Below are 57,671 nucleotides of genomic sequence, written 5' to 3'. Positions count from 1 at the left end.
GACGACATCGACGTCGATCGCCGTCACCTCGCCGCCCGGGACGGGCGTGGCGGCGCTCAGCGTCACCGGGCCGGGCGGCCCGAGCATCAGCGCGGGATCGCTGCCGCTCTACAGCTATCTCCCGCAACTGGACCGCCTCTACCCGTCGGTCGGCCAGCCGGACGGCGATTCGTCCGTCACGTTGTACGGTCGCAATTTCACCGCTGACGCGACCGTGCGGTTCGGCGACCAGATGGTCGCGGCCTCCGATATCACCGACACAAGCCTGGTCGTCACCGCGCCGACCGGCATAGGCGGTGCGGCCTACGAGGTGGCGGTCATCACCGGGGGCGGCACCAGCGGGCCACGGCCCTACACCTATTGCACCGTCGGCATTGCCGGCCTGGAACCGGCCGCAGGGCCGGCGGGCACCTCGGTGACGATCACCGGCGTCGGGTTCGGCGCGGCCCCGTCGGTGCTGTTCGGCACGGTGGCGGCGGCGAATGTCTCCGTCAACAGTTCGGGCACCGAGATTGTCTGCGTCGCTCCCGCCGGCATCGCAGGCGCCGTCAACGTGTCGGTCAGGGCAGGCGGAGCGGTCAGTCCGGCGAACGACGCCAGCCGCTACAGCTTTGCGCCGGTGGTCCACGCACTCTCCCGCGATACCGGGAAGCCTCTGACGCAGGTCACCCTCACCGGCGAGGGCTTCGTCGCCCAGCCGGCGACGGGGTCGCAGATGCGGGTGAGTTTCGGAGCCCTGTCTGCCACGCAGATCGGCGTCTCGACCGCCACCTCCGTCACCGTGGCAGCGCCGGTCAATCTCGGCCGGGTGCCGGTGGTGGTTCACACCCCCGGCGGCCAAAGCAACGAGATGATCTTCACCTATGTGCCCGCCGTGCTGTCGATCACGCCGAGCTTCGGGACGCAGGGCGCGGTGGTCCGGCTCGTCGGTGCGGGCCTGAGCGAAGACGGCGCGCCCGTCGTCCCTCTCAGCGTCACCTTCGGCGCCGCCGCCTCGCCCGCTTTCTGGAGCGGTGGTTCGCAGAGCGTGTGGGCCCAGGTGCCGGCAGGAAAGGGCACGGTGCCGGTCATTCTGAAGACCGCTGCCGGCAGCACCGGCACTTGGAGCGGCGCGCTCTTCTATTATGCGCCGGTGGTCACCTCGGTCTCGCCTGGCGGCGGCCCTGCGGCGGGGGGCACCACGGTCACGATCCGCGGGAGCGGCTTCACCGGGGCGACGGCCGTGCTGTTCAATCTCGACAAGGGCCTCGGTCTCAACGTGATCAGCGACACCGAGCTTAGCGTCACCACCCCTCCGGGACTCGGCAAGGCGGAGGTGTCGGTCCAGTTGCCGCATGCGGCGAGTGGGCCGCATGTGGGAAGCAGCTTCATTTTCGGGCCGACGATCGACGGCATCGACCCGCCTTCTCTCAGCATAAGCCAGTCGGATCGGGTGTTCATTTACGGCGAGGGGTTGGGCGACATCGTGTCGATCGACTTCGGCGGCGTGATCTATCGGTCTTCATCGCAAGGCGTGTGGTGGACGCACGACAGCATGGATCCGACGCGGGCGCTGACCGTCATGCTGACCCCCGAGGGCCACGTTGCCGGCACCTCGCAGGTCACCATCACCACGATTTATGGCACGAGCCCGCCCGTGAACTTCACCTGGACAAGTTGAACAGCAGAGACCCGGCGCGTCCGGAAGCCGCCGGACGTCACTGCGCACGCGAGGGAGGCCATATATGGAAGCCTATATTGGCGAGGTGAGGGCCTTCGCCTCGACTTTCGTCCCCCGGGGCTGGATGCTCTGCAACGGAGCTAAGCTGAATGTACAGGATTACCCGGTTCTCTATACGGTGCTTGGCTACACCTACGGGGGTGGGCAGGCCACGTTCGCGTTGCCGGATCTGATGGGGTGTGCGGTCATCGGCGCCATTGCGTCGACGGATAAGACACCCGGCTATCCCCCTGGCGAGAGAGTGGGAGACGCTGCGGTGACGCTGACATCCGTCCCCGCCCACAGCCATACGCTGACCGGCCTTTACGCCCGCAGCCAACCCTATCCCGGGCTGACGGCAACGCCGGCACCCGACACCTTGCTGGCACGCCCGACGCGACCCAACCTGCAGGATCCAGCCAAGCCGGCAACGCTTGCCTATGCCTTTGCCGCGCCCGCAAGCGTCAGTGACGGCGACGTCTTTGCCGCGGCAACATTGTCGCCGTCCGGCGGCACCGCGCTGCCGCATGAGAACAGGCAGCCTTATCTCCCGCTCCTCTATTGCATCTGCGTCGAGGGCACCTATCCCACCCCCGGACCGGTGGCGGGAGAGGCAGAGAGAGAGGAGCCGATCATTGCGGAGTCCGAGGCCGTTGGCGCGCGTTGACCGGCGGCGGCGGTAGCGATCGGCAATCCGGGTCGTCGGTGGGATTGTGCGGCCAATCGGGCGGAACATATTGCGAACATCGAACAAAAAGGGTACAAGTCGAGTAACGATCCGTCCGCCGCCCTTTTCCCTTGCGCCCAGCCCGGAGCCCGGCAATGACTCAATCGACTCTGCGACTCGTTGAAGGATCTTCCATGGACAAGTCCAAGGCGCTCGACGCCGCCCTGACCCAGATTGAGCGCCATTTCGGCAAGGGCTCGATCATGCGCCTGGGCAAGAACGACAAGATCATGGAGATCGAGACCGTCTCCACCGGGTCGCTCGGGCTCGACATCGCGCTCGGCATTGGCGGCCTGCCGCGCGGGCGCGTCATCGAGATTTTCGGGCCGGAATCCTCGGGCAAGACCACGCTCGCCCTGCACACCATCGCGGAATCGCAGAAGAAGGGTGGGGTGTGCGCCTTCATCGACGCCGAGCATGCGCTCGACCCGATCTATGCCCGCAAGCTCGGCGTCGATCTCGACAATCTGCTGATTTCGCAGCCCGATGCCGGCGAGCAGGCGCTGGAGATCGCCGACACGCTGGTGCGCTCCGGCGCGGTGGATGTGCTGGTGGTGGATTCGGTCGCCGCGCTCACCCCGCGGGCGGAACTCGACGGCGAGATGGGCGACAACCAGCCGGGCATGCAGGCACGCCTGATGAGCCAGGCGCTGCGCAAGCTCACCGCCTCGATCAACCGTTCGCACACCATGGTGATCTTCATCAACCAGATCCGCATGAAGATCGGCGTGATGTATGGCAGCCCGGAAACCACGACGGGCGGCAACGCACTGAAATTCTATGCCTCGGTCCGCCTCGACATTCGTCGCATCGGCGCCATCAAGGAGCGCGAGGAGGTTGTCGGCAACCAGACCCGCGTCAAGGTGGTGAAGAACAAGCTGGCGCCGCCCTTCAAGCAGGTCGAGTTCGACATCATGTATGGCGAGGGCGTCTCCAAGATGGGCGAGCTCATCGATCTCGGCGTCAAGGCCGGGGTGGTGGAGAAGTCCGGTGCCTGGTTCTCCTATGACAGTCAGCGCCTCGGACAGGGCCGCGAAAACGCCAAGACCTTCCTGCGCCAGCACCCGGAGATCTCCGGCCGTATCGAGGCGACGATCCGCCAGAATGCCGGCCTCATCGCCGAGCAGATCCTGGCCGGCGCGGAAGACAGCGAGGATAGCGACGGCGAGTGACCGGCGGCCGGGTGGCGCAAGGCAGCTTTGCCTCGCCGCCGCAGCCGGTCGGCATGTGCTGCAGCGCGGCGGGGACGACGCCCCGCTGCTTTCTGGACAAGGTGTTGATGCGTCGTTAGAACCGTTTCGCCCGCGCCGGACGGTGCGGGTCGGCGCCCTTCGCGGCGCTGCTATCCAGCATCGGCGGACCCGGGTTCATGAGCGGCGTAAACGAGATTCGCGCGACCTTCCTCGACTATTTCGCCCGCAACGGGCACCAGGTGGTCGACTCCTCCCCGCTCGTGCCGCGCAACGATCCGACATTGATGTTCACCAATGCCGGCATGGTGCAGTTCAAGAACGTCTTCACCGGCGTCGAGAAGCGGCCCTATTCGCGGGCGGTCACCTCGCAGAAATGCGTGCGCGCCGGCGGCAAGCACAATGATCTCGACAATGTCGGCTACACCGCGCGTCACCACACCTTCTTCGAGATGCTCGGCAATTTCTCCTTCGGCGACTATTTCAAGGAGAATGCCATCGAATTCGCCTGGAACCTGATCACGCGCGAATTCGAACTGCCGGTCGAGAAGCTGCTCGTCACCGTCTATCACGAGGATGACGAGGCGTTCGGGCTGTGGAAACGCATCGCCGGTCTCCCCGACGAGCGCATCATCCGCATCGCCACCTCGGACAATTTCTGGCAGATGGGCGATACCGGGCCCTGCGGCCCGTGCTCGGAAATCTTCTACGATCATGGCCCGCACATTTTCGGCGGCCCTCCCGGCTCGCCCGATGCCGATGGCGACCGTTTCATCGAGATCTGGAATCTCGTTTTCATGCAGTTCGAGCAACTGCCGGGCGGCGAGCGTGTGCGTCTGCCGCGCCCGTCCATCGACACCGGCATGGGCCTGGAGCGCATCTCCGCCGTGCTGCAGGGCACGCACGATAATTACGAGATCGACCTCATGCGGGCGCTCACCGGCGCGGTGGAGGAACTCACCGACGTGCCCGCCAACGGCCCGCAAAAGGCCAGCCACCGGGTGATCGCCGACCATCTTCGCGCGTCCACCTTCCTGGTGGCGGATGGCGTGCTGCCCTCCAATGAAGGGCGCGGCTATGTGCTGCGCCGCATCATGCGCCGCGCCATGCGCCATGCCCAACTGTTGGGCGCCCGCGACCCGCTGATGCACCGGCTGGTGCCAGTGCTGGTGCGCGAAATGGGGCGCGCCTTCCCTGAAATCGTGCGCGCCGAATCCCTCGTCGTCGAGACGCTGCGGCTGGAGGAAACCCGCTTCCGCAAGACGCTGGAGCGCGGCCTCTCGATCCTCGAAGCCGAGAGCGAGGGCCTTCAGTCGGGCGCCAAATTCTCCGGCGAAACCGCCTTCAAGCTCTACGACACCTATGGCTTCCCGCTCGACCTCACCGAGGATGCGCTGCGCGCGCGCGGCGTCGGCGTCGATGTCGAGGCCTTCAACACCGCCATGGCGCGGCAGAAGGCGGAGGCCCGCGCCTCCTGGTCCGGTTCCGGCGAGGCGGCGACCGACACGGTGTGGTTCGCGGTGCGCGAGGATGCTGGCGCGACCGAGTTCCTCGGCTACGATACGACGAGTGCCGAGGGGACCGTCACCGCGCTGGTCGCCGAAGGCCGGCAGGTCGCGCAGCTCGCTGCCGGCGCCACCGGGCTTGTCGTGGTGAACCAGACGCCATTCTACGGCGAATCCGGCGGCCAGGCCGGCGACACCGGAACGCTCACCGGCGAGGATGGCCTGCGCGCCCGCGTCGTCGGCACGCAGAAGAAGCTCGGCGACATCTTCGTCCATGAGGTCGAGGTGGAAAGCGGCACCCTCAAGGTCGGCAGCGCGCTGGCGCTGACGGTCGATGCCGGGCGGCGGCAGGCGATCCGCGCCAACCATTCGGCGACCCATCTGCTGCACGAGGCGCTGCGCCGGGTGCTGGGCGACCATGTCGCGCAGAAGGGCTCGCTGGTCGCGCCCGACCGCCTGCGCTTCGATTTCTCCCACCCCAAGCCGGTGGAGGAGGCCGAGCTGCGGCAGGTCGAGGATATGGCCAACCGCATCGTGCTGCGCAACGAGCCGGTCGTCACCCGTCTGATGGCGGTGGACGATGCCATCGCCTCGGGGGCCAGGGCGCTGTTCGGCGAGAAATATGGCGAGGAGGTGCGTGTCGTCAGCATGGGGACGGATCCGGGCAATGGCGCGCCCTATTCGATCGAGCTGTGCGGGGGCACCCATGTCGGCCGGACCGGCGATATCGGCCTCATCAGCGTGGTCAGCGAGTCCGCCGTCGGCGCCGGCGTGCGGCGCGTCGAAGCGATGACCGGCGACGCCGCCCGCCACGCCTTGACGGCGGATCGCCAGGCGCTGCAGGGAGCCGCTGGCCTGCTGAAGGCGCCGGTCGGCGAGGTGGAGGCGCGGATCGCCCAATTGGTGGAGGAGCGCCGCAAACTCGAGCGCGAGCTCGGCGACGCGCGGCGCAAGCTCGCCATGGGCGGCGGCGCCGGCGCGGAAGAGCCGGTGCGCAGCGTCGGCGACGTGAAGCTGCTGGCGCGCGAGGTCGCGGGCGTCGAGCCGAAGGACCTCAAAAGCCTCGTCGACGAGGGCAAGAAGCGGATCGGCTCCGGCGTGGTGGCCATTGTCGGTGTCACCGAGGATGGCCGCGCCGGCCTCGTGGTCGGCGTCACCGAGGACCTGACCGGCCGCTTCGACGCGGTGGCGCTGGTGCGGCGCGGTGCCGAGGCGCTGGGCGGCAAGGGCGGCGGCGGACGGCCCGACATGGCGCAGGCGGGCGGGCCGGATGGCGCCCGGGCGGCGGAGGCGCTGGCGGCCATCGAGAGCGCACTGGCCGGCTGATCGCGTCGGGCGGTGGGGGAGTGGCCGTTCATGGCGGCACGCAGGCAGGAGAGCGGAGCCCCGGCATCGGTCTGGCGCGCGCGGCGCCGGCGCGGCTATGAGATTCTGGAACGCGATGCCGCGCATGACCGCATCGCCCATCGGGTCGAAATCGGCCTGGTGGCGCTTATCGTGCTGAATGTCATCGTCGCCGTGCTGGAAACGGTGCCGAGCCTCTATCTGCGCGACTACCGCGCCTTTCTCGCCTTCGAGCGGCTGTCGCTGCTCGTCTTCGCGCTCGAATATGTGCTGCGCCTGTGGGTGGCGCCGGAGAATCCGCGCTATCGCGGCCTGGCTCCGTGGCGGGCGCGGCTGCGTTATGCCTGTACCGCTGTGGCGATCGTCGATCTCATCGCCTGGCTGCCTTTCGTCGTCTCGGCGCTGTTCGGCGTCAATCTCGTCACCCTGGCGATTTTCCGCCTGCTGCGCTTCATCAAGCTGGTGCGCTACTCGCCGGGCATGCAGTCGCTGCTCGAAGTGCTGCACCGCGAGAGCCAGGCGCTGATGGCGTGCTTCTGGCTGCTCTCCGCCGCCGTTCTCGTCGCCGCCTCGGCCATGTATGTCGCCGAGGGGCATGTCCAGCCCGAGCATCTCGGCTCGATCCCGGCGGCGATGTGGTGGGCGATGGCGACGGTGACGACGGTCGGCTATGGCGATGTCTATCCCGTAACGACTGCGGGGCGGATCATCGCCAGCCTCACCATGGTGACGGGCATCGTCATGATCGCCCTGCCGGTCGGCATCATCGCCACCTCCTTCGTCGATGTGATCAAGCGGCGCGATTTCGTCATCACCTGGGGCATGGTGGCGCGGGTGCCGCTGTTCGCGGATCTCGACGCGGCCGGCATCGGCGAGATCCACAAGATGCTCTCCGCCCATACCGCGCAGCCCGGCGAGGTGATCGCCCGCCGCGGCGAGGTGGCGCGGTCGATGTATTTCATCGCCTCGGGCGAGGTCGAACTGGAATTCGCCGACAGCACCCATGTTCTGGGCGAGGGGCAGTTCTTCGGCGAGATGGCGCTGCTGCACCAGACCCACCGCGCCGCCACCGCACGGGCCCGCGGCCGCTGCATGCTGCTGATGCTCGAAGCGGAAGCGCTGGCCGAAGTCATCCGGCGGCATCCGCAGATCGGCAAGCGCATCCGCGCCATGGCGAGGGATGAAGAAGGGCCGCATGCGGTGCGGCGCAGCGCTGATATTGCCGCCGGCGAACTTGCCCAGCCGCCTGCGCCGGAAGAGGCGTAGCCCCGGCCGGCTCATGAGGGCCGCCGCTCCGCGGCAGGTGGCAACCCCGCGAGCGCCGCTCCCGCATTATCAGGCAAGAGCAAGAGGACGGCATCTGCCACAGCCTCAATGTCCGCCTCTGCCGGGTGCCGGTGACGGGCGGCGGCGCCGCCCGTCTGGTCGGTCGTCTGCGCGCCCGCCTGCCGTCAGGCGGCGGGGAAGGCGCGGTTGGCGAGCCGGCGCCAGGACTGCTGCGAGGCGAGGTGCAGGATGACGAGATCGGTCCAGCCATTCGTGTGGAAGCTCTCCAGCGTCGCGCCGGAGAGGGCGCGGAACGCCGCCTCGTCGATCAGCCGGAAACCCTGAATCAGCTTCTCCGTCCCGTCCGGCAGTGTCACGCGGGCCTCGCGTGACACCAGCAGGTTTTCCGCTTCCAGCGCCGCACCGAAGGCCCGCGTGCGTTCATGTTCCACCGCATAGGCCTCGCAGAAGGCGATGGCCGCCTTGGCGGTCTCGCTGGCCGTGCCGTCCTCGTCGAACAGCGCGCGGGCGCCGTCGCGGACCACATCGGTGCTCACCTGCGCGGCGGAAAGGTCGAGCCCCAGCAGCATTGCTTCGCCCTCGGCCGGCGTCATGCCGATGAAGGGATAGCGCCGCACATAGCTCGGCACATAGTCGCCTTCCGTCCAGCCGCCATCGGCGCGCACGAACAGGTTTTCGCCCGCCGTCAAGCCGGTCACGGCGAGGGGCGCCGCGCCTTCCTCGGTCGAGAAGACGATGGGGTAGCTGCTCAGCGCATGGACGAACTCGGGGGCGACCAGCGGGATCGCCGCCGCCGCGCGGGCGAAGCCGAAATCCACGCCGTCGCGCAGCCCGATCAGGCGATGATCGGGGAAGCGCACAAGCGCGGGGGAACCGTAGAAGGGCGGAAGCCCGGGTGCAGGATTGGACGTGCCAGTCGACATGGAAGGAAGCTTTCGTCGAGAGGAGGGAACGCCGCAGCCGGATCGGCTGCGGCGATGTTGGCCCGGAATCAGGGCTTGAGGCTGGCGTCAAGCGCGGGCGCGAAGCCTTTGAACGACACGGGCAGCTTCACATCCCGCTGGGCGCCATCCTGGAAGGTGAAGCTGCCGGCCTCGGCGGAGGACTTCATGGCCTGCACCGTCGCGGCATCGAGCTGGGCCTCGGCGACGCAGACCTGCCCGCAGCGCTTATATTCGAGGTCAAGCGGCTTGCCCTTGTCGCCGATCTGCAGGCTGATGCCGGCGGGCAGCCAGACGCCCTGCGGCACCTGGATGACGATGAGCATGGGCGCCTTGGCGTCCGCCCGGCCGACGGCGATGGTCGCCACCAGCCCCTGGCCCTGGACCTGCAGCTTCTGGATGATTTCGCAGGCCTTGGCCTGGTCTTCCGGGGTGACGCAACGCATCAGCCAGTCCTGATAGGTCGCCGTGGTCTCGACCGGCTGGGAAGCGTCGGCGGCGGCCGGCGCGGCCGCGGGCGCCGGGCGCGTTGCCGCGGGGCGGGGCTGCGTGGCCGGCGCGGTGGCGGCAGGCGTCTGCTGAGCCTGTGCGGGGCCGCCGACGAGGACGCCAGCCAGAAGGACGGCGCCGACCATGTTCAAGCTCGCATGCATGTCTGTGCTCTTTCGTAAAGGCGAGGAAGGGAGAGGCGTTGGACACGGAACCCCGCCGCAGCCGCGCGGGGGCGGAGACGGTAGGATGGCGCCGAACGCGCGCGACGGAAAGCGGCACCGTGGCGCCGCCAACGGATTTTGCGAGGCCGGCCGGAACATGCGGTCAGAACCTCACCGAGAATTGGGCGGAGAACGCATTCTGGCTCGCCGTCGCGCCAAGCTGGCCGGCATAGTTGACCTGCAGCGTCACCGCGTCGGACAGGCCATAGGCGAGGCCGGCACCGACGATGAGCGTGTCCTGCTCGATCGGCACGCCCTGGATCTCGAACGGCGTGGTGCCGGAGAGGAAGCGCATCGTCGCCGAGGAGGAGGTGTCGCCGAAAGCGTGCTGCCAGCCGAGCGTCGCGCTCGGCGTCAGGGTCCGGCCGCCCACCTCGAAGGAGGTCGCGAGCCGGGCGCCGAGCGTCGAGTAGAAGGTGTCCTGCCCGTGAACATCCACGGCGAGCCCCGCTGCGGTGAGAACGCTCTCGCTCGCCGAGCTTCCGGCCACGCTGACATAGGCAAGGCCGGCGAAAGGCTCCAGCTCATAGCCGGCAAACGCCATGCGGTAGCTGGCTTCGCCGAAGATCTGCGTGGTGCCGACCATGTAGCTCGCGTCTTCGGCATTGGCGAAGCCGGAGAAGGCGACGGTGCGCTCCACGTCGATGTCGTGCCAGCTATAGGACGCGCCGCCGCGCAGCCCCAGCGCCCCGAACCGGGCGCCGAGATAGACGCCGAGATCGACATTGTCCATCGAGCCGGAGGAGGAGCGTCCCTCGACCTCGAAGGTCGAGCGGCTGTAGCCCGCCACCACGCCGGCGCGGACATTGTCGGCGATCGCCGCGTCGACGCCGCCGAGGAAGCCACCGATCGAGGAGGAGATGGTGGCGGCATTGCCATTGCCGAAGGCGTCGCCCCAGGCGCCATAGCCCTGCGCCCACAGCACCGGGGTGAGTTCCCGGCTGAGCGCGGCCGTTGCCGGGCCCGCCGCCTGCGCGGCATAGGACAGGGCGCTGCCGCCGCCGCCGACATCGGCCTGGCGGAGCCGGGCGCCGACCGCATCGCGCAGGAAGACGCTTTCCTGCTGGATGACGGTGTTGACGGAGGGGTAGATCTCGCCGCTGAGCTGGTTGAAGGCCGGCGCCACCGCCGCCTCCGGCAGCATCACGATCGCCTCATACACCGCATTGCCTTCGCCAAGGGCCTGCGCCGCCACCGCGACTTCCGCCTGGTTGGGCGTGTTGGCGTAGGCGACGAAGTCGGTGCCGGTATAGACGAGGTTCAGATAGACGTTCTGCGTGTCGTAGGTCAGCGTCGGCCGCAGGAAGGCGTAATTCGAGGTCACGCTGCCGAATGTGCCGGTCAGCGTGCCCGATGTGGTGAGGATGGTGAGCGTGTCCTGCCGGTCATAGGTGCCCGCCGCCGCCGTCACCTTGACGCTCGCCCCGGAGGACAGCGTCACATTGCCGGAGGCGACGATGAGGTCATGCGCGCCCTCCGGCGTCACGTCGACGGCATAGATCGAGCCCGTGTTGAAGACGACCGGCCCGTTGACCGTGAGCGTGCCCGGCGAATAGCCCGGCGACACGGTGCCGCCGCTATTGACGGTCAGGCCGCCGATCGTCGCCGAACCGCTGAGCACGGCGCCGGAATCCACCACGAAGTTCGCCTCGGAAGACGTGTCGAGGGCGAGAACCGTGCCGGTATCTTCCAGCGTGACCGTGCCTGCGACGGAGCCGGCGAACAAGGCCGTGCCGCCGCCGCTCAGGGTCAGCGTGCCGGTGCCGGTGATGTCGCCGGCCACGGTGTAGGTGTCCGAGCGGTTGAACACCAGATTGGCGTTGTTGACGATGTCGCCGCTGATCATGCCGGTGGTGCCGCCATCGCCGATCTGCAGCGTGCCAGCGGAGATGGTGGTGATGCCGGTGAAGCTGTTCTCCCCCGTCAGGATCAGCGTGCCGGTGCCGGTCTTCTCCAGGCCGCCGCCGCCGGAGATGACGCCGGAGACGATCAGCGTCTCTCCGCCATCCACTTCGATCGCCGCGTCCGCAGGCGAACTGGTCGCGGTCGACAGGACCACGCCGCCCGCGAAGGTGAAGCTGTCGCTGGCCTGCAGCGTCGCTCCGCGCTCAATGGTGAGCCCGCCCGTGCCGAGCGCCTGCGCGGAAAGCACACGCAGCGTGCCGGCGGCGATGGTGGTGCCGCCTTCATAGCTGTTGGCGCCGGTGAGGGTCAGCGTGCCCGTGCCCATCTGCGTGAGCGAACCGGTGCCGGAGATCGCCCCGGCAAAGCTGGTGTCGCTGGAGAGATTGAACGCCAGCAGGGCATTGTTGACCACATCGCCCTGGATCGACCCCGTCGTGCCGCCATCGCCGATCGCCAGCGTGCCGCCGGAGATGGTGGTGCCGCCCGCATAGTCGTTGCTGCCGGTGAGCACCAGCGTGCCGGCGCCCAGCTTGGTCAGCGTGCCGGTGCCGGTGATCGTGCCGGTGAAGCTGACATCGTCGGAGCGGTTGAACACCAGGCTGGCATTGTTGACGATGTCGCCCAGCACGGAGCCGGTCGTGCCGCCATCGCCGATCGCCAGCGTGCCGGCCGTGATCGTGGTGCCGCCCTCATAGCTGTTCGTGCCGGTGAGGATCAGCGTGCCGTAATCGGTCTTCTCCATGCCGACCGTGCCGGCGATCTCGCTGGCGATGGTGGCGATGGTGGTGGAACTCGCCTCGGTGCCGTCGCCGACGCGGATCTTGGTCGGCGCGCTGCCGGTGAGGGTGAGCGCGTCGCCGGAGAGCGTGTAGCCCGAGGTGACGAACTGCATGCCGTCGGCGCCGACCGCGCCGTCGTCCGTGTCGATGGTCACCGTGCCGGCGGTGCCCTGGAACACGGCGAAGCCGCCCTTCCAGGCCTGCGGGATGGTGCCGGAGGCGTTGGTCCAGTTGGCATCGCCGCTCGCCGCGGTCCAGGTGCCGGTGCCGCCTTCGACGGTCTGGGTCGGCGTGGTGGTGGTGCCGTTCCAGAACTGGATCGCGGCGTCGGTGCCCTCGACCACGAGATTGACCTGGCCCTCGACCGAGGTCTGCACCCCGCCGACATAGCCATCGCCGAGCGCGGCGACGCTCATGCCATTATTGGTCAGCGTGCCGTCATAGGCGATGACGGTGTAGATGCCGGCGCCGAAGCCGGTGTCCTGGGTGACGTTGAGCGTGCCGTCCAGCGTCACATCGCCGGAGACGGTGAACACGCCGCCCGCGCTGGTGGCGCCGAGCGTGACATCGACATTGGAGCTGGCATTGAGCACCAGGCCGCCCATGGTGAGGCCGCTGCCCTGCACGCCGGCGAGGGTGCCGCCATCGGCCACGGAGACGGTGCCGGCGAGCGAGCCGGAGCCCTGCAGCGTGGCGCCGCTCGCCACCCCGGCGCCGCCGCCGACGGAGCCGGTGAGCGCCACCGTGCCGGACTCGATGTCGAGCGTGCCGGTGAAGCTGCTGCTGCTGCCCGACAGGGTCAGCGTGCCGCTGCCGGTCTTGGTGAGCGTGCCGGTTCCGGCGATCGCGCCGGCGAAGTCGGTGCTGCTATTGTCGCCGCCCAGGGCCAGGGTGTGGCTGCCGAGGCCGAGGCTGCCGGCGCCGGCGAGCGCGCCGATGGTCTCGTCATCGCCGAGCGTGACGCCGGCGCCCGAGGCGATGGTGAGGAGGGCGGTATCGGAGAGCGAGGATCCGCCGCTCAGCGCCAGCGTGCCGGCCGACACGGTGGTGGCGCCGGTGAAGCTGTTCTCGCCCGACAGGGTCAGCGTGCCCGCGCCCAGCTTGGTGAGCGTGCCCGAGCCGGAGATCGCGCCGGTGAAGCTTGTCGCATCCGAGCGGTTGAACACCAGGCTGGCATTGTTGACGATGGCGCCGGTGATCGAGCCGGTCGAACCGCCCGCGCCGACCTGCAGCGTGCCGGCGGCGATGGTGGTGCCGCCCTCGTAGTCGTTGCTGCCGGTGAGCACCAGCGTGCCGCTGCCGGACTTGGTGAGCGAACCCGTGCCGGTGATGTCGCCGGACAGGGTCAGCGTGGTCTCAGTGTCGGTGCTGAAGGTGCCGGCGCCGGCGAGGGTGACCGCGCGGGCCGAGGAGAAGGTGGCCGTCGTGTTCAGCGTGCCGCCATTGAGCGTCAGCCCGCTGTCGGTGTCGCCGAGAGTGCCGTCCGAGGCCACCTGCAGCGTGCCGCCGGAGATGGTGGTGCCGCCCTCGTAGTCGTTGCTGCCGGTCAGCACCAGCATGCCGGCGCCGGCCTTGGTCAGGCCGCCGGTGCCGGTGATGTCGCCGGACAGGGTCAGCGTGGTCTCAGTGTCGGTGCTGAACGTGCCGGCGCCGGCGAGGGTGATCGCGCGCGCCGAGGTGAAGGTGGCCGTCGTGTTCAGCGTGCCGCCGTCGAGCGTCAGCCCGCCATCGGTGTCGCCGAGATTATTGTCGGCGCCGATCGCCAGCGTGCCGCCGGAGATGGTGGTGCCGCCCTCGTAGTCGTTGCTGCCGGTCAGCACCAGCGTGCCGGCCCCGGTCTTGGTCAGCGTGCCGGTGCCTTCGATCGTGCCGGTGAAGCTGACATCGTCGGAACGGTTGAACACCAGGCTGGCATTGGTCTCGATGTCGCCCAGCACGGAGCCGGTGGTGCCGCCATCGCCGATCGCCAGCGTGCCGGCCGTGATCGTGGTGCCGCCCTCATAGCTGTTCGTCCCGGTGAGAACGAGCGTGCCGTAATCGGTCTTCTCCAGCCCCACCGTGCCGGCGATCTCGCTGGCGATGGTGGCGATGGTGGTGGAACTCGCCTCGGTGCCGTCGCCGACGCGGATCGTCGCCGGGCCGGTGCCGGTGAGGGTGAGCGCGTCGCCGGAGAGCGTGTAGCCCGAGGTGACGAACTGCATGCCGCCGGCGCCGACCGCGCCGTCATCCGTGTCGATGGTCACCGTGCCGGCGGTGCCCTGGAACACGGCGAAGCCGCCCTTCCAGGCCTGCGGGATGGTGCCGGAGGCGTTGGTCCAGTTGGCATCGCCGCTGGCCGCGGTCCAGGTGCCGGTGCCGCCTTCGACGGTCTGGGTCGGCGTGGTGGTGGTGCCGTTCCAGAACTGGATCGCGGCGTCGGTGCCCTCGACCACGAGATTGACCTGGCCCTCGACCGAGGTCTGCACCCCGCCGACATAGCCATCGCCGAGCGCGGCGACGCTCATGCCATTATTGGTCAGCGTGCCGTCATAGGCGATGACGGTGTAGATGCCGGCGCCGAAGCCGGTGTCCTGGGTGACGTTGAGCGTGCCGTCCAGCGTCACATCGCCGGAGACGGTGAACACGCCGCCCGCGCTGGTGGCGCCGAGCGTGACATCGACATTGGAGCTGGCATTGAGCACCAGCCCGCCCATGGTGAGGCCGCTGCCCTGCACGCCGGCGAGGGTGCCGCCATCGGCCACGGAGACGGTGCCGGCGAGCGAGCCGGAGCCCTGCAGCGTGGCGCCGCTCGCCACCCCGGCGCCGCCGCCGACGGAGCCGGTGAGGGCGAGGGTGCCGGACTCGATGTCGAGCGTGCCGGTGAAGCTGCTGCTGCTGCCCGACAGGGTCAGCGTGCCGCTGCCGGTCTTGGTGAGCCCGCCGGTTCCGGTGAGGGCGCCGGCGAAGTCGGTGCTGCTATTGTCGCCGCCCAGGGTCAGGGTGTGGCTGCCCAGCGCGAGGCTGCCGGCGCCGGCGAGCGAGCCGATGGTCTCGTCATCGCCGAGCGTGACGCCGGCGCCCGAGGCGATGGTGAGGAGGGCGGTGTCGGAGAGCGAGGCGCCGCCGCTCAGCGCCAGCGTGCCGGCCGACACGGTGGTGGCGCCGGTGAAGCTGTTCTCGCCCGACAGGGTCAGCGTGCCCGCGCCCAGCTTGGTGAGCGTGCCCGAGCCGGAGATCGCGCCGGCGTAGCTCAGCGCATCCGAGCGGTTGAACACCAGGCTGGCATTGTTGACGATGTCGCCGGTGAGCGACCCCGTCGAACCGCCGGCGCCGATCGAGAGCGTGCCGGCCGAGACAGTGGTGCCGCCCTCGTAGTCGTTGCTGCCGGTCAGCACCAGCGTGCCGGCGCCGGTCTTGGTGAGCGCGCCGGTGCCGGTGATGTCGCCGGACAGGGTCAGCGTGGTCTCAGTGTCGGTGCTGAACGTGCCGGCGCCGGTGAGGGTGATCGCGCGGGCGGAGGTGAAGGTAGCCGTCGTGTTCAGCGTGCCGCCATTGAGCGTCAGCCCGCCATCGCTGTCGCCGAGATTATTGTCGGCGCCGATCGCCAGCGTGCCGCCGGAGATGGTGGTGCCGCCCGCATAGTCGTTGCTGCCGGTGAGCACCAGCGTGCCGCTGCCGGACTTGGTGAGCGAACCCGCGCCGGTGATGTCGCCGGACAGGGTCAGCGTGGTCTCAGTGTCGGTGCTGAAGGTGCCGGCGCCGGCGAGGGTGATCGCGCGGGCCGAGGTGAAGGTGGCCGTCGTGTTCAGCGTGCCGCCGTCGAGCGTCAGCCCGCCATCGCTGTCGCCGAGAGTGCCGTCCGAGGCCACCTGCAGCGTGCCGCCGGAGATCGTGGTGCCGCCCTCGTAGTCGTTGCTGCCGGTCAGCACCAGCGTGCCGGCCCCGGTCTTGGTGAGCGCGCCGGCGCCGGTGATGTCGCCGGACAGGGTCAGCGTGGTGTCTGCGTCGGTCTGGAACGTGCCGGCGCCGGTGAGGGTGACCGCGCGGGCCGAGGAGATGTCCGCCGTCGTCTGCAGCGTGCCGCCATTGAGCGTCAGCCCGCCATCGCTGTCGCCGAGATTATTGTCGGCGCCGATCGCCAGCGTGCCGGCGTTGATCGTGGTGCCGCCCTCGTAGTCGTTGTCGCCGGTCAGCACCAGCGTGCCGGCCCCGGTCTTGGTGAGCGAACCCGTGCCGGAGATGTCGCCGGACAGGGTCAGCGTGGTCTCAGTGTCGGTGCTGAACGTGCCGGCGCCGGTGAGGGTGATCGCGCGGGCGGAGGTGAAGGTGGCCGTCGTGTTCAGCGTGCCGCCGTCGAGCGTCAGCCCGCCATCCGTGTCGCCGAGATTGCCGTCCGAGGCCACCTGCAGCGTGCCGCCGGAGATGGTAGTGCCGCCCGCATAGTCGTTGTCGCCGGTGAGGATGAGCGTGCCGCTGCCGGACTTGGTGAGCGCGCCGGTGCCGGTGATGTCGCCGGACAGGGTCAGCGTGGTCTCAGTGTCGGTGCTGAAGGTGCCGGCGCCGGTGAGGCTGACCGTGCGGGCCGAGGTGAAGGTGGCCGTCGTGTTCAGCGTGCCGCCATTGAGCGTCAGCCCGCCGTCGGTGTCGCCGAGATTATTGTCGGCGCTGATCGCCAGCGTGCCGCCGGAGATGGTGGTGCCGCCCGCATAGTCGTTGCTGCCGGTCAGCACCAGCGTGCCGGCCCCGGTCTTGGTCAGGCCGCCCGCGCCGGTGATGTCGCCGGACAGGGTCAGCGTGGTGTCTGCGTCGGTGCTGAACGTGCCGGCGCCGGTGAGGCTGATCGCGCGGGCCGAGGAGAAGGTGGCCGTGGTCTGCAGCGTGCCGCCGGCGAGGGTGAGGCCGCCGGTGGTGGCGCCGAGATTGGCGTTGCTGCCGATCGACAGCGTGCCGGCATTGATCGTCGTGCCGCCCTCATAGGCGTTGTCGCCGGTGAGGATGAGCGTGCCGGCCCCGGTCTTGGTGAGCGCGCCAGCGCCGGTGATGTCGCCCGACAGGGTCAGTGAGGTGTCGGCGTCGGTGCTGAAGGTGCCCGCAGCGGTGAGGCTCACGCTGCGCGCCGAGGTGAAGGTGGCGGTGGTCTTGAGCGTGCCGCCGGCGAGGATGAGCCCGCCCTCCTCATCGCCCATATTATCGTCTGCGCTGACCTGCAGCGTGCCGGCGGAGATCGTCGTGCCGCCGCGGTAGCTTCGGTCGCCGGAGAGGGTCAGCGTGCCGGTGCCGGCCTGGGTCAGCGAGCCCGAGCCGCTGACGGCATAGATGAAGGTGATGTCGTCGGAGCGGTTGAAGACGAGGGCGCCCTGATTGCTTATATCGCCCAGCAGCGCGCCCGAGGTGCCGCCGTCGCCGATCTGCAGCGTGCCGGCGGTGATGAAGGCACCGCCATCATGTTCGGTATTGGCGCCGGTGAGAACGAGGGTGCCGGCACCCGTCTTGGTGAGGGCACTGCTGCCGGAGATGTCGCCGGACAGGGTCAGCGTGGTGTCGCTGGCCACCTCGAAGGTGCCGGTGCCGGTGAGAGTTACGGAGCGGCCGGTCTCGAAGCTCGCGGTCGTCTTGAGCGTGCCGCCATCGAAGGTCAGCCCACCCGACTCCTCGCCGAGATTGAGGTTGTTGCTGACCGAGAGCGTGCCGGCGTTCAGCTCGGTGCCGCCCCGATAGGTGTTCTCGCTGGTGAGAACCAGCGTGCCGGCGCCCGCCACCACGAGCGCGCCATCGCCTTCGAGGGGGCCGGTGAGGGTGAGCGTCGTCTCGTCCGCCACGGCGAAGACGCCGTCGGCGGTGAAGTCGGCACGGCGGCCCGAGCTGAAGCTCTGCGTCGTGGCGAGCGTGCCGCCGGTGAAGATGATCGCCCCCGACTCCTGGCCGAGATTTTCGTCGGCGCTGATCGAGAGCGTGCCGGCGGCGATGGTGGTGTTGCCGTTGACGTTGTCGTCGCCGGTGTAGCTGTTGCTGCCGGTCAGCACCAGCGTGCCGGCGCCGGTCTTGGTCAGGCCGCCGATGCCGGAGATGGTGCCCGACAGGGTCAGCGTGGTCTCAGCGTCGGTGCTGACGGTGCCGGCGCCGGTGAGGGTGATGGCGCGGGCCGAGGAGAAGGTGGCCGTGGTCTTGAGCGTGCCGCCGGCGAGGGTGAGGCCGCCGTCGGTGGCGCCGAGATTGTCGTCGGCGCCGATCGACAGCGTGCCGGCATTGATCGTGGTGCCGCCGGAATAGGTGTTGGTGCCGGTCAGAACCAGCGTGCCGGTGCCGGTCTTGATCAGCCCGCCCGTGCCGGAGATCGTGCCGGAGAAACTGGTGCTGCTGTTGTCGCCGCCGGTGGTGAGGGTCTTGCTGCCGAGGGAGAGACTTCCCGCGCCGGCCAGCGAACCGACCGTCTCGTCCTCGCCGAGCGTGACGCTGGCGCCGTCCTCGATGGTGAGGCTGGCCGTGTCGGAGAGCGACGACCCGCCGCTCAGCGCCAGCGTGCCGGCCGACACCGTGGTGGCGCCGGTGAAGCTGTTCTCGCCGGTGAGCGTGAGCGTGCCGGCGCCGGTCTTGGTCAGGGTGCCGGAGCCGGTGACCTCGCCGGACAGGGTCAGCGTGGTGGAGTCGTCGGTGCTGAACGTGCCCGCAGCGGTGAGGCTCACGCTGCGCGCCGAGGTGAAGGTGGCGGTGGTCTTGAGCGTGCCGCCGGCGAGGATGAGCCCGCCCTGGTCATTGCCCATATTATCGTCGGCGCTGACCTGTAGCGTGCCGGCGGAGATGGTCGTGCCGCCGCGGTAGCTTCGGTCGCCGGAGAGGGTCAGCGTGCCGGTGCCGGCCTGGGTCAGCGAGCCCGAGCCGCTGACGGCATAGATGAAGGTGATGTCGTCGGAGCGGTTGAAGACGAGGGCGCCCTGATTGCTGATATCGCCCAGCAGCGCGCCGGAGGTGCCGCCGTCGCCGATCTGCAGCGTGCCGGCGGAGATGGTGGCGCCGCCATCATGCGCGGTATTGGCGCCGGTGAGAATGAGGGTGCCCGCACCCGTCTTGGTGAGGACACCGCTGCCGGAGAGCTCGCCGGCCAGCGTCAGCGTGGTGGCGGTGGCCACCTGGAAGGTGCCGTTGCCGCTGAAGACGACCGCGCGGTTCGAGGAGAAGGAGGCGGAGGTGGCGAGCGTGCCGCCCTCGAAGGTGAGCGCGCCGGAGCTGGCGCCGAGATTGGCGTCGGCGGCGACGGACAGCGTGCCGGCGGCGATGGCGGTGCCGCCCTCATATTCGTTGCTGCCCGACAGCACCAGCGTGCCGGCGCCGGCCTTGGTCAGGCCGCCCTCGCCGGAAATCTCGCCCGACAGGGTCAGGGTCTTGTCCGCATCGGTGCTGAATGTGCCGGCGCCGGTGAGGGTGACGGCGCGGCCGGTCTCGAAGCTCGCGGTGGTCTTGAGCGTGCCGCCATTGAAGGTCAGCCCACCCGACTCCTCGCCGAGATTGAGGTTGTCGCTGACCGAGAGCGTGCCGGCGTTCAGCTCGGTGCCGCCCCGATAGGTGTTCTCGCTGGTGAGCACCAGCGTGCCGGCGCCCGCCACCACGAGCGCGCCATCGCCTTCGAGGGGGCCGGTGAGGGTGAGCGTCGTCTCGTCCGCCACGGCGAAGACGCCGTCGGCGGTGAAGTCGGCACGGCGGCCCGAGGTGAAGCTCTGCGTCGTGGCGAGCGTGCCGCCGGTGAAGATGATCGCCCCCGACGCATCGCCGAGATTGGCGTCGGCGCTGATCGACAGCGTGCCGGCGGCGAGGGTGGTGTCGCTGGCGACGTTGTCGTCGCCGCTATAGCTGTTGCTGCCGGTGAGGATGAGCGTGCCGGCGCCGGTCTTGGTCAGTCCGCCTATGCCGGAGATGGTGCCGGACAGGGTCAGAGTGGTGTCGGCATCGGTGCTGACGGTGCCGGAGCCGGTGAGGGTGACGGCGCGGGCCGAGGAGAAGGTGGCCGTGGTCTTGAGCGTGCCGCCGGTGAAGGTGAGGCCACCGTCCGTGTCGCCGAGATTGGCGTCGCTGCTGATCGACAGCGTTCCGGCAGCGATGGTCGTGCCGCCGGTGTAGGTGTTGCTGCCCGACAGCGTCAGCGTGCCGGTGCCGGCCTTGGTGAACGTGCCGTCGCCGGAGATCGTGCCGGAATAGGTGAGGTCATCGCTGCGGTTGAACGCCAGAGTGGTGCCGCTGGCGAGGCTGACGGCGCCGGTGATGCTGCCGGTGGTGCCGCCCTCGCCGATCTGCAGCGTGCCGGCGGAAACCGTTGTGCCGCCGATATAGGTGTTGGTGCCGCTCAGCGTGAGCGTCCCGTCGCCATTCTTGAGCAGCGTGCCGGCACCGGAGACGGCTCCGGAATAGGTGAGGTCATTGCTGCGGTTGAACGCCAGGGTGGTGCCGCTGGCGATGGCCACATTGCCGGCAATGCTGCCGGTTGTTGTATTGTTGCCGATCTGCAGGGTTCCGGCGGAAACGGTGGTGCCGCCGGTGTAGGTGTTGGTGCCGGAGAGCACCAGCGTGCCGGCGCCGGTCTTGGTGACCTTGCCGCTGCCCGAAATCTCGCCGGAGAGCGTGGCGGAACCGCTCGCCACCTGCAGCGACGCGGTCATGCTGCTGTTCACCGTCAGCGCATTGGCGACCGCGAGGTTATTGGCGAGGGTGAGAGTGGCGCTGCTGTTGAACGTCACCGTGCCGGTGCCGAGCGCGCTGTTCGACTGCACCGCGAGCGTGCCGGCGGAGATCGTCGTGCCGCCCGTGTAGGTATTGCTGCCGGAGAGCGCCAGCGTGCCGGCGCCGGACATGGTGAGGCCGCCGTCGCCGGAGATGACGCCCGTCAGGGTGAGCGTCGTGGTCGTATTCGGTGCGAAGTTGCCGGAGCCGGTGAGGCTTACCGCGCGGGCGGAGCTGAGGGACCCTGTCGTCTGCAGCTTGCCGCCCGTGCCGGTGAAGGTCAGGCCGCCGTTGGCGTCGCCGAGATTGCCGTCGCTGCTGATCGACAGCGTGCCTCTGGCGATGGTCGTGCCGCCGCCATAGGTGTTGACGCCGCTCAGCGTCAGCGTGTTGCTGCCGTCCTTGACGACGCGACCGTCTCCCGAGATGGCGTAATTATAGGTTACATTGTTGCTGCGGTTGAACATCAGGGTGGCGCCGCTGGCGACGCTGACCGAACCGGCGATGCTGCCACTCGTGCTACCACTGCCAAGGGACAGCGTGCCGCCGGCGACGATGGTCTCGCCGGTGTAGGTGTTGGCGCCGGTGAGCTGCAGCGTGCCGTCGCCGGCCTTGGTCAGCTTCCCGTCGCCGGAAATGACGCCCGACAAGGTGAGTGTCTCGTCGGCAGTGATGCTGAACGTGCCGTCGCCTGTGAGGATGGTCTTGCGGCTGGACGTGAAGCTGTCGGTGATCCGCAGCGTACCGCCGGTGAAGGTGAGGTTGCCGCTGTTGTTGCCGAGATTGGCGTTGGCGCTGATCACCAGCGTGCCCGCCGCCAGCGTCGTGCCGCCGGTGTAGGTGTTGGTGCCGGAAAGGGTGAGCGTTCCCGCGCCGGTCTTGGTGACCGCGCCGCTGCTGCCGGAGATCACGCCGGAGAGGGTTGCGGAGCCGCTGGCCACCTGCAGCGAGGCGGTCACGCTGCTGTTCACCGCCAGCGCATTGGCCACCGCGAGGGTGTCGGCGAGGGCGAGGGTGGCGTTGCTGCTGAACGTCACCGTGCCGGTGCCGAGCGCGGTGTTCGCCTGCATCGCGAGCGTGCCGGCGGAGATCGTCGTGCCGCCGGTATAGGTGTTGGTGCCGGAAAGGGTCAGCGTGCCGGCGCCGGTCTTGGTCAGCGAACCCGTGCCGGAGATGTCGCCGGACAGGGTAAGGGTGGTCGCGCTGTCGGTCTGGAACGTGCCGGAGCCGGAGAGGGTGATGGCGCGGGCGGAAGTGATGTCCGCCGTGGTCTGCAGCGTGCCGCCATTGAGCGTCAGCCCGCCGTCGGTGTCGCCGAGATTGGCGTCGTCGCCGATCTGCAGCGTGCCGGCGGCGATGGTGGTGCCGCCCGCATAGTCGTTGCTGCCGGTCAGCACCAGCGTGCCGGCGCCGGTCTTGGTCAGCGCACCCGCGCCGGTGATGTCGCCGGACAGGGTCAGCGTGGTGTCTGCGTCGGTGCTGAAGGTGCCGGCCCCGGTGAGGCTCACGCTGCGCGCCGAGGTGAAGGTGGCGGTGGTCTTGAGCGTGCCGCCGGCGAGGATGAGCCCGCCCTGGTCATTGCCCATATTATCGTCGGCGCTGACCTGTAGCGTGCCGGCGGAGATGGTCGTGCCGCCGCGGTAGCTTCGGTCGCCGGAGAGGGTCAGCGTGCCGGTGCCGGCCTGGGTCAGCGAGCCCGAGCCGCTGACGGCATAGATGAAGGTGATGTCGTCGGAGCGGTTGAAGACGAGGGCGCCCTGATTGCTGATATCGCCCAGGAGCGCGCCCGAGGTGCCGCCGTCGCCGATCTGCAGCGTGCCGGCGGAGATGGTGGCGCCGCCGTCATGCGCGGTATTGGCGCCGGTGAGAATGAGGGTGCCCGCACCCGTCTTGGTGAGGACACCGCTGCCGGAGAGGGCGCCGGCCAGCGTCAGCGTGGTGTCGCTGGCCACCTGGAAGGTGCCGTTGCCGCTGAAGACGACCGCGCGGTTCGAGGAGAAGGAGGCGGAGGTGGCGAGCGTGCCGCCCTCGAAGGTGAGCGCGCCGGAGCTGGCGCCGAGATTGGCGTCGGCGGCGACGGACAGCGTGCCGGCGGCGATGGTGGTGCCGCCCTCATATTCGTTGCTGCCCGACAGCACCAGCGTGCCGGCGCCGGCCTTGGTCAGGCCGCCCTCGCCGGAGATGGTGCCGGACAAAGTGAGGGTCTTGTCCGCATCGGTGCTGAATGTGCCGGCGCCGGTGAGCAGCACGGAGCGGCCGGTCTCGAAGCTCGCCGTGGCTTGCAGCGTGCCGCCATCGAAGGTCAGCCCACCCGACTCCTCGCCGAGATTGAGGTCGTCGCTGACCGAGAGCGTGCCGGCGTTCAGCTCGGTGCCGCCCCGATAGGTGTTCTCGCTGGTGAGAACCAGCGTGCCGGCGCCCGCCACCACGAGCGCGCCCTCGCCTTCGAGGGGGCCGGTGAGGGTGAGCGTCGTCCCGGTCGCCACAGCGAAGACGCCGTCGGCGGTGAAGTCGGCACGGCGGCCCGAGCTGAAGCTCTGCGTCGTGGCCAGCGTGCCGCCGGTGAAGATGATCGCCCCCGACTCCTGGCCGAGATTCTCGTCGGCGCTGATCGAGAGCGTACCGGCGGCGATGGTGGTGTCGCCGCTGACATTTTCGTCGCCGGTGTAGCTGTTGCTGCCGGTCAGCACCAGCGTGCCGGCGCCGGTCTTGGTCAGGCCGCCGATGCCGGAGATGGTGCCCGACAGGGTCAGAGTGGTGTCGGCATCGGTGCTGACGGTGCCGGAGCCGGTGAGGGTGACGGCGCGGGCCGAGGAGAAGGTGGCCGTGGTCTGCAGCGTGCCGCCGGTGAAGGTGAGGCCACCGTCCGTGTCGCCGAGATTGGCGTCGCTGCTGATCGACAGCGTTCCGGCAGCGATGGTCGTGCCGCCGCTATAGGTGTTGCTGCCGCTCAGCGTCAACGTGCCGGTGCCGGCCTTCACCAGCGTGCCGACCTCATCCGTGACATTGGCGATGACCCCGGAGAGGGTGAGCGTGGTGTCGGCGTCGGTGCTGAATGTGCCGGCGCCGTTGAGGGCCACCGTGCGGGCGGAGGTGAAGCTGTCCGTCGTCTGCAGCGTGCCGCCCGCGAGGGTGAGCCCGCCGCTGGTACCGCCGAGATTGTCGTCGCCGCTGATGGACAGCGTGCCGGCGTTGATCGTGGTGCCGCCGGTATAGGTGTTGGTTCCGGTCAGGACCAGCGTGCCGGCGCCGGCCTTGGTCAGCGCGCCGGCGGAGACGGTGCCGGACAGGGTCAGCGTGGTGCCGGTGGCGGTGCTGATGGTGGCCGCGCCGAACAGCAACACATTCCGCGTGGAGGTGATGTCCGCCGTGGTCGACAAGGTGGCGCCGGTGTACAGGCCCAGCGCGCCGCTCTCCGCACCGAGATTACCGTCGGAGGCGATCTCCAGCGTGCCGCTGAAAATCCGGGTGCCGCCGCTGTAGTCGTTGTCGCCGGTAAGAACCAGCGTGCCAGCGCCGACCTTCGTGATGTAGCCGGTGCCGGAGATGGTACCGTTCAGCGTCAGCGTCTTGTCGCTGGCGACAGAGAAGCCGCCGGAGGACGCCATCGTCACGGCACGGTTCGAGGTGACGTTCTCTGTGACCGCCAGCGTGCCGCCCTTCATGGTCAGCCCGCCGGTCGTGGCGCCGAGTTTGCCGTCGTCGCTGATCGACAGCGTACCGGAGGAGATGGTGGTGCCGCCGGTATAGGTGTTGGTGCCCGACAGGATGAGCGTGCCGCTGCCGGTTTTGGTCAGGCCGCCTTCGCCGGAAATTTCGCCCGACAAGGTGAGAGTCGTGTCCGCATCGGTGCTGAATGTGCCGGCGCCGGTGAGGGTGACGGCGCGGCCGGTCTCGAAGCTCGCGGTGGTCTTGAGCGTGCCGCCATTGAAGGTCAGCCCACCCGACTCCTCGCCGAGATTGAGGTTGTCGCTGACCGAGAGCGTGCCGGCGTTCAGCTCGGTGCCGCCCCGATAGGTGTTCTCGCTGGTGAGCACCAGCGTGCCGGCGCCCGCCACCACGAGCGCGCCATCGCCTTCGAGGGGGCCGGTGAGGGTGAGCGTCGTCTCGTCCGCCACGGCGAAGACGCCGTCGGCGGTGAAGTCGGCACGGCGGCCCGAGGTGAAGCTCTGCGTCGTGGCGAGCGTGCCGCCGGTGAAGATGATCGCCCCCGACGCATCGCCGAGATTTTCGTCGGCGCTGATCGAGAGCGTGCCGGCGGCGATGGTGGTGTCGCCGGTATAGGTGCTGGTGCCGCTCAGCGTCAGCGTGCCGCTGCCCGCCTTGGTGAGCGCGCCGGAGCCGCCGATCTCGCCGCCGAATGTAGCGGCGTCGCTGCGGTTGAAGACCAGAGAGGTGCCGCTGGAAAGGGTGACCTCGCCGACCAGGCTGCCGGACGTGCCGCCATCGCCCACCTGCAGCGTGCCGGCGGAAACCGTGGTGCCGCCGCTATGGGTGTCGGCGCCGGCCAGGATGAGCGTGCCCGCGCCGGTCTTGGAATAGGCGCCGGTGCCGGACAGGGTGCCGGTGAGGGTCAGGGTGAGGCCGGCACCGGCATTGAGGGTGCTGGTGCCGACCACGGCGATCGTGCGGGCGGAGGTGACATTCGCGGTGATGGCCAGCGTGCCGCCATCGAGGGTGACGCCGCCGGTGGCGTTGCCCAGATTGGCGTCGCTGGAGATCTGCAGGGTGCCGCCGCCGGAGAGGATGGTGCCGCCGGAATAGGTGTTGGTGCCGGCGAGGACCAGCGTTCCCGCGCCCGACATGTTGAGCGAGCCGGTGCCGGAGACGACCCCGGACATAGTGAGCGTCGTGCCGGAGAAGGCATTGAGCGAGGCGCTGCCGGACAGTAGTACGGTTTTGCCATAGGTCAGGGTGGCGGAGGTGGCCAGCGTGCCGGTGCCGATGGTGAGGGCGCCGGTGCCGAGATTGTTCGCGGTGGCGATCTGCAGCACGCCGCCGGAAATGGTGGTGCCGCCGCTATAGGTATTGGTGCCGCTGAGCACCAGCGTGCCCCCGCCCGACTTGCTGAGCGAGCCGGCGCCGGAGACCACGCCGGAGAGCGTCAGCGTCGTGCCGGTCGCGGGCGAGAGCGTGCCGGTGCCGGTGAGCGTGACGGCGCGGGTGGACGAGAAGGTCGCCGTCGTCGCCAGCGTGCCGCCGGTGAAGGTGAGCGTGCCCGTTCCGCCGAGATTGTTGTCGGCCGCGACCTGCAACGTGCCGGCGGCGATCGTGGTGCCGCCGGTATAGGTGTTGGTGCCTGACAGGGTGAGCGTCCCGTCGCCATTCTTGAGCAGCGTGCCGGCACCGGAGACGACGCCGGAATAGGTGAGGTCATTGCTGCGGTTGAAGGCGAGGGTCGCGCCGCTGGAGACGGCAACCGAGTTGCTTGTGATGCTGCCGGTCTCGCCGCCATTGCCGATCTGCAGCGTGCCGAAGGAGACGGTCGTGGCACCGGTGTAGGTGTTTGTGCCGGTGAGGATCAGCGTTCCGGTGCCGGATTGGGTGAGCTTCCCGCTGCTGGAGATCGCGCCGGCAAAAATGACGCTGTCGCTGCGGTTGAACACCAACGTGTCAACCACGATGACGTTGCCGGTGATACTGCCGGTGGTGCCGCCATTGCCGATCTGCAGCCGGCCGGTCGAGATCGTCGTGCCGCCGGTATAAGTGTTCTCGCCGGTCAGGATGATCGTACCGGAGGCGGATTTGGTCAGGCTGCCTGCGCCGGAGATCACGCCCTCATAGGTCAGCGTCCCGGTGCGGTTGAACTGGAGTATCGCGCCGCTGGCGACGCTGATGGTGGCGCTCTGGATGCTGCCGTTCGCCGACGAGCCGATCCGCAGCGTTCCCGCCGACACCGTCGTGGCGCCGGAATAGGTATTCGCGCCCGTCAGCGTCAGGGTACCGGCGCCGGTCTTGGTGAGGCTGCCGGTGCCGGAAATGACGCCGGAAAGGGTGGACGTCGTGCCGGTGGCGGTGCTGACGGTGCTGCTGCCCTCCAGCGTGATCACACGGTCGCTGGACAGCCCCGCCGTCACCGCCAGCGTCGCCCCGCTCAGGGTCAGCCCGCTGGTGTTGGCGATACCGGCGCTGCTGCTGATCGACAGCGTGCCGCCGGAGACAAGGGTGGCGCCGGTGTAGGTGTTGGAGGCGGAGAGCACCAGCGTGCCGTCGCCGGTCTTGGTGAGCGAGCCGGAACCGGAGATCACGCCGGAGAGAGTCAGCGTCTTGTCGGCAGCGGCCGAAATCGTGGCGCTGCCGGTGAGCGCCACGTTGCGGGCGGTGGAGAAGGTGTCTGTCACCGCCAGCGTGCCGCCGTTGAAGGTCAGGTCGCCGGTGCCGCCGAGATTATTGTCGGCACTGACGGAGAGCGTGCCGGCGGAGATGAGCGTGCCGCCGGTATAGGTGTTGGCGCCGCTCAGCGTCAGCGTGCCGTAATCGGTCTTCTCCAGCCCGGCCGATCCCGCCAGCACGCTGCTGATGGTCGCCTCGGTGCCGGCGCCCGACACGACGCCCGTGCCGACGCGGATCGGGGTCGGCGCGGTTCCGGTGAGGGTGATCGTCCCGCCCGACACCACATAGCCCGAGGTGACGAACTGCATGCCGGTGGTGTTCACCGCGCCGTCGGTGGTGTCGACCGTCACCGCGCCGGCGGTGCCGGCGAAGATGGCGTAGTTGCCGTTCCAGGCCGAGGCTTCCGAGCCGAGGCCGTTGGTCCAGTTGGTGCTGCCGCTGCTCGCCGTCCAGGTGCCATCGCCACCGACGACCTGCCCGGTGGCGTCGGTGGTGGAGCCGTTCCAGTACTGGATGGTCGGGTCGGTGCCGTCGACGACGAGATTCACCTAGCCCGGCACCGAGGTCTGCACCGTGCCGGTGAGCGTGCCGCCGAGCGATGTCAGAACGATGCCGTTGTCGGTGAGGTCGCCGGTATAGCTGATGAAGGTATAGACGCCGGTGCCGAAGCCCGCCGCCTGCGTCACGTTCAGCGTGCCGTCCAGCGTCACATCGCCATTGACGGTGAACACCCCGCCGGCCGCGAGGGCGCCGAGCGTCACGTCGAGCGTGCTGGACGAGGAGAGCGTCAGCCCGGTCATGGTCGTGCCGGCACCCTGCACGCCCGCGAGCGTGGCGCCATTGGCCACCTGCACCGTGCCGCCGACGCTGCCGGTCAGCGTCAGCGTGCCGGCGGAGACCGTCGTGGCGCCCGTGTAGCTGTTCGCGCCCGAGAGGGTGAACGTGCCGGCGCCGGTCTTGGTCAGGCCGCCGGAGCCGGAGATGACGCCGGAGAAGGTGCTGCTGCTGGCGTCTCCGCCGGTGGTGAGCGTGTTGCTGCCGAGCGAAAGGCTGCCGGCGCCGGCCAGCGAGCCGACGGTCTCGTCATCGCCGAGCGTGACGCTGGCGTCCGCGGCAATGGAGAGCAGGGCGCTATCGGACAGCGAGGCGCCGCCGCTCAGCGCCAGCGTGCCGGCCGACACCGTGGTGCCGTCGGTGAAAGTGTTGGTGCCGGAAAGGGCGAGCGTGCCGCTGCCGGTCTTGATGAGGGCGGCGGAGCCGGAGATGACGCCGGAGAGGCTCAGCGTCGTCGAGTCGGCGGTGTTGAACGTGCCGTTGCCGGCTAGCGTCACATCGCGTGTGGCGGCGAACGTCCCCGTCGTCGCCAGCGTGGCGGCGTTGAGGGTGAGCACGCCGGACGCCGCGCCGATATTGGCATCGGACGCCACCTGCAGCGTGCCCGTGGACACCGACGTGCCGCCGGTGTGCGCATTGGTGCCGGAGAGCACCAGCGTGCCGGCGCCGTTCATGATCAGTTGCCCGGCGCCGGAGCTGTCGCCGGTCACGGTCAGCGTTGTGCCGCTGTCGGGGGTGATCGTACCGTTGGCGGTCAGGGTCAGGTTGCGGGCGGCGGTGAAACTGCCGGTGGTCTTCAGCGTGCCGCCATTGAAAGTGAGCCCGCCCGTGCCGCCGAGATTCGAGTCGGTAGCGACCTGGAGCGTGCCGGCGTTCAACTGGGTGCCGCCGGTGTAGGTGCTGGTGCCCGAGAGCACCAGCGTGCCGCTGCCCTCCTTCACCAGCGCGCCGGTGCTGGAAATCACCCCGGCCAGCGTCAGCGTGGTGCTGGCGGCCGTGTTGATCGTGCCGGTGCCGGCAAGTGTGATCGCGCGGGAAGAGCTGAAGGTGGCCGTGGTGGCCAGCGTGCCGCCATTGAAGGTGATGAGCACGCCTCCCTCGCCGAGATTTCTGTCGGCCGAGACCTGAACCGTGCCGGCCGAAATCGTCGTGCCGCCGTAATAGGTGTTGCTCGCCCCCGTCAGCACCAGCGTGCCGGTCCCGGTCTTGATCAGCGTGCCGCCGTTCCAGATCTGCCCGGACAGCGTGAGGGTGGTCCCGCCGGCAACATCGAACGTGCCATGGGTGTTCAGCGCCACCTGACGGCTGGTGCTGATGGTTCCCGTCGTCGCAAGTGTGCCGGTTGAGAGGACCAGGAGGCTGCTGGTGCCGAAATTGGCAGCGTCGCCGACCTGCAGCGTTCCTTCCGATACGTTGATGGTGCCGGACAGGGTGTTGGCACCGGTGAGGACGAGCGTTCCGTTTCCACGCTTGGTGAGCTGGCTGCTGCCGGAGACCACGCCGGTGAGGGTGAGCGTGACGCCCGTATTCGTGTTGATCGTTGAGTTGCTGGTCAACGCGACCGCGCGCGCGGAACTGAAGGTGCCCCACACTTCCAGGCTACCGCCGGCCAAGGTGATACCGCCGGAGACATCGCCCAGATTGGCATCGGAGGAAATCCGCAATGCGCCCCAGCTTGCGGTGGTTCCGCCCGTATAGGTGTTGGTGCCTGTGAGAACCAGGCGCCCGGGGGCGCTGGCGTTCAGTCCTCCCGTGCCGGAGATCGTGCCGCTGAGGGTGACTTCGCCGGAAATGGCGCTGATGGTGTTCGCGCCGATGAGCGTGACGGACCGGGCCACCGTGAAGGTGCCGGTCCCTGTCAGCGTGGCGTTTGAGAGGGTGAGACTACTCGCCGTATTGCCAAGATTGGCGTTGGACGAAATCTGCAGCGTGCCGCCGGTCACGGATGTGCCGCCGGAATAGGTGTTGCTGCCGGACAGCACCAGCGTGCCGGCGCCGGTTTTGGTAAGGCTGCCGGTGCCGGAAACGACACCGGAGAGGGTGAGCGTGGTGCTGCTGGCCGGGGCAATGCTGCCATTGCCGGTCAGCGTGATCGCGCGGCTGGAAGAGAAGGTCGCCGTCGTCGCCAGCGTGCCGCCGGTGAAGGTGAGCGCGCCTGCTGCGCCGAGATTGGCGTCGGCGGCGACCTGCAGCGTGCCAGCGGAGATCGTCGTGCCGCCGCTATAGGTGTTGGTGCCGGAAAGGATCAGCGTGCCGGTGCCGGTCTGCGCCAGCGCGCCGGCGCCGGAGACCACGCCGGAGAGGGTGAGCGTGCCCGCGCCGGATGAGGTGAGCGTGCCGGTGCCGGAAATCGCGCTGGACAAAGTGAGCGTGGTGCCGGTGGCCGGGGCAATCGCAGACGCGCCGCTGAAGCTGACCGCACGGGCGGAACTGAACGTCGCCGTCGTCGCCAGCGTGCCGCCGGCAAGGATGAGGCCGCCGGCCGCGTCGCCGAGATTGGCGTCGGCGCCGACCGACAGCGTGCCCGTCGAGACCGTGGTGCCGCCGGTATAAATGTTGGTCCCGGAGAGGATCAGCGTGCCGTAATCGGTCTTTTCCAGCCCGCCGCTGCCGGCGATGGTGCTGGAAATGGTCGCGACCGTGCTGGCGCCCGCCTCCACGCCGGTGCCGACGCGGATCGCGGTCGGCCCGCTGTCAGCGAGCGTGATGGTTCCGCCCGACACCACATAGCCGGAGGTGACGAACTGCATGCCGGTGGTGTTCACCGCGCCGGCGCTGGTGTCGACCGTCACCGTGCCGGCGGTGCCGGCGAAAATCGCGAACTTGCCGTCCCAGCTTCGGGCGATGGTGCCGAGGCCGTTGGTCCAGTTGGTCTCGTCGCTGTCGGCCGTCCAGGTGCCGTCGCCGCCGACCACCTCCCCGGTGGCGGAGGTGGTGGTGCCGTTCCAGTACTGGATCGTCGGGTCCGAGCCGTCGACGATGAGGTTGACCTTGCCCGGCACCGTGGTCTGCAGCGTGCCGGTGAGCGTGCCGCCGAGCGGCGTCACATCCATGCCGTTATTGGTAAGGCTGCCGGTGTAGCTGATGAAGGTGTAGACGCCGGTGCCGAAACCGGCCGCCTCGGTCACATTCAGCGTGCCGTCCAGCGTCACGTCGCCATTGACGGTGAACACCACGCCGGCGGCGGGCGTGCCCAGCGTCACGTTGAGCGTGCTGGTTTCGGAAAGCGTGAGCCCGGTCATGGTGGTGCCGGCCGCCTGAACGCCCGCCAGGGTGGCCCCGTCGGCCACCTGCACCGTGCCGACGCTCCCGGTCAGCACCAGCGTGCCGGCCGATACCGTCGTGCTGCCGCTATAGCTGTTGGCGCCCGACAGAGTGAGCGTGCCGGTGCCGGTCTTGGTCAGGCCGCCGGAGCCGGAGATGACGCCGGAGAAGGTGGTGCTGCTGTTGTCGCCGCCCACCGTCAGGCTCGCGCTGCCCAGCGCGAAGGTGCCGCCGCCGGCGAGGGAGCCGATCGCCTCGTCCGCGTCGAGCGTGACGCTCGCTCCGCTGGCGATGGTGAGAAGGGCGGTATCCGACAGCGCATTGCCCCCGCTCACGGCAAGCGTGCCGGCGGAGACCGTGGTCGCGGCGGTCGAGCTGTTGCTGCCCGAGAGGGCGAGCGTGCCGGCGCCCGTCTTGGTGAGCGTGCCGCTGCCGGAAATCGCGCCGGAAAGGGTGAGCGTGGTCGAGGTGGCGGTGTTGAGCGTGCTCGCGCCCGTGAGTGCCACGTCGCGGGTGGCCGCGAAGCTCGCCGTCGTCGCCAGCGTGCCGCCGGAGAGGGTGAGAACACCCGTCGCCGCGCCGAGATTGCTGTCGCTCGCCACCTGCAGCGTGCCGGAAGCCACTTCCGTGCCGCCCGTATGCGCGTTGGTCCCGGTCAGGATCAGCGTGCCGGCGCCGCCCATCACCAATTTGCCGGCGCCCGAGCTGTTGCCGGTGGCGGTCAGCGTCGTGCCGCTGTTCGGGGCGAGCGTGCCGGTGCCGGTGAAGGTGAGCGCGCGGGCGGTGGAAAAACTGGCCGTGGTCGCCAGTCGTCCGCCATTGAAGAACAGCCCGCCGCTCAGATTACCGAGAAGCGTGTCTCGGGAGACCTGGATCGTGCCGGCATAAAGTCCAGTGCCGCCGCCGTAATCGTTGTTGCCGGGATAGGCGAGAATGAGCGTGCCGGTGCCGTTCTGGATCACAGACGGTTCGGTCGGAAGCGTGCCCAATGTCCCGATGGGACCGGTGAACGTAAAGGTATCGGAGCGGTTGAACACCACCTTGGTGCCGTAGGCGAGGCGGATCCAGCCGGCATCCCCGGTCGTGCCGCCGTCGCCGATCTGCACCGTGCCTTCGCGGATCGCGAGCGCCCCGGCAAAAGAAGTGCCGGTCAGGATCATCGTGCCGCTGCCGAGCTTGCCCACCTCTCCGCGGCCGGTGATGTTGCCGGCATAGGTGAAGTCGTCATCGCGGTCGAAATTCAGCGTCATGTTGGCGGCGACGACGGCATCTCCTGTCAGACTACCGCTGACGCCATCGCCGATGATCAGCCGACCCTCGGTAACCGTCGTGACGCCCGTGAACGTGTTCGTTCCGGTCAGGATGTAATCGCCACTGCCCGTCTTCTCGAAGCTGCCGGTGCCGGAAATATCGCCCGCGAAGGTGGTGGTGCCGGTGACGTTCACCGCCAGCTGGGCGTTGTTGACGATAGTGCCGGTGAGGGAGCCGCTGATGCCGTCGCCGATCTCCAGCCGCCCGGCCGAAATCGTCGTGCCGCCGGAGAAATCGCTGCTGCCGCTCAGAATCAGCGTGCCGGTGCCGGTCTTGACCAGGCTGCCCGTGCCGGTGATCGCCCCGGCATAGGTGAGGCTGTCGGAGCGGTCGAAGATGAGCGTCGCGTCGTTGACGATATTGCCGGTGAGCGAGCCCGCCGTGCCCCCATTGCCGATCTGCAGGATGCCGCCAGCGATGGTGGTGACGCCGGTATAGGTATTGGCGCCGGTCAGGACCAGCGTGCCGGTGCCGGTCTTGGTGAGCGCGCCGGTGCCGGAGATCACGCCGGAGAGGGTGAGAGTGGTGCCGGCGGCCGGGTCCAGCGCGCCGGTGCTGGCGAGCGTCACATTGCGCGCCGAGGTGAAGCTGGTCGTGGTCTCCAGCGTGCCGCCATTGAGGATCAGCACGCCCGCCGCATCGCCCAGATTGGCGTCGGCGCTGACCTGCAGCGTGCCGGTCGAGAGCGTGGTGCCGCCGCTATAGCTGTTGGTCCCGGTGAGGATCAGCGTGCCGTAATCGGTCTTTTCCAGCCCGCCGGTGCCGACGATGGCGCTGGAAATCGTCGTCACAAGCGTCGCGTCGCTCGCCGCGCCCGAGCCGACGCGGATCTTCACCGGCGTACTGCCGGCGAGGGTGAGGGCGCCGCCCGTCACCTCATAGCCCGAGGTGACGAACTGCATGCCGGTCGGGCTGATCGCCCCGGCGCCGGTGTCGATCGTCACCGTCCCGGCCGCGCCTTCGAACAGCGCGAAACCGCCATTCCACGCCTGGGCGGTGGTGCCGGTGCTGTTGGTCCAGTTGGTGGTGTTGCCCGCTGTCCAGGTGCCGCTGCCGCCCGCCACCGTGCCCGACGCGGAGGTGGTGTTGCCGTTCCAGAACTGGATGGTGGAAACCGTGCCGTCGACGAGCAGGTTGACCTGCCCCGGCGCCGAGGTCTGCACCTCGCCGACATAGCCGCCGGTGAGCGGCACCAGTTCGATGCCGTTATTCGTCAGGCTGCCGGAATAGCTGATGATGGTGTAGAGGCCGGTGCCGAAACCCGCCGCCTGCGTCACATCCAGCGTGCCGTCGAGCGTCACGTCGCCGGCGACATCGAACACCCCGGCACTGGTACCGAGCGTTATATCGACCGTGGAGCCGGAAGAGAGTACCAGCCCGCCAAGGGTGAAGCTGTCGCCCTGCACGCCGGAAAGCGTGCCGCCATTCTGCACCTGCGCGGTGCCGCCCAGCGTGCCGGTGCCCTGGAGGGTCGCCCCGCTGCTCACCACCGCGCCGCCAGCGAAGCTGCCGGTGAGGTTGAGCGCGCCGGCGGTGACGTTCAGCGGGCCGGTGCCGCCGCTCGTGCCGGCAAGGGTGAACGTGCCGGTGCCGGTCTTGGTCACGCTGCCGGTGCCGGAGAGGGCGCCGCCAAAGGTGAAGCTCTCGTCGGTGCCGCCCAGAGTGAGGGCGTGGCTGCCGAGGGCCAGCGTGCCGGTGCCGGTGAGCGAACCCAGCGTCTCGTCGGCGTCGAGCGACGCGGTCGCGCCGGTCTCGATGGCAAGGCGGGCGCTGTCGGCAAGCGCGGCGCCGCCGCTCAGCTCGAGCGAGCCGGCGGCAACCGACATCGTCCCGGTAAAGGTGTTGGCGCCGGAAAGGATCAGCGTGCCGGTGCCGGACTTGGTGAGCGTGCCGTCGCCGGAAATCACGCCGGAGAGGGTGAGCGTGGTCGCGTCGGCCGTGTTCACCGTGCCGGTGCTGGCGAGCGCCACGGTGCGGGCGCTGGTGAAACTCGCCGTGGTGGCCAGCGTGCCGCCATTGAAGGTGAGGCCGCCGGAGCCATCGCCGAGATTGGCATCGGCGCTGATCTGCAGCGTGCCGGCGGTGAACGTCGTGCCGCCGGTATAGCTGTTCGTCCCGGACAGGATCAGCGTGCCGTAATCGGTCTTCTCCAGCCCGGCCGAGCCGGCGAGTTCGCTGGCGATGGTCGCCACTGTCGTCGCGCCGGTCGCCGTGCCGTCGCCGACGCGGATCTTCGCCGGGGTGGAGCCGGTCAGAGTCAGTGCGCCGCCCGTCACCACATAGTTCGAGGTGACGAACTGCAGGCCAATGGCGCTGACCGCGCCATCGCTATTGTCCACCGTCACCGTTCCGGCCGTGCCCTGGAACACGGCGAAGCCGCTGTTCCAGGCCAGCGCGATGTTGCCGAGGCCGTTGGTCCAGTTGGTCGTGCCGCCCGCCGTCCAGGTGCCCGCGCCGCCCTCCACCGTGTCCGTCGACTCGGTGGTGCTGCCGTTCCAGAACCGGATCGTCGCATCCACCCCGTCGACGACGAGGTTGACCTTCTGCGGCACGGAGGTCTGGATGGTGCCGGAGAGCCCATCGCTCAGCGCCGACACCTCCATACCGTTGTCGATCAACAGGCCCTTGTAGGTGAATATGTTGTAGACGCCAGTGCCGAAGCCGGCCGCCTCGGTCACATTCAGCGTGCCGTCCAGTGTCAGCTGGTTGCCCACCGAGAACACGCCGCCGACGGCGACATCGCCCAGCGTGACATTGACCTGGGTGCCCGATTCCAGCGTCAGATTGCGCAGGATATCGAGGCCCGCGCCCTGCGTGCCCTGAAGCGTGCCGCCGCTCGACACCACAACGGAGTTTGAAAGCGTGCCGATGGAGCCGGTGCCCTTGAGGGTGCCGCCGCTCTGAACCAAGACGGATGTCGCCGTGAAGGCCGTCACCTCGACCGTGCCGGCGGCGATGGTCAGCACGCCGGTCGCGCTGCCGCTATTGCCTGCGAGGGTCAGCGTGCCGGTGCCGGTCTTGGTCAGGCCGCCCGTGCCGGAGATGTCGCCGGAGAAGGTGGAATCGGTATTGTCGCCGCCGGCGGTCAGCGTGCTGGTGCCGAGGGAGAGAGTGCCCGCGCCGGCCAGCGAGCCCACCGTCTCATTCGCCGCCAGCAAGACGGTCGCGCCGGCGTCGATGGTGAGGCTGGCCGTATCGGAGAGCGACGCGCCGCCGCTCAGCGCCAGCGTGCCGGCAGAGACGGTGGTGGCGCCGGTATAGCTGTTGGTGCCGGAAAGGCTCAACGTGCCGCTGCCGGTCTTGGTCAGGCCGCCCGTGCCGGAGATGTCGCCGGAGAAGGTGGAATCGGTATCGTCGCCGCCGGAGGTGAGGATGTAGCTGCCAAGGTCGAGGCTGCCGGCGCCGGCCAGCGAGCCGATGGTCTCGTCATCGCCGAGCGAGACGCTGGCGCCGTCCTCGATGGTGAGGCTGGCCGTATCGGACAGCGACGCGCCGCCGCTCAGCGCCAGCGTGCCGGCGGAGACGGTGGTGGCGCCGGTATAGCTGTTGGCGCCGGTAAGGCTCAGCGTGCCGTCGCCGGCCTTGGTCAGCCCGCCATCGCCGGAGATCGTGCCCGAGAGGATCAGCGTGGTGGAGGCGCTGGAACTGAACGTGCCGGCGCCGGTGAGGGTGACGGTACGGGCGGAGGTGACGTCCGCCGTCGTCGCCAGCGTGCCGTCGTCGAGGGTAAGCCCGCCCGAAGCATCTCCCAAATTATTGTCGGCGCTGACCGAGAGCGTGCCGCCGGAGATCGTCGTGCCGCCCGTATAGGTGTTGGTGCCGGAAAGGGTGAGGGTGCCGTCGCCGGTCTTGGCGAGCGCGCCGTCGCCCGACACAATGCCCGAGAGCGCGGCCGTGCTGCCATTGGTGTCGATCGTCGCTGCCGCGCCGGATTTCAGCACCATCGCGTTCGACGTCGTCAGCGCGGAACTGACGCGCAGCGTGCCGCTGCCGAAATTGAACGTGCCCGCACCGCGTATGCCGTTGGTGCCGCCGACGACCAGCGTGCCGCCGTCGAGATTGAACGTGCCGGTGCCCGAGCCGAAGCTGAGATAGCTGGAACCCGACAGGGTCAGCGTGCCGCCGGTCATGTTGACCGTGCCGGTCGACCCCGCAACGCTGGCGAGCACGAGGGTGGTGGCGATATTCGCCGACCCGCCGGAGATATTGAACGTGCCGGTACCGCCGGCGGAGGCGCCAAAGATGATCTGGGCCGAGCCGCCGACATTGCCGACATTCAGCGTGCCGGCGGAAAGATTGTAGGTGCCGGTGCCGCCGGTGCCATAATTGCTGAGATCGCTGCCGAAGCGGATCGGATTTTGCAGCGACAGCGTGACCTGCGAACCCGCACCATCCTGCGTGATGGTGCCGACGCCCTTGGAATCGCCGACATAAAGCTGGCCGCCGGTGAAGTTGCCGGTGGTGATCGAGAACTGGGCGTTGTCGGCAACGACCAGCGTGCCGATGGAGGCCGTGCCGCTGCCCGCGGCGCCGGAGGTGCGCGAGCCGATATAGGCGGTCATGCCCCCCTGCGAGGCACTGAAGACCGCATTGCCCGTAAGATTATAGGTGCCGGTTCCGCCCTGGGTGCCGAGGTCGAGGCTGCCGGCGCTGTTGAAACGCACCGTGCCGCCGGACTGGTTCACCGTCCCCGTCACCCCGCCGCCGCGGCCGACGGCGAGCCCGCCATAGTTCAGGCTGCCCTCACTGGCGGTGTAGAGAAGTTCGCCGCTGGTGATGTTGAGGAAGCCGGTGCCACCGGTTGTGTTGGAAGAGCCACCGCCGACCCAGATGCGGCCGACGGACGTTGTCGGCGCGGTGCTGCTGTCCGCCAGGTTCACCTGCAGCGTGCCGCCGTCGATGTTGAGCGTGCCCGTGCCGCCGTCGCCGATCTCGATGCGGCCGTCGCTGGACCCGCTCGTCGTGTCGATGTTGATCGACGCGCCGCTCCGCAGTGTCAGCGTCGCGTCGCCGGCGGCGGTGCCGATCTTGAAAGGCGTGGTGTCGAAGGTGATGGAGAGCAGATAGTTCGGGTTCGGAAGGATCCAGTCCGCGCCGGCCACGAACGGGCCGCCGTTGCCGCCTTCTCCCTGGCTGTTGGCGATGATGGTGTCGGGCTGGCCGCTGTTGATCGCGCTGTCGACTGCGGCGGTGAAGGCATCCTGGGTGGTGACGGTCACGGTATCGGCGCGCGCGGCATCGAGCGCGCCCACCTGGCCCATCATCGACAGAGCGGCGACACCAGCGCATAGGCGCGCCGCGCGTGCTTTCAACAAGCCAGCCAAATCCCGTACCCCGCCACCGCATCCGGTTTATTCCCCGGACGGATTCGCCCTGGGACACCGTATAATTGGGTACCGTTCTAGAGGTGTGGGCTGCCGACACGCAACGCCGCGGAGGGTGTCGAATTTTGTTCGTTTCGATCTGATTGTGGATGCTGTCTTCTTAGCCACACGCCGTACTTATGCGAGAGGTGTCAGGGTACTTTTGAGAATTGCAAAACCCTGTATAGCAACCTCTCCGCGCATGCCGGGCGAGGCGGCCGGCGCGCCTGTCGGCGCGGGTCCGGCGCCGGGCCGCAGCGATCCCCGGGGCGGCCTTGCCCCGGGGATCTGACCGTCAGGCGAGTGCCTTGCTCAGGTTTTCGGAGATCTTGTCGAGGAAGCCGGTGGTGGAGAGCCACTTCTGGTCGGCGCCGACCAGCAGAGCGAGATCCTTGGTCATGTAGCCGCTCTCGACCGTGTCGACACACACCTTCTCCAGTGTGGCGCAGAAGGTGGCGAGGTCGGCATTGTCGTCGAGCTTGGCGCGATGGGCGAGGCCGCGCGTCCAGGCGAAGATCGAGGCGATGGAGTTGGTCGAGGTCTCCTTGCCCTTCTGGTGCTCGCGGTAATGGCGCGTCACCGTGCCGTGCGCAGCTTCCGCTTCCACGGTCTTGCCGTCCGGCGTCATCAGCACCGAGGTCATCAGGCCGAGCGAACCGAAGCCCTGCGCCACGATGTCGGACTGCACGTCGCCATCATAGTTCTTGCACGCCCAGACATAGCCGCCCGACCATTTCAGCGCCGAGGCCACCATGTCGTCGATCAGGCGGTGCTCGTACCAGATCTTGTGCTTCTCGAACTCGGCCTTGAATTCGGCCTCGTAGATTTCCTGGAAGATCTGGCGGAAACGGCCGTCATACTGCTTGAGGATGGTGTCCTTGGTGGAGAGGTACACCGGGTATTTGCGCATCAGGCCGTAATTGAGCGAGGCGCGGGCGAACTCGGCGATGGATTCGTCGATGTTGTACATCGACAGCGCCACGCCGGCGCCGGGGTATTTGTAGACTTCGTGCTCGATCACCTGCCCGTCATCGCCGACGAACTTGATGCTGAGCGTGCCCTTGCCGGGAACGAGGAAATCGGTGGCGCGGTACTGGTCGCCGAAGGCATGGCGGCCGACGATGATCGGCTGGGTCCAGCCGGGCACGAGGCGCGGCACATTCTTGCAGATGATCGGCTCGCGGAAGATCACGCCGCCGAGAATGTTGCGGATGGTGCCGTTGGGCGAACGCCACATCTTGGCGAGGTTGTACTCGGTCATGCGGCCGGCATCGGGGGTGATGGTGGCGCACTTCACGCCCACGCCCACGCGCTTGATGGCCTCGGCGGCGTCGATCGTGACCTGGTCGCCCGTCGCGTCGCGGTTGGGCAGGCCGAGATCGTAATATTCGAGCGGCACATCCAGATAAGGATGGATGAGCTTGTCCTTGATGTACTGCCAGATGATCCGGGTCATCTCGTCGCCGTCGAGCTCGACGACCGGATTCGCCACCTTGATCTTCGCCATTGGGTTCCTACCTCGCACGGATGCAGCTTCGTAATGGGCCTCCGCGCCGGTCCGCGCGGCCGGCACCGGTGATAGGGCGTGATACCGCGCCGCAGCGTCGAGCGAAAGCGCGCCGCGGCCCCGCTTTGCCAGTAAATCGTCAAACCCCTGTCGTGGCAGCTTCACCCGGCGCTGCTAGCTCCCGCTCCGCTGTCACGCGGCACCGGCACGGGTGCGCCGCGGTGCGTCGAGAGGACCACGACCATGCTTGCACGCCCTGTATTGTTCAGTCTCGCCCTTCTGCTGGCGGCCGGGACCGCCGGCGCGCAGGAACTGCGCCCCGCTGCCGAGACCATCGGCCGGTTCGAGGTTCCCGAAGCCCGGCAGGCCGTCGCGGTGACGGACCGCTTTTTCTACGCCATCGACAATCGCACCCTGGTGAAGCTCGACAAGGCCACCGGCGCGCCGGTGGCGAAATGGGAGGGTCCGAAGGGCGGGCCGATTCTCCATCTCGACAGCGGTGTCGTTCATGACGGCAAGCTCTACACCGCCCACTCCAACTACCCGGACTGGCCGATGACCTCCTCGGTGGAGGTATGGGACGCGGAGACGCTGAAACATCTGGACAGCCACAGCTTCGGCATCGAGCGCGGCTCCTTTACCTGGCTCGACCGCGACGCGCAGGGCCGCTGGTGGGGCGCGTTCGCCAATTACAACCGCGTCTTCGACAAGAGCCCGCTCGCCTATGGCAACAAGTACGCCACCCAGATCGTGCGCTTCAACGCCGACTGGAGCATCGCCGAGGCGTTTGTCTATCCCGATGCGCTGGTCGCCAAGTTCCAGGACATGAGCAATTCCGGCGGGGCCTTCGGCCCGGACGGGCGGCTCTACATTTCCGGCCATGACAATCCCGAACTCTATGTGGTCGCGCCGCCGGCGATGGGCTCGGTGATGGAGTGGCGGGAGACGATCCCGGTCGAGATCGCCGGGCAGGGCTTCGCCTTCGACCCGGCGCAGCCCGGCGTGGTCTGGGGGCTGATCCGCGGCAAGGGCGGCGCGGCGAACCAGGTGACGGTCAGCCGCCTGCCGGCGGCCAAGTGATCAGTTGCTTGATCAGCGCGTGACTGGCCATGCCCGCCGCGCGTGACGCCCCGCGGGGCCGGCGAATGCGCTTAACGATTTCGCCGGCGCCGGAAATGCTCTAGGAGGGCGGCATGTGCGCGCACCGCCCCCTTTTCCCTCACGTCGCCCCGGACTCGCCGTCATGACCGGGGCTGGTACCAATCGCAGCCTCGACTGGCCCGAGAGCGGGCCGGTGGTGATTCTGGTCGAGCCGCAACTCGGCGAGAATATCGGCTCCGCCGTGCGCGCCATGGGCAATTTCGGCCTGACGCGGCTGCGCATCGTCAATCCGCGCGAGGGCTGGCCGAACCCCAAGGCGGTGACCTTCGCCTCCGGCGCCGACCGCATCCTCGACAATGCCGAGATTTTCCCGGACCTGCGCGCGGCGCTGGCCGACCTCAATTTCGTCGCCGCCGCCACGGCCCGCGAGCGCGGCATGCAGAAGGCCGTTCTCGGTGCCGATGCGGTGGCGGTGGAGACCGCCTCGCGAATCGCCGGCGGCGAGCAGGTGGGGCTGGTGTTCGGGCGCGAGCGCACGGGACTCTATACGGAAGAAGTCTCGCTCGCCGATGTCATCCTCACCTTGCCGGTCAATCCCGCCTTCGCCTCGCTCAATCTCGGCATGGCGGTGGCTGTCGTGGCCTATGAATGGTTCAAGCTGGCCTCCGGCGGGGCGCTGCCGTTCCAGATGCCGGACCGCTACCCCATCGCCGACAAGGCGGATCTGCTCGCCTTTTTCGACCATGTCGAACATGAACTGGACGAGGCGCTGTTCTTCCGTTCGCCGGAAAAGAAACCGGTGACGATCCGCAACATCCGCAACATCTTCCATCGCGTCGGGCTGACGCGGCAGGACATCGCCACGCTGCACGGCATGGTGGCGGCGCTGGTGGAGGGCAGGCGGGTGCGCGAGGCGCGCACCGCCGCGCGTTTGGAGGGGCGCAGCGACGGGGCGGAGGAGGGCGCGGGCGAAAGCTGAGCCGGGTGCAACGAAGCGTTCACCAAGATGCGCCACAATGATGCCTGAGATGGAGGACATCAGATGCGTATCGAGGCTTCTCCCGTAACCGTTGCCGGCCTACGCGGCGTCTCGCCACCTGCTTCGTCCACCGGGACTGTTGCCGTGTCGTCCTTGCCGCCTGCCACCGCACTGCGTGCGCCGACCATACTGATGTTCGATTCCGGGCTCGGCGGCCTTTCCGTGTTTCGCGAACTCGCCCGCGCGCGGCCGGATGCCCGCTTCATCTATGCCGCAGACGACGCGGCCTTTCCCTATGGGGCGCTCAGCGAGGACGCGCTGGTGGCGCGGGTCATGGCGGTGATGGATCGCCTGATCGCCCGCACCGCGCCGGATGCGGTGGTGGTCTCCTGCAACACCGCCTCGACGCTGGTGCTGCCGCCGCTGCGGGCGCGCTTCGCCATTCCCTTCGTCGGCACGGTCCCCGCGATCAAACCGGCCTGTGAAAGCTCGCTTACCCGCGAGGTCAGCGTGCTCGCCACACCCGGCACGGTGCGACGCGACTACACACAGAAGCTGATCCAGGATTTTGCCGGCGACTGCCATGTGACGCTGGTCGGCTCCACCCGGCTCGCGCCGCTGGCCGAAGCCGCCATGCGCGGCGAGGAGGTGAGCAATGCCGAGATCGCCGCCGAGATCGCCCCCGCTTTCGTGCGGGAGGGGCGGTCGCGGACCGACACGGTGGTGCTGGCTTGCACCCATTACCCGCTGCTGCTCGACCGGCTGAAGCAGGTGGCGCCCTGGCCGGTGCGCTGGATCGACCCGGCGGCGGCGATCGCCCGGCGGCTGTCCTCGCTGGTCGGCCCGGTCGCCTTCGCTTCCAATCCCGCGCCGATGCGGCTGTTCTCCACCGGCCGGCCGCTCGATGCCGCGCTGGTCGAACGGATCGGCGGGCGGCGCAGCCGCTCAGGCGAGATCCTTGACATGGAGGCGTCCGCTCCGGCCTGATCGCGCGGCGGTGGTAGGCGGATCAGGTTGCCTTGCCGGCGCCGTGATCCCTGCCCACCATGCCGTAACGGCAGGAGCTTTGACGTGACGCGCGACTTTATCGATTCCCGGGCGCTGGCCCTCCCGATCCGCCGGCGGGCCTTGCTGCTCGGCGCCGGGGTGAGCTTCGGAACACTTGCGCTCGGCAGCCTCGCGCCGGCGCAGGTGGCGAAGGAGCGATTCGAGGTGTGGGTCGAGACTTTCCAGTCCCGCGCCCGCGCGAAGGGCATTTCCGATGTGGTCTACCGCCGGGTGATGAGCGGGCTTCAGCCCGACCTCTCCGTCTACGCCAAGGACAGCGCCCAGCCGGAATTCCGCGAACAGCTCTGGCAATATCTCAACCGCCGCATTTCCGACTGGCGGCTGATGACCGGCCGGGCGGCGGCGAAGGACAATGCCGCGCTGATGAAGCGCCTGCAAAAGGATTTCGGCGTCGAGCCGGATGTGCTCTTGGGTCTGTGGGGCATGGAGAGCGCCTTCGGCGAACTTGTCACCGATCCCGACCATATGAAGCCGGTGTTTCCCGCGCTCGCCGCGCTCGCCTGGGGCGAGCCGCGCCGGCGCAGCTATTGGGAGACCGAGCTCATCAATGGCCTCGCCATCGTCCAGCGCGGCTGGGCGAGCCCGGACGAAATGCTGGGCTCCTGGGCGGGCGCCATGGGCCACACCCAGTGGATGCCGGAAGTCTGGCTCAATCTCGGCGTCGATTATGACGGCGACGGCGCGCCGTCTCCCTACCGCGTGGCGGACGCGCTGGCGGGCTCCTCGCTCTACCTCATCAAGCGCGGCAAATATCAGCGCGGCCTGCCCTGGGGCTTCGAGGTGAGGATGGACGGCGTGCCGGAAAAATATGCCGACGCCAAGGCGTGGCGCACGGTCGCCGACTGGGCGAAGCTCGGCGTGACGCCGGCCGGCGGCGGGCGCTTCGCCCTGCCCAAGGCACGGGCGCGGCTGTGGGCGCCGGTCGGGCCGGAGGGGCCGTGCTTCCTGCTGACGCAGAATTTCTATGCTGTGCGCAGCTACAACCCGTCGATGAACTACGCGCTCGCCGTCTGCCATCTCGGCGACCGGGTGCTGGGCGGCGACCCCTTCATCACGCCGTTCCCCGGCGGCGAGCGGGCGCTGACCCTCGCGGAGATCCAGGAAGTGCAGCGCCGGCTGACGCGAGCGGGATTCGACACGGGCGGGGTCGATGGCCGGGTCGGCAACATGACCATGCGCGCGGTGGCCAATTTCCAGCGCAAGATGGGGGTGGAGCCCGACGGCTATGCCAGCCTTGAGGTGCTGGCGGCGCTGCGCGGGGGACGGTGAAAGCTGTGGCGCGGTGAGTCGCGCCGCCCTATATTCGCGATATGGGCGCCATTCCATTCGATACTCTGAAACTCGCGGGCGCCTTGCGCGAAAAGGCGCAATTCACCCCGGAACAGGCGGAAGGGGTGGCGGACGCGCTTGCCGGTGCCTTTCAGGACCGGGTGGCGGCCAAGGACGACCTCGCTTTGCCGGAGCAGCGGCTGACGATCAAGATCGGCGGCATGCTGGTGGTCGCTGTTGGCGTGCTCACGGCGTTGCTCAAGCTGATAAGCTGAGCCCCACCCTTGACCTTCCCGCCTTTTGCGCTTAATCACCCGCCCACTCGCGGGGCTGGCAACGGCCCCGCGAGCTGTTTCACGCACCCGTGGGCCTTTCCGGCGCGTTCGGAAAGATCCTGTCGGCTCCCGAAATGGGGGTAGAGGAGGGGGCGCGATCCAACCCGCAACGATATGCGAGAGGACCTGCGCATGAGCAAGCGCGTTTCGGCCAAGCACAAGCTTGACCGCCGTATGGGCGAAAACATCTGGGGCCGCCCGAAGAGCCCCATCAACAAGCGTGAATATGGCCCCGGCCAGCACGGCCAGCGCCGCAAGGGCAAGCTGTCCGACTTCGGCGTGCAGCTGCGCGCCAAGCAGAAGCTGAAGGGCTATTACGGCTCGATCGGCGAGAAGCAGTTCTATTCGGTCTATGTCGAGGCCTCGCGCCTCAAGGGCGACACCGGCGCCAACCTGATCGGCCTGCTCGAGCGCCGTCTCGACGCGGTGATCTACCGCGCCAAGTTCGTTCCGACCGTGTTCGCCGCCCGCCAGTTCGTGAGCCACGGCCACATCAAGGTGAACGGCCGCCGCGTCAACATCCCGTCCTACCAGGTGAAGGTCGGCGACGTGATCGAGGTCAAGGAAGCCTCCCGCCAGCTCGTGCTGGTGCTGGAAGCCGTCGCCTCCGGCGAGCGCGACACCCCGGACTATCTCGAAGTCGATCACTCCAAGATGACGGCGAAGTTCGTCCGCATCCCGGAGCTCAACGAGGTGCCCTATCCGGTGGTGATGGAGCCGAACCTCGTCGTCGAATATTATTCGCGCTGATCCTTCCCCGGATCGCGAGACACGGAAAAGCCGCCCGATGGGGCGGCTTTTTTGTTGGCGGGCGCAGGCGATGGCCGCAGCAAAAAGCCGCCCCGAAGGGCGGCTTTGCAGAGACGAGGTTCGGCCGACTGCGAAGCTCAGGCCGTCGCCTTGCCCATCACCGGGACGCCCTTTTCTTCCAGCAGCGTCTGCAACTCGCCGGACTGGTACATCTCGCGGACGATGTCGCAGCCGCCGACGAACTCGCCCTTGACGAAGACCTGCGGAATGGTCGGCCAGGAGGTGTATTCCTTGATGCCGTTGCGGATCTCGTCGGAGTCGAGGACGTTGATGCCCTTATAGTCGACGCCGAGCAGGGCGAAGACCTGCACCACCTGGCCGGAGAAGCCGCACATGGGGAATTGCGGCGTGCCCTTCATGAAGACGACGACGTCGTTGCTCTTCACCTGGCCGTCGATGAAATCGTGAATGCTCATCACATTGCCTTTCGCCCTTGCGGGCTTGCCGAGAGGGTGTCGGGCGGCGCGGGCTAGGCGCGCCGGCCGCTTTGATCAGTCGGGTACATTGGTCTGAAGCGCGAGGGCGTGCAACACGCCGCCCATCTGGCCCTTCAGCGTGGCATAGACCATCTGATGCTGCTGCACGCGGCTCTTGCCGCGAAAGCTCTCGGCGATCACGGTCGCAGCATAGTGATTGCCGTCGCCGGCGAGATCGCGAATCTCGACCGAGGCGTCCGGCAGCCCTTCCTTGATGAGGCGCTCGATTTCCGCCGCTTCCATCGCCATCAGACAGGCTCCCTCACATCAAGCCCGCGCCCATATAGATGGGCAGCCAGGCCTCGTGCCGCTCGCGCAGCGCGTCCACTACAATTGGGCGCTCGCCCGCAATATTCAATCGGTCGCCGCCCGTGGTGCCGAGCTTGGCCAGCGGGATGCCGGCCAGCTCCGCCCGACGCGCGACCAGCGCCTTGGCGCTGCTCTCGACGGTGACGATGTAGCGGGCCTGATCCTCGCCAAACCAGAAGGCGAAGGGGTTCATCTCCGGCGGCGGCGCAGCCAGCGTCGCGCCGATGCCGGAAGCCATCGCCATTTCCGCCAGCGCCACCAAAAGGCCGCCATCCGACACGTCATGCACGGCGGTGACGAGCTCTTCCTGAATCAGCGCGCGCACGAGATCGCCGGTGCGCCGCTCCAGATCGAGGTCGACCGGCGGCGGCGCGCCGTCCTCGCGGTCCAGGATTTCCGAGAGGAAGGCGGACTGGCCGAGCCAGCCCGTGGTGGCGCCGATGACGAGGATGGTCTCGCCGCCGGCCTTGAAGTCCAGCGTCGCCATCTTCTCGATGTCGTCGAGCAGGCCGACGCCGCCAATGGTCGGGGTCGGCAGGATGCCGCGCCCATGGGTCTCGTTGTAGAGGCTCACATTGCCGGACACGACGGGGAAGTCGAGCGCCAGCGCCGCCGCGCCGATGCCGCGCAGGCAGCCGACCAACTGGCCCATGATCTCCGGCTTTTCCGGGTTGCCGAAATTGAGATTGTCGGTCAACGCCAGCGGCTTGGCGCCGACGGCGGTGATGTTGCGCCAGGCTTCCGCCACCGCCTGCTTGCCGCCCTCGAACGGGTCGGCCTCGCAATAGCGCGGGGTCACGTCGCAGCTCATGGCGAGCGCCTTGGGCCCATCCTCCACTCGCACCACCGCCGCGTCGCCGCCCGGGCGCTGCGCGGTGTTGTTGAGGATGAGATAGTCATATTGCTCCCATATCCAGCGCTTGGAGGCGAAGTCGGGCGAGCCGATCAGCCGTTCCAGCGCGCCGGGAATGGTCGCGGTGATGTCGAGCGAGGCGGGGTCGATGCGCTGCTGCTTGGGCGTCTCGACCCAGGGGCGATCATAGAGCGGGGCCTCGTCACCCAGCTCCTTGATCGGCAGGTCAGCCTTGATCTCGCCCTTGTGCTTGACGACGAAGCGCAGCGTGTCGGTGGTGTAGCCGACAATGGCGAAGTCGAGGCCCCATTTGCGGAAGATGGCCTCCGCCTCGTCTTCCTTGCCGGGCGCGATCACCATGAGCATGCGCTCCTGGCTCTCGGACAGCATCATCTCATAGGCGCTCATGCCGGTTTCGCGGCAGGGCAGCTTGTCGAGATCGAGCTCGATGCCGAGGTCGCCCTTGGCGCCCATTTCCACCGCCGAGCAGGTGAGGCCGGCGGCGCCCATGTCCTGAATGGCGACGACGCAGCCCGCCTCCATGATCTCAAGGCAGGCTTCCAGCAGCAGCTTCTCGGCGAAGGGGTCGCCGACCTGCACGGTGGGGCGCTTTTCCTCCGCGCCCTCGCCGAACTCGGCCGAGGCCATGGTGGCGCCGTGAATGCCGTCGCGGCCGGTCTTCGAGCCGAGATAGACCACGGGCAGGCCGACGCCGGTGGCCTTGGCGTAGAAGATCTTGTCGGCGTCGGCGAGGCCGACCGCCATGGCGTTGACGAGGTTGTTGCCGTCATAGCGGGTGTGGAAGCCGACCAGCCCGCCCACGGTCGGCACGCCGAAGGAATTGCCGTAGGAGCCGATGCCGCTGACCACGCCGGCGAGCAGATGCCGGGTCCGCGGGTGCTTGGGGTCGCCGAAGCGCAGCGCGTTCAGCGCCGCGATGGGGCGCGCGCCCATGGTGAACACGTCGCGCAGAATGCCGCCGACCCCGGTCGCCGCGCCCTGATGCGGCTCGATATAGGAGGGGTGGTTGTGGCTCTCCATCTTGAACACGGCGGCCTTGCCGTCGCCGATGTCGATGACGCCGGCATTCTCGCCCGGGCCCTGGATCACCCACGGCGCCTTGGTCGGCAGGCCGCGCAGATGCAGGCGCGAGGATTTGTACGAGCAATGCTCGTTCCACATCGCCGAGAAGATGCCGAGCTCGGTGAAGGTCGGCTCGCGGCCGATCAGCTTCAGGATGCGCTCATACTCGTCGGGCTTGAGGCCGTGCTCGGCGACGAGTTCGGGAGTGATTTTCGGTTCGGAGGGGATCATGTGAAGGCCGTCATTCCGTTACGCGGTCGGGCAGGGCGGGGCAGGCGGGGTCACGCCTTCTCCAGCACGCCGACGAGGCTCTCGAACAAAGCGCGCCCGTCGGTCGGGCCGACCTGCGGGTCCACATGGTTTTCCGGGTGCGGCATCAGCCCGAGCACGTTGAGCTTCTCGGAGACGATGCCGGCGATGGAATTGGCGGCGCCGTTCAGCACCTGCGCGTCGTCGCGGTGGCCGTCGGGCATGACATAGCGGAACAGCACCCGGCCCTCATCCTCCAGCTTCTTCAGCGTGGTGGCGTCGGCGGTGTAGTTGCCCTCGCCATGGGCGACGGGGAAGCGCACGATGGCGCCGCGCGCGTAGCGGCGGGTGAAGGGGGTGTCGTTGCGCTCCACCTTCAGCAGCGCCTCGCGGCAGATGAAGCGCAGCCGGGCATTGCGCACCAGCACGCCCGGCAGCAGCCCGCTCTCGCACAGAATCTGGAAGCCGTTGCAGATGCCGAGCACCAGCCCGCCGCGGGCGGCATGGGCGCGCACCGCCTCCATGATGGCGGCGCGGGCGGCGATGGCGCCGCAGCGCAGATAGTCGCCATAGGAGAAGCCGCCCGGCAGCACGACAAGGTCGGTGCCGGCGGGCAGGGCGGTGTCGGCGTGCCAGACCATGGCCGGCTTGACGCCCGAAACCAGTTCCAGGGCGCGTGCAACGTCGCCCTCGCGGTTGGAGCCGGGGAAAACGAGGACGGCGGCTTTCATCGGCGTCAGCCCACCAGTTCGATGCGGTAGGATTCGATCACCGTATTGGCGAGCAGCTTCTCGCAGGCGTCCTTCAGCGTCGCCTCGGCCTTGGCGGCATCGCCGGTTTCCAGCTCGACATCGAAGACCTTGCCCTGGCGGACGCTGGAGACGCCGGGAACGCCGAGCGAGCGCAGGGCGCCCTCGATGGCCTTGCCCTGCGGGTCGAGCACGGCGGATTTCAGGGTGACGAGGACGCGCGCCTTCATGGATCACTCTCGGGGAGGTTCGTGCGACAGAAGCACCGAAAAACAGAAACGGGGGCTTTGAGGCCCCCGCCTACCATCTGGCCGCGAACGGCTCAATGCTCGAATGCGGAATGGCTGACCCGAGGGCAGGACATTCCGCATCCGGCATGGTCACTCGTCGGGCTCGGATTTCACCAGTACCGGGCCACCCGGCTGAATGCGCTCATTCTCGGTCATGATGCCGAGGCGGCGGGCGACCTCGGAATAGGCCTCCACCAGCCCGCCCATGTCGCGGCGGAAGCGGTCCTTGTCGAGCTTGTCGTTCGACTTGATGTCCCACAGCCGGCAGGAATCCGGGCTGATCTCGTCGGCGACGACGATGCGCATCATGTCGCCTTCCCACAGGCGGCCGCATTCCATCTTGAAGTCGACGAGACGGATGCCGACGCCGAGGAAGAGGCCGGACAGGAAATCGTTGACGCGGATCGCCAGGGCGATGATGTCGTCGATTTCCTGGGTGGTGGCCCAGCCAAAGGCGGTGATGTGCTCTTCGGAAACCAGCGGATCGTTGAGCGCGTCGTTCTTGTAATAGAACTCGATGATCGAGCGCGGAAGCTGCGTGCCTTCCTCGATGCCGAGGCGGGTCGACAGCGAGCCGGCGGCGACGTTGCGCACCACGACTTCGAGCGGGATGATCTCGACCTCGCGGATGAGCTGCTCGCGCATGTTCAGCCGCTTGATGAAATGCGTGGGGACGCCGATCTCGTTCAGCTTGAGGAAGACATATTCCGAGATGCGGTTGTTCAGCACGCCTTTGCCGTCGATGACGTCGTGCTTCTTGTTGTTGAAGGCGGTGGCGTCGTCCTTGAAGTGCTGGATCAGTGTGCCGGGCTCAGGGCCTTCATAGAGGACCTTCGCCTTACCTTCATAAATGCGGCGGCGGCGGCTCATGGGTGGGTACCGTCGGTTGAGGAAGTCCATTAGGATGCCGGGGCTCCGGTTCCGGGTTCACGGCTGGGGGCGCCGCGTCTGCGCGAACTCTCCGCGCTCTGACGATTCGTCTCGCATGGCGCGGGCACCCTCGCGGCCGACACTATCGCATCGGGGGGGCGGATACAAACGCCGCCGCAGCTTTGGCGCCGCATTGCAGCGGCGGGGCGGCGCCATCCACCGGCAAGTGGCGCGGGGCAGCCGCGCCCGCCTTCGGGATGAGCGTCACATTGCCCTAGGTGATCTCCGCAATGGTGCCGGGCGTTGATTTGGGTGCAGGGTCGCGATAATCAAGCCGCGCTTTTCCTACCACACGGGGCGACCAGATGAGCACGTTCGACAACCGCGAAGACGCGTTCGAGGCCAAGTACGCCCACGACCAGAATCTGCGCTTCAAGGCGCTGGCCCGCCGCAACAAGGCGCTGGGCCTGTGGGCGGCCGAGAAGCTCGGCCTCGCCGGCGAGGAGGCGAACGCCTATGCCGGCACCGTCGTGGCGGCGGACCTTGAAGAGGCCGGCGACGAGGATGTCTACCGCAAGCTGAAGGCGGATTTCGACGCCAAGGGCCTCGACGTGTCCGAGCACCGTATCCGCCGCACCATGGACGAACTGCTCGCCGAGGCGATCGCGACGCTGAAGCAGGAGGGCTGAGGCCCTTCGCCCGCGGCCCTTCGCCCGCCCCCACGGGGCGATGCCCGGGCGGTCGCGCCCGGAGGCGTGGGCCGGCTGTCCTGTCGCGGGGGCAGGGCACGGCAGGGGGCAATGAAGGCCGCGCGGCCTGCCGGCCCCCATCCCCGGCTGACGGCATTCCATTTAGGTAATGCAACCAATTTCGCCGGATTCGATTGCTACCGAAGATGGATAGCGAGCGGGTCCGCCGGAAACATGTGCCGGACGCTCCCGCAGGGAGGTTCACATGCAGAAAATCATGAAGGCGCTGGCTCTGGCGGCCGGCCTGCTGGTCGGCGGGGCGGCATTCACGGCCGCCTCGGCGGCGGTGGTGACGCGCGATCTCAATATACGCTCCGGCCCTGGCACCAATTACCGCGTCATCGGCACGCTGCCGGGCGGCACGCGGGTGAATGTCGGCGCCTGCCGGGGCAATTGGTGCCAGGCGGCCGGCGGCTGGGTGAGCGCCAGTTATCTCGCCGGCGGCGGCCAGACGGTGGTGGTCAATCCCGGCTATGTCGAGAACGATGTCGCCCTGGGCGTCGGGGCTTTCGCGCTGGGCGCGGTGGCGGGCTCGGCCTGGGGCCCGGGCTGGGGCGGCGGTTATTATGGGCCCGGCCCCGGCTGGGGCTGGTACGGTCCGGGCTGGCGTCCGCGCCCGGTATGGTGGGGCCGCCCCGGCTGGGGCCCGCGCCCGGGTTGGGGCCCGCGTCCCGGCTGGGGCCCGCGTCCCGGCTGGGGTCCGCGTCCGGGCTGGGGGCCGAGGCCCGGCCGTCCGGGTTGGGCCGGCCCGCGTCCTGGCCGTCCGGGCTGGGGTGGACGGCCCGGCTGGGGCGGTCGTCCCGGCATGGGCGGGCGCCCGATGATCGTGCGCGGCGGCGGCTTTGGCGGCGGCGGGCGCGGCGGCTGGCGCTGAGCGCCCCGCATCGTTCTTCAAAACGACAGAGGCCGGGGAGACCCGGCCTCTTTTCTATATGAATGCGCGGTCGCTCTCAGCTCCGGCCGAATACCCGCTGGAAGATCGTGTCGACATGCTTGAGGTGGTAGCCGAGGTCGAATTTCTCGGCGATCTCCTCTTCCGACAGATACTGACGCACCTCGGGGTCGGCGTTCAGCAGCTTCTGGAACTCGCCTTCGCCGCGCCAGACCGGCATGGCGTTGCGCTGCACGAGGCGATAGGCGTCCTCGCGGCTGGCGCCCTTCTGGGTCAGCGCCAGCAGCACGCGCTGGGAATGCACCAGCCCGCCGAGCCGATCGAGATTCTTCTGCATGTTCTCGGGATAGACCACCAGCTTCTCGATCACGCCGGCCAGCCGGTTCAGCGCGAAATCGAGCGTGACGGTGGCATCCGGGCCGATCATCCGCTCCACCGAGGAGTGGGAAATATCCCGCTCGTGCCACAGCGCCACATTCTCCAGCGCCGGGGTGACCATGCCGCGCACGAGGCGGGCGAGGCCGGTGATGTTCTCGGTCAGCACCGGGTTGCGCTTGTGCGGCATGGCCGAGGAGCCCTTCTGGCCGGCGGAGAAGAACTCCTCGGCTTCCAGAACCTCGGTGCGCTGCAAATGGCGGATCTCGATCGCCACCCGCTCCATCGAGGAGGCGACAACGCCGAGCGCGGCGAAATAGGCGGCGTGGCGGTCGCGCGGGATCACCTGGGTGGAGACCGGCTCGACGGTCAGCCCCATCTTCGCCGCGACATGTTCCTCCACCCGCGGGTCGATCTGCGCGAAGGTGCCGACCGCGCCGGAGATGGCGCAGGTGGCGACTTCCTCGCGCGCGGCGACGAGGCGGGCGCGGTTGCGCTGGAACTCGGCATGGGCCTGGGCGAGCTTGAGGCCGAAGGTGGTCGGCTCGGCATGGATGCCGTGCGAGCGGCCGATGGTGGGGGTGAGCTTGTGCTCGAAAGCGCGGGCTTCCAGCGCCGCCAGCAGCCGGTCCACATCCTTGATCAGGATATCGGCGGCGCGCACCAACTGCACCGACAGGCAGGTGTCGAGCACGTCCGACGAAGTCATGCCCTGATGCACGAAGCGCGCTTCCGGGCCGACAATCTCGGCCAGATGGGTCAGAAAGGCGATGACGTCATGCTTGGTGACGGCCTCGATCTCGTCGATGCGTTCGACATCGAAGGTCGCGTCCTTCGCCATTTCCCAGATCTTGGCCGCCGCTTCCTTCGGCACCACGCCGATTTCCGCCAGCGCGTCGGTGGCGTGCGCCTCGATCTCGAACCAGATGCGGAAGCGGGTCTGCGGCTCCCAGATGGCAGCCATTTCGGGGCGTGTATAGCGCGGGATCACGGGCGGTCTCTTTCGGCAGCGACAGGATTGCCCGCGCTCTAGCAGAAAGGCGCAGGGACGACAAACGGCGCCCCCGCCTGACGCCCTACACCAGTTCGCCCCGCGCGCGCAGGGCGGCGCTGCGGATGGCGTCGATATTGCCGGCATAGGCGTCCGCGCCGCCCTTGAACACGGCGGAGCCGGCGACCAGCGCATTGGCGCCGGCCTTGATGCAGGCGGCGGCGGTATCCTTGGTCACGCCGCCGTCGATCTCGATATGGATCGGCCGCTCGCCGACCATGGCTGAAAGCTGCACCACCTTGTCCATGACCGAGGGGATGAAGGCCTGGCCGCCAAAGCCGGGGTTCACCGTCATGACGATGATCACGTCGATGAGATCGAGCACATGCTCCACCGCGTTCGCCGGGGTGGCGGGGTTGAGCGCGACGCCGGCCTTCTTGCCCAGCGCACGGATCGCCTGCAGCGAGCGGTGCAGATGCGGGCCGGCTTCGGCATGAACGGTGATGTGGTCCGCGCCCGCCTTGGCGAAGGCTTCGAGATAGGGGTCGGCCGGCGCGATCATCAGATGCACGTCGAAGGGCTTGTCGGAATAGGGACGCACCGCCTTCACCACGTCAGGACCGAAGGAGATGTTGGGCACGAAATGCCCGTCCATCACGTCGATATGGATCCAGTCGGCACCGGCGGCATCGACCGCGCGCACTTCCTCGCCGAAGCGGGCGAAGTCGCAGGCGAGGATGGAGGGGGAGAGGATCAGCGGGCGAGTGATCATGGCGGGGGCTCCGGCTGTTTGCCGGGGCGTAGCATCATGGGGCCGGGGCGGCAATGCCGTCCCGGCCCGCGTGGGGCCTAAAGGCCGCAGGAGGCGGAGAGCGTGCCGGCCGGCACCGTGGCGCCGCCAATGGCGAAGACCTGCCCGCCGGTCTGCGTCAGCTCGGTGCCGGACCATTGGCCGGCATCGGCCGAGCAGGGGGCGGGCACGTCGGTTGTGGCGATATTGCCGGAAATGTCCTGGATCGGACCCGAGACATAGACGGCGGAACTGCCGCTGGCGATCACCTCGACATCGGTGAAGCTCACCCCGGTCACCGGCCCGCCGGCGAAGCCATAGGCGTCGCCATAGAAATAGACGCCATAGCTGCCGGGGTTCGAGATGGTCACATTGGTGAAGCTGATGTCGCTCGACGGGTTGAGGAAGATGCCGGCGCGGTAGGTCTCCTCGATGAAGGCATTGCTCACGGCAATGTCCGTGGTCTCGCCCGGCAAGTTGAAGGACGAGGCGAACATCAGCCCGTTGATGCCGCCCTTCAGGGTGAGGTCGTCGAGCGTGGCATGCGCCGTCTTCTGCAGCACGATCAGGTCCATGGAGCGGTCCATGGCGGAATTGTCGATGGCGATGCCGCGCAGTGCCGCGCCGTCGACGCCAACCAGCAGAATGCCCTCACGGCGGCTGTTGACGATGGAGAGGTTCTCGACGGTGAGGTTGCCGCTCTGGCCGGTGATGGTGTTCTCCCAGTCGATCTCCTCATAGCGGCTGCCGACAAAGAGGCCGTAGGTGACATTCTCCATCGCCACATTGCGCAGGGTGAGGTCTTCCACCGCGAGCGCGGCGATGCCGGCATTGCGCACGACATTCGGGTCGAAGATCGACCATTCGCATTCGGTGTTGTTCTCGCAGAAGGCGAGATCGTGGATGCGGGTGGCGCTGATCGTGGCGCCGGCGACCGTGTCGAGGGCGATGCCGTGCTCCTGGGTGTCTGCGATGTCGAGATCGCGCATCACGATGCCGGAGACGCCCTGCGCCACCACGCCGGAACGGCCGCCACGGATGGAAAGCGCCGCCACCGCGCTGCGGTCGCCTTCGAGCGAGACGACATCGTCGAGCGGGTCGGTGCCGGTGAGCCGCGCCGCCGGCAGGGCGTTGCGGAAGACGGCGGTGCCGCCACTCACCGCGCCGCGCACGGCAAGTGCGCCGCCGCCGCCGAGCATGAACTGGCCAGCACCGAGCGAGACGGTGGAATCGACATTGATCGTGCCGCTGGCAAGCACCAGCGCGCCATTGCCCGCGCTCGCAAGACGGTCGTTGATGGTGCCGGCATCGTCGCCCGCGCCGATGGCGACCACGCGCCCGGCCACCGCGCCGGTCTCGGCATAGACCGCCGCTTCCGCCGCGCCGGTGGCGCCGACATGGGTGCGGATGGCGTCGGAGCGCTCGACCCGGCGGTAGAGCGGATCATAGGGCGCCTGGCCCGCCGTGTCGCCGAGCGGGACGCGCAGCCGGGCGAGGAAGATGCCCTGCGTGTCGTACTGCTCGTCATAGGTCAGGCCGGCAATGAGGGTGAGGCGCGAGCCATTGCCGAAGGCGGGAAGGCCGGCACGGGAAAGCTCGACCCGCGCGGAGACGCCCGGCACGTCCTCCACATCCTCGCCGGTGTACCAGTAGCCGCCGGCGAACAGCTTGATCTGGGTGAGATCGTCCGGTGAGAGGAAGGGCAGGCGATAGCCGATCTCGCCGTCAAATCCCTGCAGCGCGGTTTCCTCGCCGGCGCGGAACACCAGCCGCCCGGCTTCGATCAGCGCGGCATTGGCGCTGGCGAGCGCCGCCTCGACATCGCCGACGGGCAGATAGCCATTGGCGCGCAGTTCCCAATCCTGGCTCAACGCCTCGACGCCAAGGCCAATCTGGGTGAAGTCGTTGTCATAGGTGCTGTTGAGATAGTCGAAATAGCCGTTGATCCCGTAGACCCAGCCATTGTCGTGGCGGAAACGATAGCCGAAGCCGAGCGAGCCCTGCTCGATCTCCTGTTCGCTGCCGAAGCTGGCGCGGGCGTCGAGGAACAGCAGCCGGTCGCTGTCGCCCAGCAGGGGCAGGAACAGATCAAAGCTGCCAAAGGCTTCGCTTCCAACGCTGCCGAGCGTGGCTTCCACCGAAGCGGGGGAAATGCCCCGTGGTTCGGCTACCGCCGGCAGACTCACCGTGGCCGCGAACATCACGGGAAGTACGGCGCGTCTCATGTGCACTCTCCTGGGAATGTGTCGGAGTATTTCCGAACTCCGACCCGGGCGTGCGATAGCACCAATATTCGCCACCATGAACGACTAACGACTCTAAGTTATTGAAAATAAATGTAATTTTGAATTGTTCGCATTCCAATCAAGGGGCGATTGGCGACGCTGGGCGCCCTTTGGTGGAACTCCCTTATTGCCGCAGGGGAATAAAAAGCGTCCCATTACCGCCTCGAATCCACCGCGCGCGAGGCAGCAGCGGTGGGGGACCCTCAGGAGGGACATGTCATGATGAAGAAGAGCATGCTCGCCGCGCTGGCGATGCTGTCGGGTGTCGGCCTGATCGGCACGGTGCAGGAGGCCAGCGCCTGGCGCGCGGCCGGCTGCGGCGCGCATGGTTGCGGCGCGGCGTGGGGAGGCGCCTGGCGGAGCCCCGGCCATTATTACGGCCCCGGCCGCTATTACGGCCCGGTGCCGCGCGGTGGCGGCGTGGTGGTGGTCAATCCGAAGCCCTATTGGCCGCCGGGCGGCGCGGTCGCGGCCGGTGCCGCGCTCGGCTTCCTCACCGGCGTGGCCGCCGCCAATCTGGCCGGCCCGCTGCCGCAGCCGAATTACTGCTGGTACTACACCAATCCGCAGCGCACCCAGGGCTTCTGGGAGCCGTGCCCCTGATGCCGGCCTGACAAAATGGGCGGCCGGCCTTCCGGCCGGCCGCCCCAGGGGAGGCTCACCCGGCCGGAAGGCCGGCCGGGTGCGTTCACCAAGATGGGCGCGGCGCGCGTGTTCACGGCGACGCTGCCGCGTCGATCCCGGGGAGGCTGCCCGCAGGGCCGCCCATCCGCCTCACTTCATCCAGGCGTCGACCTTGGCCTTGTTGGCGGCGACCCAGGCCTTGGCGGTGGCGGCGGGATCGGCGCCGGGCTTGTTGTTCTCGACCATCACCTTCTGCTCGTCGTCGAGCGACAGGTTGAAATTGTCGAGGATCTTGTAGGCTTCCGGAGCCTCTTCCTTCAGCTTGGTGGAGACGATGGTGTTGACCGTCTCCTCGCCGCCGAACACGTTCTTCGGGTCGGCGAGGTACTTCAGATCCCACTCGGCGAACATCCAGTGCGGCGTCCAGGTGGTGATGATGATCGGCTCCTTCTTGGCGTAGGCGTCCTTCAGCGCGGCGACCATGGTGGCGTCCGAGCCCTCGACCAGCTTCACCTTCAGGTCGTAATCCTTGATCGCCTTTTCCGAGGCCTTCATCAGCCCCGCGCCGGGGTCGATGCCGATGACCTTGCCGCCGAACTTGGCCGGGTCCTTGTTGATGTCCTCGATCGAGGTGATGTCGACATAGGTCGGCACCGCCCAGCCGATCTTGGCGCCGGACAAATTCGGGCCAAGGTTGACCACCTTGTCCTTCAGCTTGGCATTGTAGGCCTCATGCGTCGCCGGCAGCCAGCCGGCAACCATGGCATCCGCCTCGCCGCTCGCCACCGCCTGCCACATGGCGGCACCGGAGAGCGGGACCAGCTTCACCTTGTAGCCGGCGTCTTCCAGCACCGTCTTGACGATGTTGGTGGCGACGACGGTGTCGGACCATTCGACATAGGCGAGGGTGAGATCCTTCTTCTCCGCCTGGGCCGCGCCGGCGGCGAGGCCGAGCGCGGTGGCGGCGATGGCGGCCGTTTTCAGGAATTTTGTGAGGAATGCCATTGCGTTTCTCCACTCGAGGGTTGTGAGGTCGGAAGTCAGGTTGTGCTTCCGTTGGCGAAGGGTCAGCCCTGCTGGCGGTCGCGGCGCATGTGCCGGGCGATGTGCTGGGTGATGCGGTCGAGGATGACG

The 57,671-nt window shown here is 68.3% G+C and carries 30 protein-coding genes (2 of these 30 only partly in view); 14 read left to right on the top strand and 16 right to left on the bottom strand.

The genetic code is table 11. The features are described from left to right. From AAC979_RS10220 to AAC979_RS10200, 5 genes are all read left to right on the top strand, one after another. Positions 1 to 1,660: the 3' end of an IPT/TIG domain-containing protein gene (locus tag AAC979_RS10220; RefSeq protein ID WP_371346722.1), read on the top strand. 2,099 nt of this gene lie to the left of the window's left edge; 1,660 of the gene's 3,759 nt are visible here — the last part of the coding sequence; its start codon lies beyond the left edge, outside the window; its stop codon occupies positions 1,658 to 1,660. Positions 1,661 to 1,724: 64 nt separating this feature from the next. Next, positions 1,725 to 2,366: a phage tail protein gene (locus AAC979_RS10215; RefSeq protein WP_371346721.1), complete on the top strand. Its 642-nt coding sequence runs from the start codon at positions 1,725 to 1,727 to the stop codon at positions 2,364 to 2,366. A gap of 155 nt (positions 2,367 to 2,521) precedes the next feature. Next, the gene (gene recA, locus AAC979_RS10210) at positions 2,522 to 3,598 is read left to right on the top strand and encodes a recombinase RecA (RefSeq protein WP_371346720.1); all 1,077 of its coding nucleotides are present in this window, start codon (positions 2,522 to 2,524) and stop codon (positions 3,596 to 3,598) included. Positions 3,599 to 3,795: 197 nt separating this feature from the next. Next, on the top strand, positions 3,796 to 6,447 hold the full coding sequence (alaS, locus tag AAC979_RS10205; RefSeq protein ID WP_371346719.1) for an alanine--tRNA ligase: 2,652 nt from the start codon (positions 3,796 to 3,798) through the stop codon (positions 6,445 to 6,447). A gap of 30 nt (positions 6,448 to 6,477) precedes the next feature. Next, on the top strand, positions 6,478 to 7,731 hold the full coding sequence (locus AAC979_RS10200) for a cyclic nucleotide-gated ion channel (RefSeq protein ID WP_371346718.1): 1,254 nt from the start codon (positions 6,478 to 6,480) through the stop codon (positions 7,729 to 7,731). Between the two features lie 185 nt (positions 7,732 to 7,916). Here AAC979_RS10200 and AAC979_RS10195 read toward each other — a convergent pair whose 3' ends face one another. The 5 genes from AAC979_RS10195 to AAC979_RS10175 all read right to left on the bottom strand — a co-directional run bounded on the left by AAC979_RS10195 (position 7,917) and on the right by AAC979_RS10175 (position 39,390). Then, entirely contained in the window at positions 7,917 to 8,675 is a 759-nt protein-coding gene (locus AAC979_RS10195; RefSeq protein WP_371346717.1) for a SapC family protein, read from the bottom strand. A 68-nt stretch (positions 8,676 to 8,743) separates the two neighbouring features. Then, positions 8,744 to 9,346: an invasion associated locus B family protein gene (locus tag AAC979_RS10190; RefSeq protein ID WP_371346716.1), complete on the bottom strand. Its 603-nt coding sequence runs from the start codon at positions 9,344 to 9,346 to the stop codon at positions 8,744 to 8,746. Between the two features lie 163 nt (positions 9,347 to 9,509). Beyond that, on the bottom strand, positions 9,510 to 27,659 hold the full coding sequence (locus AAC979_RS10185) for an autotransporter-associated beta strand repeat-containing protein (RefSeq protein WP_371346715.1): 18,150 nt from the start codon (positions 27,657 to 27,659) through the stop codon (positions 9,510 to 9,512). Further along, on the bottom strand, positions 27,660 to 37,835 hold the full coding sequence (locus AAC979_RS10180) for an autotransporter-associated beta strand repeat-containing protein (RefSeq protein ID WP_371346714.1): 10,176 nt from the start codon (positions 37,833 to 37,835) through the stop codon (positions 27,660 to 27,662). Positions 37,836 to 38,178: 343 nt separating this feature from the next. Continuing rightward, the gene (locus tag AAC979_RS10175) at positions 38,179 to 39,390 is read right to left on the bottom strand and encodes an NADP-dependent isocitrate dehydrogenase (protein WP_371346713.1); all 1,212 of its coding nucleotides are present in this window, start codon (positions 39,388 to 39,390) and stop codon (positions 38,179 to 38,181) included. Positions 39,391 to 39,633: 243 nt separating this feature from the next. Here AAC979_RS10175 and AAC979_RS10170 point away from each other — a divergent pair, with 243 nt between their 5' ends. The 6 genes from AAC979_RS10170 (at position 39,634) to rpsD (ending at position 44,892) form a co-directional block, all read left to right on the top strand. Further along, positions 39,634 to 40,470 carry a cycloisomerase gene (locus AAC979_RS10170; protein WP_371346712.1) on the top strand — a complete coding sequence of 279 codons (837 nt, stop codon included), beginning with the start codon at positions 39,634 to 39,636 and terminating at the stop codon, positions 40,468 to 40,470. Positions 40,471 to 40,633: 163 nt separating this feature from the next. Further along, positions 40,634 to 41,470 (top strand): RNA methyltransferase, encoded by an 837-nt coding sequence (locus AAC979_RS10165; protein WP_371346711.1) that lies wholly within the window; start codon positions 40,634 to 40,636, stop codon positions 41,468 to 41,470. Positions 41,471 to 41,614: 144 nt separating this feature from the next. After that, positions 41,615 to 42,457 carry a glutamate racemase gene (gene murI, locus AAC979_RS10160; RefSeq protein WP_371346710.1) on the top strand — a complete coding sequence of 281 codons (843 nt, stop codon included), beginning with the start codon at positions 41,615 to 41,617 and terminating at the stop codon, positions 42,455 to 42,457. A gap of 84 nt (positions 42,458 to 42,541) precedes the next feature. Further along, positions 42,542 to 43,807 (top strand): lytic murein transglycosylase, encoded by a 1,266-nt coding sequence (locus AAC979_RS10155; RefSeq protein ID WP_371346709.1) that lies wholly within the window; start codon positions 42,542 to 42,544, stop codon positions 43,805 to 43,807. A 41-nt stretch (positions 43,808 to 43,848) separates the two neighbouring features. After that, positions 43,849 to 44,082, top strand: coding sequence for a hypothetical protein (locus tag AAC979_RS10150; RefSeq protein WP_371346708.1), 234 nt, complete (start codon positions 43,849 to 43,851; stop codon positions 44,080 to 44,082). A gap of 192 nt (positions 44,083 to 44,274) precedes the next feature. Continuing rightward, positions 44,275 to 44,892 carry a 30S ribosomal protein S4 gene (gene rpsD / locus AAC979_RS10145; RefSeq protein ID WP_371346707.1) on the top strand — a complete coding sequence of 206 codons (618 nt, stop codon included), beginning with the start codon at positions 44,275 to 44,277 and terminating at the stop codon, positions 44,890 to 44,892. Between the two features lie 137 nt (positions 44,893 to 45,029). Here rpsD and grxD read toward each other — a convergent pair whose 3' ends face one another. The 6 genes from grxD to purC all read right to left on the bottom strand — a co-directional run bounded on the left by grxD (position 45,030) and on the right by purC (position 49,861). Continuing rightward, positions 45,030 to 45,371, bottom strand: coding sequence for a Grx4 family monothiol glutaredoxin (grxD, locus tag AAC979_RS10140; RefSeq protein ID WP_371346706.1), 342 nt, complete (start codon positions 45,369 to 45,371; stop codon positions 45,030 to 45,032). Between the two features lie 72 nt (positions 45,372 to 45,443). Then, complete coding sequence (locus AAC979_RS10135) at positions 45,444 to 45,677, bottom strand: BolA family protein (protein WP_018391433.1); 234 nt, start codon at positions 45,675 to 45,677, stop codon at positions 45,444 to 45,446. 13 nt (positions 45,678 to 45,690) lie between these two features. Beyond that, positions 45,691 to 47,904 (bottom strand): phosphoribosylformylglycinamidine synthase subunit PurL, encoded by a 2,214-nt coding sequence (gene purL / locus AAC979_RS10130; protein ID WP_371346705.1) that lies wholly within the window; start codon positions 47,902 to 47,904, stop codon positions 45,691 to 45,693. A gap of 50 nt (positions 47,905 to 47,954) precedes the next feature. Next, positions 47,955 to 48,653 (bottom strand): phosphoribosylformylglycinamidine synthase subunit PurQ, encoded by a 699-nt coding sequence (gene purQ / locus AAC979_RS10125; protein ID WP_307018432.1) that lies wholly within the window; start codon positions 48,651 to 48,653, stop codon positions 47,955 to 47,957. A 5-nt stretch (positions 48,654 to 48,658) separates the two neighbouring features. Continuing rightward, positions 48,659 to 48,901 (bottom strand): phosphoribosylformylglycinamidine synthase subunit PurS, encoded by a 243-nt coding sequence (gene purS / locus AAC979_RS10120; RefSeq protein ID WP_307018430.1) that lies wholly within the window; start codon positions 48,899 to 48,901, stop codon positions 48,659 to 48,661. A gap of 150 nt (positions 48,902 to 49,051) precedes the next feature. Beyond that, positions 49,052 to 49,861, bottom strand: coding sequence for a phosphoribosylaminoimidazolesuccinocarboxamide synthase (purC, locus tag AAC979_RS10115; protein ID WP_371346704.1), 810 nt, complete (start codon positions 49,859 to 49,861; stop codon positions 49,052 to 49,054). A 335-nt stretch (positions 49,862 to 50,196) separates the two neighbouring features. Between purC and AAC979_RS10110 the strand changes: the two genes are divergently transcribed. Both AAC979_RS10110 and AAC979_RS10105 read left to right on the top strand, forming a co-directional pair. Next, a complete protein-coding gene (locus tag AAC979_RS10110; protein WP_371346703.1) occupies positions 50,197 to 50,520 on the top strand; it encodes a DUF1476 domain-containing protein in 324 nt (107 codons plus the stop codon). Between the two features lie 265 nt (positions 50,521 to 50,785). Next, entirely contained in the window at positions 50,786 to 51,454 is a 669-nt protein-coding gene (locus AAC979_RS10105) for an SH3 domain-containing protein (protein WP_371346702.1), read from the top strand. A gap of 76 nt (positions 51,455 to 51,530) precedes the next feature. Here AAC979_RS10105 and purB read toward each other — a convergent pair whose 3' ends face one another. From purB to AAC979_RS10090, 3 genes are all read right to left on the bottom strand, one after another. Beyond that, on the bottom strand, positions 51,531 to 52,838 hold the full coding sequence (gene purB, locus AAC979_RS10100) for an adenylosuccinate lyase (protein ID WP_371346701.1): 1,308 nt from the start codon (positions 52,836 to 52,838) through the stop codon (positions 51,531 to 51,533). A gap of 85 nt (positions 52,839 to 52,923) precedes the next feature. Then, on the bottom strand, positions 52,924 to 53,610 hold the full coding sequence (gene rpe / locus AAC979_RS10095) for a ribulose-phosphate 3-epimerase (protein WP_371346700.1): 687 nt from the start codon (positions 53,608 to 53,610) through the stop codon (positions 52,924 to 52,926). A gap of 77 nt (positions 53,611 to 53,687) precedes the next feature. Continuing rightward, positions 53,688 to 55,853 (bottom strand): inverse autotransporter beta domain-containing protein, encoded by a 2,166-nt coding sequence (locus AAC979_RS10090; protein ID WP_371346699.1) that lies wholly within the window; start codon positions 55,851 to 55,853, stop codon positions 53,688 to 53,690. A 279-nt stretch (positions 55,854 to 56,132) separates the two neighbouring features. Here AAC979_RS10090 and AAC979_RS10085 point away from each other — a divergent pair, with 279 nt between their 5' ends. Further along, complete coding sequence (locus AAC979_RS10085; RefSeq protein WP_371346698.1) at positions 56,133 to 56,516, top strand: hypothetical protein; 384 nt, start codon at positions 56,133 to 56,135, stop codon at positions 56,514 to 56,516. 171 nt (positions 56,517 to 56,687) lie between these two features. On the opposite strand, the gene AAC979_RS10080 is transcribed toward AAC979_RS10085, so the two are convergent. Further along, positions 56,688 to 57,542, bottom strand: coding sequence for a glycine betaine ABC transporter substrate-binding protein (locus AAC979_RS10080; protein ID WP_371346697.1), 855 nt, complete (start codon positions 57,540 to 57,542; stop codon positions 56,688 to 56,690). A 62-nt stretch (positions 57,543 to 57,604) separates the two neighbouring features. After that, positions 57,605 to 57,671, bottom strand: partial view of an ABC transporter permease gene (locus AAC979_RS10075; protein WP_371346696.1) — the 3' portion only. The gene runs 788 nt beyond the window's last position; 67 of the gene's 855 nt are visible here — the last part of the coding sequence; its start codon lies beyond the right edge, outside the window — the gene reads right to left on this strand; the stop codon is at positions 57,605 to 57,607.

Source organism: Ancylobacter sp. IITR112 (genome assembly GCF_041415945.1).
GTDB lineage: Bacteria > Pseudomonadota > Alphaproteobacteria > Rhizobiales > Xanthobacteraceae > Ancylobacter.
This window is presented reverse-complemented; position numbering and strand designations above follow the sequence as displayed.

Bases quoted from the DNA above. Each gene is read 5' to 3' on its own strand.
- AAC979_RS10215 (WP_371346721.1), top strand. From the start codon at position 1,725: ATGGAAGCCTATATTGGCGAGGTGAGGGCCTTCGCCTCGACTTTCGTC.
- recA (WP_371346720.1), top strand. From the start codon at position 2,522: ATGACTCAATCGACTCTGCGACTCGTTGAAGGATCTTCCATGGACAAG.
- alaS (WP_371346719.1), top strand. From the start codon at position 3,796: ATGAGCGGCGTAAACGAGATTCGCGCGACCTTCCTCGACTATTTCGCC.
- AAC979_RS10200 (WP_371346718.1), top strand. From the start codon at position 6,478: ATGGCGGCACGCAGGCAGGAGAGCGGAGCCCCGGCATCGGTCTGGCGC.
- AAC979_RS10195 (WP_371346717.1), bottom strand. From the start codon at position 8,675: ATGTCGACTGGCACGTCCAATCCTGCACCCGGGCTTCCGCCCTTCTAC.
- AAC979_RS10190 (WP_371346716.1), bottom strand. From the start codon at position 9,346: ATGCATGCGAGCTTGAACATGGTCGGCGCCGTCCTTCTGGCTGGCGTC.
- AAC979_RS10175 (WP_371346713.1), bottom strand. From the start codon at position 39,390: ATGGCGAAGATCAAGGTGGCGAATCCGGTCGTCGAGCTCGACGGCGAC.
- AAC979_RS10170 (WP_371346712.1), top strand. From the start codon at position 39,634: ATGCTTGCACGCCCTGTATTGTTCAGTCTCGCCCTTCTGCTGGCGGCC.
- AAC979_RS10165 (WP_371346711.1), top strand. From the start codon at position 40,634: ATGACCGGGGCTGGTACCAATCGCAGCCTCGACTGGCCCGAGAGCGGG.
- AAC979_RS10150 (WP_371346708.1), top strand. From the start codon at position 43,849: ATGGGCGCCATTCCATTCGATACTCTGAAACTCGCGGGCGCCTTGCGC.
- rpsD (WP_371346707.1), top strand. From the start codon at position 44,275: ATGAGCAAGCGCGTTTCGGCCAAGCACAAGCTTGACCGCCGTATGGGC.
- AAC979_RS10135 (WP_018391433.1), bottom strand. From the start codon at position 45,677: ATGGCGATGGAAGCGGCGGAAATCGAGCGCCTCATCAAGGAAGGGCTG.
- purL (WP_371346705.1), bottom strand. From the start codon at position 47,904: ATGATCCCCTCCGAACCGAAAATCACTCCCGAACTCGTCGCCGAGCAC.
- purQ (WP_307018432.1), bottom strand. From the start codon at position 48,653: ATGAAAGCCGCCGTCCTCGTTTTCCCCGGCTCCAACCGCGAGGGCGAC.
- purS (WP_307018430.1), bottom strand. From the start codon at position 48,901: ATGAAGGCGCGCGTCCTCGTCACCCTGAAATCCGCCGTGCTCGACCCG.
- purC (WP_371346704.1), bottom strand. From the start codon at position 49,861: ATGGACTTCCTCAACCGACGGTACCCACCCATGAGCCGCCGCCGCCGC.
- AAC979_RS10110 (WP_371346703.1), top strand. From the start codon at position 50,197: ATGAGCACGTTCGACAACCGCGAAGACGCGTTCGAGGCCAAGTACGCC.
- AAC979_RS10105 (WP_371346702.1), top strand. From the start codon at position 50,786: ATGCAGAAAATCATGAAGGCGCTGGCTCTGGCGGCCGGCCTGCTGGTC.
- rpe (WP_371346700.1), bottom strand. From the start codon at position 53,610: ATGATCACTCGCCCGCTGATCCTCTCCCCCTCCATCCTCGCCTGCGAC.
- AAC979_RS10090 (WP_371346699.1), bottom strand. From the start codon at position 55,853: ATGAGACGCGCCGTACTTCCCGTGATGTTCGCGGCCACGGTGAGTCTG.
- AAC979_RS10085 (WP_371346698.1), top strand. From the start codon at position 56,133: ATGATGAAGAAGAGCATGCTCGCCGCGCTGGCGATGCTGTCGGGTGTC.
- AAC979_RS10080 (WP_371346697.1), bottom strand. From the start codon at position 57,542: ATGGCATTCCTCACAAAATTCCTGAAAACGGCCGCCATCGCCGCCACC.